The 57,150-nt window shown below is 72.4% G+C and carries 51 protein-coding genes, 1 tRNA gene and 1 pseudogene (1 of these 53 only partly in view); 18 read left to right on the top strand and 35 right to left on the bottom strand.

The genetic code is table 11. The features are described from left to right. A protein-coding gene (locus DMH12_RS07705; RefSeq protein ID WP_125490802.1) for a hypothetical protein crosses the window boundary here: on the top strand, nucleotides 1–42 show its 3' portion. Its footprint begins 246 nt before the window's first position; 42 of the gene's 288 nt are visible here — the last part of the coding sequence; the start codon falls outside the window, past its left edge; the stop codon is at nucleotides 40–42. Nucleotides 43–112: 70 nt separating this feature from the next. On the opposite strand, the gene der is transcribed toward DMH12_RS07705, so the two are convergent. The 5 genes from der to aroH all read right to left on the bottom strand — a co-directional run bounded on the left by der (nucleotide 113) and on the right by aroH (nucleotide 4,562). Beyond that, a complete protein-coding gene (gene der / locus DMH12_RS07700) occupies nucleotides 113–1,591 on the bottom strand; it encodes a ribosome biogenesis GTPase Der (protein WP_122617419.1) in 1,479 nt (492 codons plus the stop codon). 74 nt (nucleotides 1,592–1,665) lie between these two features. Further along, a complete protein-coding gene (locus tag DMH12_RS07695; protein WP_125490801.1) occupies nucleotides 1,666–2,313 on the bottom strand; it encodes a 1-acyl-sn-glycerol-3-phosphate acyltransferase in 648 nt (215 codons plus the stop codon). Continuing rightward, nucleotides 2,310–3,005: a (d)CMP kinase gene (gene cmk / locus DMH12_RS07690; protein ID WP_125490800.1), complete on the bottom strand. Its 696-nt coding sequence runs from the start codon at nucleotides 3,003–3,005 to the stop codon at nucleotides 2,310–2,312. The genes DMH12_RS07695 and cmk overlap by 4 nt, the downstream gene beginning before the upstream one ends. A gap of 112 nt (nucleotides 3,006–3,117) precedes the next feature. Then, nucleotides 3,118–4,203 (bottom strand): prephenate dehydrogenase, encoded by a 1,086-nt coding sequence (locus DMH12_RS07685; RefSeq protein WP_125490799.1) that lies wholly within the window; start codon nucleotides 4,201–4,203, stop codon nucleotides 3,118–3,120. Beyond that, complete coding sequence (aroH, locus tag DMH12_RS07680) at nucleotides 4,200–4,562, bottom strand: chorismate mutase (protein ID WP_125490798.1); 363 nt, start codon at nucleotides 4,560–4,562, stop codon at nucleotides 4,200–4,202. Before aroH ends, DMH12_RS07685 begins: the two co-directional genes overlap by 4 nt. 150 nt (nucleotides 4,563–4,712) lie before the next feature. Between aroH and DMH12_RS07675 the strand changes: the two genes are divergently transcribed. Together DMH12_RS07675 and DMH12_RS07670 are read left to right on the top strand one after the other, a co-directional pair. After that, complete coding sequence (locus tag DMH12_RS07675) at nucleotides 4,713–5,105, top strand: Rieske (2Fe-2S) protein (RefSeq protein ID WP_125490797.1); 393 nt, start codon at nucleotides 4,713–4,715, stop codon at nucleotides 5,103–5,105. A gap of 23 nt (nucleotides 5,106–5,128) precedes the next feature. Continuing rightward, entirely contained in the window at nucleotides 5,129–5,872 is a 744-nt protein-coding gene (locus DMH12_RS07670) for a DNA polymerase beta superfamily protein (RefSeq protein ID WP_125490796.1), read from the top strand. Here the strand turns inward: DMH12_RS07670 and DMH12_RS07665 are convergent. The 12 genes from DMH12_RS07665 to DMH12_RS07610 form a co-directional block, all read right to left on the bottom strand. After that, nucleotides 5,798–6,550 (bottom strand): nucleotidyltransferase domain-containing protein, encoded by a 753-nt coding sequence (locus tag DMH12_RS07665; RefSeq protein ID WP_125490795.1) that lies wholly within the window; start codon nucleotides 6,548–6,550, stop codon nucleotides 5,798–5,800. The two genes, DMH12_RS07670 and DMH12_RS07665, sit on opposite strands and share 75 nt — an antisense overlap. A gap of 4 nt (nucleotides 6,551–6,554) precedes the next feature. Beyond that, entirely contained in the window at nucleotides 6,555–7,577 is a 1,023-nt protein-coding gene (locus tag DMH12_RS07660; protein ID WP_125490794.1) for an ADP-ribosylglycohydrolase family protein, read from the bottom strand. Continuing rightward, complete coding sequence (locus DMH12_RS07655) at nucleotides 7,574–8,293, bottom strand: NUDIX domain-containing protein (protein ID WP_125490793.1); 720 nt, start codon at nucleotides 8,291–8,293, stop codon at nucleotides 7,574–7,576. Before DMH12_RS07655 ends, DMH12_RS07660 begins: the two co-directional genes overlap by 4 nt. Nucleotides 8,294–8,366: 73 nt before the next feature. Continuing rightward, entirely contained in the window at nucleotides 8,367–9,482 is a 1,116-nt protein-coding gene (locus tag DMH12_RS07650) for a pseudouridine synthase (RefSeq protein WP_125490792.1), read from the bottom strand. Then, nucleotides 9,482–10,135: an SMC-Scp complex subunit ScpB gene (gene scpB, locus DMH12_RS07645; protein ID WP_125490791.1), complete on the bottom strand. Its 654-nt coding sequence runs from the start codon at nucleotides 10,133–10,135 to the stop codon at nucleotides 9,482–9,484. Before scpB ends, DMH12_RS07650 begins: the two co-directional genes overlap by 1 nt. Next, a complete protein-coding gene (locus tag DMH12_RS38975; protein ID WP_185832194.1) occupies nucleotides 10,132–11,358 on the bottom strand; it encodes a ScpA family protein in 1,227 nt (408 codons plus the stop codon). Before DMH12_RS38975 ends, scpB begins: the two co-directional genes overlap by 4 nt. Before the next feature lie 18 nt (nucleotides 11,359–11,376). After that, a complete protein-coding gene (locus DMH12_RS07635; protein ID WP_260474138.1) occupies nucleotides 11,377–11,892 on the bottom strand; it encodes a hypothetical protein in 516 nt (171 codons plus the stop codon). Nucleotides 11,893–11,933: 41 nt separating this feature from the next. Then, nucleotides 11,934–13,064: a ParA family protein gene (locus tag DMH12_RS07630; protein WP_161328082.1), complete on the bottom strand. Its 1,131-nt coding sequence runs from the start codon at nucleotides 13,062–13,064 to the stop codon at nucleotides 11,934–11,936. A gap of 387 nt (nucleotides 13,065–13,451) precedes the next feature. After that, nucleotides 13,452–14,567 carry an alanine dehydrogenase gene (ald, locus tag DMH12_RS07625; RefSeq protein ID WP_125490790.1) on the bottom strand — a complete coding sequence of 372 codons (1,116 nt, stop codon included), beginning with the start codon at nucleotides 14,565–14,567 and terminating at the stop codon, nucleotides 13,452–13,454. 142 nt (nucleotides 14,568–14,709) lie between these two features. Further along, the gene (locus DMH12_RS07620; protein WP_185832193.1) at nucleotides 14,710–16,737 is read right to left on the bottom strand and encodes a tetratricopeptide repeat protein; all 2,028 of its coding nucleotides are present in this window, start codon (nucleotides 16,735–16,737) and stop codon (nucleotides 14,710–14,712) included. Between the two features lie 175 nt (nucleotides 16,738–16,912). After that, complete coding sequence (locus DMH12_RS07615) at nucleotides 16,913–17,548, bottom strand: NUDIX hydrolase (protein WP_125490788.1); 636 nt, start codon at nucleotides 17,546–17,548, stop codon at nucleotides 16,913–16,915. A gap of 85 nt (nucleotides 17,549–17,633) precedes the next feature. After that, nucleotides 17,634–19,283 carry a CTP synthase gene (locus DMH12_RS07610; RefSeq protein ID WP_122617435.1) on the bottom strand — a complete coding sequence of 550 codons (1,650 nt, stop codon included), beginning with the start codon at nucleotides 19,281–19,283 and terminating at the stop codon, nucleotides 17,634–17,636. 544 nt (nucleotides 19,284–19,827) lie between these two features. Between DMH12_RS07610 and DMH12_RS07605 the strand changes: the two genes are divergently transcribed. Continuing rightward, nucleotides 19,828–21,630 (top strand): glycoside hydrolase family 15 protein, encoded by a 1,803-nt coding sequence (locus DMH12_RS07605; RefSeq protein WP_125490818.1) that lies wholly within the window; start codon nucleotides 19,828–19,830, stop codon nucleotides 21,628–21,630. A gap of 205 nt (nucleotides 21,631–21,835) precedes the next feature. Beyond that, entirely contained in the window at nucleotides 21,836–23,482 is a 1,647-nt protein-coding gene (locus DMH12_RS07600) for a PucR family transcriptional regulator (RefSeq protein ID WP_125490787.1), read from the top strand. 11 nt (nucleotides 23,483–23,493) lie between these two features. Here DMH12_RS07600 and DMH12_RS07595 read toward each other — a convergent pair whose 3' ends face one another. The 6 genes from DMH12_RS07595 to DMH12_RS07570 form a co-directional block, all read right to left on the bottom strand. Beyond that, nucleotides 23,494–24,633: a glycosyltransferase family 4 protein gene (locus DMH12_RS07595; RefSeq protein WP_125490786.1), complete on the bottom strand. Its 1,140-nt coding sequence runs from the start codon at nucleotides 24,631–24,633 to the stop codon at nucleotides 23,494–23,496. 195 nt (nucleotides 24,634–24,828) lie between these two features. Continuing rightward, a complete protein-coding gene (locus DMH12_RS07590) occupies nucleotides 24,829–25,587 on the bottom strand; it encodes a hypothetical protein (RefSeq protein WP_125490785.1) in 759 nt (252 codons plus the stop codon). 33 nt (nucleotides 25,588–25,620) lie between these two features. Continuing rightward, nucleotides 25,621–27,339 (bottom strand): DNA repair protein RecN, encoded by a 1,719-nt coding sequence (recN, locus tag DMH12_RS07585; RefSeq protein WP_125490817.1) that lies wholly within the window; start codon nucleotides 27,337–27,339, stop codon nucleotides 25,621–25,623. Nucleotides 27,340–27,503: 164 nt separating this feature from the next. Then, complete coding sequence (locus DMH12_RS07580; RefSeq protein WP_125490784.1) at nucleotides 27,504–28,409, bottom strand: NAD kinase; 906 nt, start codon at nucleotides 28,407–28,409, stop codon at nucleotides 27,504–27,506. Next, a complete protein-coding gene (locus DMH12_RS07575; RefSeq protein ID WP_125490783.1) occupies nucleotides 28,406–29,221 on the bottom strand; it encodes a hemolysin in 816 nt (271 codons plus the stop codon). Before DMH12_RS07575 ends, DMH12_RS07580 begins: the two co-directional genes overlap by 4 nt. Nucleotides 29,222–29,228: 7 nt before the next feature. Continuing rightward, complete coding sequence (locus DMH12_RS07570) at nucleotides 29,229–30,575, bottom strand: NAD(P)/FAD-dependent oxidoreductase (protein WP_125490782.1); 1,347 nt, start codon at nucleotides 30,573–30,575, stop codon at nucleotides 29,229–29,231. A gap of 142 nt (nucleotides 30,576–30,717) precedes the next feature. Between DMH12_RS07570 and DMH12_RS07565 the strand changes: the two genes are divergently transcribed. Beyond that, the gene (locus DMH12_RS07565; protein ID WP_125490781.1) at nucleotides 30,718–31,371 is read left to right on the top strand and encodes a MerR family transcriptional regulator; all 654 of its coding nucleotides are present in this window, start codon (nucleotides 30,718–30,720) and stop codon (nucleotides 31,369–31,371) included. Between the two features lie 136 nt (nucleotides 31,372–31,507). After that, a complete protein-coding gene (locus DMH12_RS39690; RefSeq protein ID WP_125490780.1) occupies nucleotides 31,508–32,821 on the top strand; it encodes a recombinase family protein in 1,314 nt (437 codons plus the stop codon). A gap of 62 nt (nucleotides 32,822–32,883) precedes the next feature. Here DMH12_RS39690 and DMH12_RS07555 read toward each other — a convergent pair whose 3' ends face one another. Continuing rightward, a complete protein-coding gene (locus tag DMH12_RS07555) occupies nucleotides 32,884–33,687 on the bottom strand; it encodes an exodeoxyribonuclease III (protein ID WP_185832191.1) in 804 nt (267 codons plus the stop codon). A 69-nt stretch (nucleotides 33,688–33,756) separates the two neighbouring features. On the opposite strand from DMH12_RS07555, the gene DMH12_RS07550 reads away from it, so the two are divergent. Then, entirely contained in the window at nucleotides 33,757–34,242 is a 486-nt protein-coding gene (locus tag DMH12_RS07550) for a GNAT family N-acetyltransferase (RefSeq protein WP_125490779.1), read from the top strand. A 4-nt stretch (nucleotides 34,243–34,246) separates the two neighbouring features. Here the strand turns inward: DMH12_RS07550 and DMH12_RS07545 are convergent, their stop codons facing one another. The 8 genes from DMH12_RS07545 to galU form a co-directional block, all read right to left on the bottom strand. Next, the gene (locus DMH12_RS07545) at nucleotides 34,247–35,962 is read right to left on the bottom strand and encodes a hypothetical protein (protein ID WP_125490778.1); all 1,716 of its coding nucleotides are present in this window, start codon (nucleotides 35,960–35,962) and stop codon (nucleotides 34,247–34,249) included. 194 nt (nucleotides 35,963–36,156) lie between these two features. Beyond that, nucleotides 36,157–36,230: transfer RNA gene (locus tag DMH12_RS07540), tRNA-Ala, on the bottom strand. A 96-nt stretch (nucleotides 36,231–36,326) separates the two neighbouring features. Continuing rightward, nucleotides 36,327–37,577, bottom strand: a complete 1,251-nt coding sequence (gene glpR, locus DMH12_RS07535; protein WP_125490777.1) for a gephyrin-like molybdotransferase receptor GlpR — start codon at nucleotides 37,575–37,577, stop codon at nucleotides 36,327–36,329. A 172-nt stretch (nucleotides 37,578–37,749) separates the two neighbouring features. Beyond that, nucleotides 37,750–38,385: a GNAT family N-acetyltransferase gene (locus tag DMH12_RS07530; protein WP_185832196.1), complete on the bottom strand. Its 636-nt coding sequence runs from the start codon at nucleotides 38,383–38,385 to the stop codon at nucleotides 37,750–37,752. Further along, nucleotides 38,382–38,921 carry a molybdenum cofactor biosynthesis protein B gene (locus DMH12_RS07525; protein ID WP_125490776.1) on the bottom strand — a complete coding sequence of 180 codons (540 nt, stop codon included), beginning with the start codon at nucleotides 38,919–38,921 and terminating at the stop codon, nucleotides 38,382–38,384. Before DMH12_RS07525 ends, DMH12_RS07530 begins: the two co-directional genes overlap by 4 nt. Continuing rightward, entirely contained in the window at nucleotides 38,918–39,430 is a 513-nt protein-coding gene (gene moaC, locus DMH12_RS07520) for a cyclic pyranopterin monophosphate synthase MoaC (protein WP_125490775.1), read from the bottom strand. Before moaC ends, DMH12_RS07525 begins: the two co-directional genes overlap by 4 nt. 86 nt (nucleotides 39,431–39,516) lie before the next feature. Next, nucleotides 39,517–40,863: a gephyrin-like molybdotransferase Glp gene (gene glp, locus DMH12_RS07515; RefSeq protein ID WP_399186813.1), complete on the bottom strand. Its 1,347-nt coding sequence runs from the start codon at nucleotides 40,861–40,863 to the stop codon at nucleotides 39,517–39,519. A 5-nt stretch (nucleotides 40,864–40,868) separates the two neighbouring features. Next, the gene (gene galU, locus DMH12_RS07510; RefSeq protein ID WP_125490774.1) at nucleotides 40,869–41,771 is read right to left on the bottom strand and encodes a UTP--glucose-1-phosphate uridylyltransferase GalU; all 903 of its coding nucleotides are present in this window, start codon (nucleotides 41,769–41,771) and stop codon (nucleotides 40,869–40,871) included. A 94-nt stretch (nucleotides 41,772–41,865) separates the two neighbouring features. Between galU and DMH12_RS07505 the strand changes: the two genes are divergently transcribed. Next, complete coding sequence (locus tag DMH12_RS07505; protein ID WP_125490773.1) at nucleotides 41,866–42,480, top strand: 5-formyltetrahydrofolate cyclo-ligase; 615 nt, start codon at nucleotides 41,866–41,868, stop codon at nucleotides 42,478–42,480. A 36-nt stretch (nucleotides 42,481–42,516) separates the two neighbouring features. On the opposite strand, the gene DMH12_RS07500 is transcribed toward DMH12_RS07505, so the two are convergent. Further along, the gene (locus DMH12_RS07500; RefSeq protein ID WP_125490772.1) at nucleotides 42,517–45,372 is read right to left on the bottom strand and encodes a penicillin acylase family protein; all 2,856 of its coding nucleotides are present in this window, start codon (nucleotides 45,370–45,372) and stop codon (nucleotides 42,517–42,519) included. A 277-nt stretch (nucleotides 45,373–45,649) separates the two neighbouring features. Between DMH12_RS07500 and DMH12_RS07495 the strand changes: the two genes are divergently transcribed. The 6 genes and pseudogenes from DMH12_RS07495 (at nucleotide 45,650) to mscL (ending at nucleotide 51,375) form a co-directional block, all read left to right on the top strand. Beyond that, nucleotides 45,650–47,182 (top strand): potassium/proton antiporter, encoded by a 1,533-nt coding sequence (locus DMH12_RS07495; RefSeq protein ID WP_125490771.1) that lies wholly within the window; start codon nucleotides 45,650–45,652, stop codon nucleotides 47,180–47,182. A gap of 247 nt (nucleotides 47,183–47,429) precedes the next feature. After that, entirely contained in the window at nucleotides 47,430–48,746 is a 1,317-nt protein-coding gene (locus DMH12_RS07490; RefSeq protein WP_125490770.1) for an MFS transporter, read from the top strand. Between the two features lie 67 nt (nucleotides 48,747–48,813). Continuing rightward, entirely contained in the window at nucleotides 48,814–49,146 is a 333-nt protein-coding gene (locus tag DMH12_RS07485) for an FmdB family zinc ribbon protein (RefSeq protein WP_125490769.1), read from the top strand. Nucleotides 49,147–49,255: 109 nt separating this feature from the next. After that, nucleotides 49,256–50,095, top strand: a pseudogene (locus tag DMH12_RS07480) (S-methyl-5'-thioadenosine phosphorylase); the annotation flags it as partial. 227 nt (nucleotides 50,096–50,322) lie between these two features. Further along, nucleotides 50,323–50,793, top strand: coding sequence for a hypothetical protein (locus tag DMH12_RS07475; protein WP_125490768.1), 471 nt, complete (start codon nucleotides 50,323–50,325; stop codon nucleotides 50,791–50,793). A gap of 111 nt (nucleotides 50,794–50,904) precedes the next feature. After that, complete coding sequence (gene mscL / locus DMH12_RS07470; protein WP_125490767.1) at nucleotides 50,905–51,375, top strand: large conductance mechanosensitive channel protein MscL; 471 nt, start codon at nucleotides 50,905–50,907, stop codon at nucleotides 51,373–51,375. A 43-nt stretch (nucleotides 51,376–51,418) separates the two neighbouring features. On the opposite strand, the gene DMH12_RS07465 is transcribed toward mscL, so the two are convergent. Beyond that, nucleotides 51,419–51,595, bottom strand: a complete 177-nt coding sequence (locus DMH12_RS07465) for a hypothetical protein (RefSeq protein WP_122617522.1) — start codon at nucleotides 51,593–51,595, stop codon at nucleotides 51,419–51,421. 62 nt (nucleotides 51,596–51,657) lie between these two features. Here DMH12_RS07465 and DMH12_RS07460 point away from each other — a divergent pair, with 62 nt between their 5' ends. From DMH12_RS07460 to DMH12_RS07450, 3 genes are all read left to right on the top strand, one after another. Beyond that, nucleotides 51,658–52,890, top strand: a complete 1,233-nt coding sequence (locus DMH12_RS07460; RefSeq protein WP_125490766.1) for a low temperature requirement protein A — start codon at nucleotides 51,658–51,660, stop codon at nucleotides 52,888–52,890. A 46-nt stretch (nucleotides 52,891–52,936) separates the two neighbouring features. Then, the gene (locus DMH12_RS07455; RefSeq protein WP_125490765.1) at nucleotides 52,937–53,971 is read left to right on the top strand and encodes a P1 family peptidase; all 1,035 of its coding nucleotides are present in this window, start codon (nucleotides 52,937–52,939) and stop codon (nucleotides 53,969–53,971) included. 214 nt (nucleotides 53,972–54,185) lie between these two features. Next, entirely contained in the window at nucleotides 54,186–54,935 is a 750-nt protein-coding gene (locus DMH12_RS07450; protein WP_185832190.1) for a DUF6227 family protein, read from the top strand. Between the two features lie 62 nt (nucleotides 54,936–54,997). Here the strand turns inward: DMH12_RS07450 and DMH12_RS07445 are convergent, their stop codons facing one another. Further along, nucleotides 54,998–57,097: a fructose-specific PTS transporter subunit EIIC gene (locus DMH12_RS07445; RefSeq protein WP_125490763.1), complete on the bottom strand. Its 2,100-nt coding sequence runs from the start codon at nucleotides 57,095–57,097 to the stop codon at nucleotides 54,998–55,000. Nucleotides 57,098–57,150 lie beyond the last annotated feature (53 nt).

Below are 57,150 nucleotides of genomic sequence, written 5' to 3'. Positions count from 1 at the left end.
GTCCCCGCGGCGCTGCCACCGGCCCCGCGCAGGGGTGCCTGACGGCCACCAGCAGGACGCGAGAGAGGGAGACCCCCGGCCGGGGGTCTCCCTCTCTCGCGTCCTGTGACCGCTACTTCTTCTTCGCGCCGCGCTTCTCGCGCACCCGCACCGAGATATGGATCGGCGTCCCGTCGAAGCCGAACTGCTCGCGCAGCCGGCGCTCGATGAAGCGCCGGTAGCCCGCCTCGATGAAGCCGGAGGCGAAGAGCACGAACCGCGGCGGCTTGGTGCCGGCCTGCGTGCCGAAGAGGATGCGGGGCTGCTTGCCGCCGCGCACCGGGTGCGGGTGGGAGGCGACCAGCTCGCCGAGGAAGGCGTTCAGCCGGCCCGTGGGGACGCGGGTCTCCCAGCCGGCCAGCGCGGTCTCGATGGCGGGGACCAGCTTCTCCATGTGGCGGCCGGTCTGCGCCGAGACGTTGACCCGGGGCGCCCACGCCACCTGGCCCAGCTCGGTCTCGATCTCCCGCTCCAGGTAGTAGCGGCGCTCCTCGTCGAGGGTGTCCCACTTGTTGTAGGCGACGACGACCGCGCGGCCCGCCTCGACGGCCATGGTGACGATCCGCTGGTCCTGGACCGAGATCGACTCGGAGGCGTCGATGAGGATGACGGCGACCTCCGCCTTCTCGACGGCGGCGGCGGTGCGCAGCGAGGCGTAGTAGTCGGCGCCCTGCTGGAGGTGGACGCGCTTGCGGATGCCCGCGGTGTCGACGAACTTCCAGGTCACGCCCCCGAGTTCGATCAGCTCGTCGACCGGGTCGCGGGTGGTGCCGGCCAGTTCGTTGACGACGACGCGCTCCTCGCCGGCCACCTTGTTCAGCAGGGAGGACTTGCCGACGTTCGGGCGGCCGATCAGGGCGATGCGCCGGGGGCCGCCGATGACGCCGCCGAAGGACTCGCGGGGCGCCTCGGGGAGGGCTTCCAGGACCTGGTCCAGCATGTCGCCGGTGCCCCGGCCGTGCAGCGCCGAGACGGGGTGCGGCTCGCCCAGGCCCAGCGACCACAGGTAGGCGGCGTCGGCCTCGCCGCTCGGGCCGTCCACCTTGTTGGCGCACAGCACGACGGGCTTGCCGGCCTTGCGCAGCAGCCGTACGACCGCCTCGTCGGTGTCGGTGGCGCCGACCTTGGCGTCCACGACGAAGACGACCGCGTCGGCGGCCTCGATGGCGTACTCGGCCTGCGCGGCCACGGAGGCGTCGATGCCGAGGACGTCCTGCTCCCAGCCGCCGGTGTCGACGACCTTGAAGCGGCGGCCGGCCCACTCGGCCTCGTAGGTGACGCGGTCCCGGGTGACGCCCGGCTTGTCCTCGACGACGGCCTCGCGGCGGCCGATGATGCGGTTCACCAGGGTCGACTTGCCGACATTGGGGCGGCCGACGACGGCGAGGACGGGGAGCGGGCCGTGCCCGGCCTCCTCGATCGCGCCCTCGACCTCCTCGACGTCGAAGCCCTCGTCGGTGGCCAGCTCCATGAACTGCGCGTACTCGGCGTCGCCGAGCGCCCCGTGGTCGTGCTCCTCGCCCGAGCCCTCGGAGTGGATGTGGTCGTTCATGAAGTCCGTACCTCGTTCATCGTGGTGATCGGTGGAACACCCCTGTGCTGGGTGATCCACTACTCAAGTGTCGCCTAGCGGGTGGTGAGCCGCCTGGCATTCTCCAGGTGCGCGGTCAGCTGCTTCTGGATGCGTTCGGTGGCCTCGTCCAGCGCCTTGCGGGTGCGGCGTCCGCTGCCGTCTCCCGCGTCGAACGGGTCGCCGAAGACGACGTCGACCCGCGCGCGCAGGGGAGGCAGCGCCTTTATCAACCGTCCGGGACGGTCGGTACTTCCCAGCACCGCGACCGGGACGATCGGGGCGCCGCTGCGGAGCGCGAAGTAGGCGAGCCCGGCGCGCAGCGAGGCGAAGTCGCCGACACCCCGCGTGCCCTCCGGGAAGATGCCCAGCACGCCGCCGTTCTCCAGCACGCCGAGCGCCTGCGCGATGGCCGCGCGGTCGGTGGAGTGGCGGTCCACCTTGAGCTGGCCGATGCCGGTCAGGAAGCGTCCGAGCGGGCCGATGAACGCCTCCTTCTTGATCAGGAAGTGCGTCGGCCTGGGCGCCACGCCCATGACCATCGGGCCGTCGATGTTGTGCGAGTGGTTGACGGCGTAGATCACCGGGCCGCGGGCGGGGACCCGCCAGGCGCCCAGCACGCGCGGCTTCCACAGCCCGTACATCAGGCCGACGCCGATGCGCCGCCCGACCTCGGCGCCCCGCGCCGAAGGGACCTCGGTCACTTCCCCGCCCGCTTCTCCTCGACGAGGGTGACGACACACTCGATGACCTGCGGCAGGGTGAGGGCGGTGGTGTCCACCTCGACCGCGTCGCCGGCCTTGGCCAGCGGGGAGGTCTTCCGGGTGGAGTCGGCCGCGTCCCGCTTGATCAGGGCCTCGCGGGTGGCGTTGACGTCGGCGCCCTTCAGCTCACCGCTGCGGCGGGCGGCGCGGGCCTCGGCGGAGGCGGTGAGGAAGATCTTCAGGTCGGCGTCCGGCAGCACGGTCGTGCCGATGTCGCGGCCCTCGACGACGATGCCGAGCGGCGCGGCGGCGGCGATGGAGCGCTGCAGCTCGGTGATCCGGGTCCGCACCTCGGGGACGGCGCTGACCGCGCTGACCTTGGAGGTGACCTCCTGGGTGCGGATCGGGCCGGAGACGTCCACGCCGTCGACGGTGATGGCCGGGCCCAGCGGGTCGGTGCCGGAGACGATCTCGGGCTTGCCGGCCGCGGCGGCGATCGCGTGCGGGTCGTCGGTGTCGATGCCGTTGGTCACCATCCACCACGTGATCGCCCGGTACTGCGCACCGGTGTCCAGGTAGCTCAGGCCGAGCTGGGCGGCCACGGCCTTCGACGTGCTCGACTTGCCCGTGCCGGAGGGGCCGTCGATGGCGACAATCACGGCCGGGACGGTCGGGGCGGCGCCGTTTTCCACGAGGGGACACCTTCCTGGTGCGGTGCGGTGGGTGGTGTGCGGGACGCGAGCGCGTCCCGCACAAGGTTACTGGGTCCCCGGAGCCCCTCTTACAGCCGTACGAGCTACCGGATCACTGCCGGATGGCCCAGCCCCGGTCCTTGAGTGCCGCCGTGAGGACGGCGGCCGCCCTCGGCTCCACCATGAGCTGCACCAGACCCGCCTGCTGGCCGGTCGCGTGCTCGATGCGCACGTCCTCGATGTTGACGCCGGCCACCCCCGCGTCCGCGAAGATGCGGGCCAGCTGGCCGGGCTGGTCGTCGATGAGGACGGCCACGGTCTCGTAGGCCCGCGGGGCGGAGCCGTGCTTGCCGGGGACGCGGACCTGTCCGGCGTTGCCGCGCCGCAGCACCGAGGCGATACCGGTGCCGCCCTCCAGGCGCTTGTCCTCGTCGGAGGACTGCAGGGCGCGCAGGGCCCGTACGGTCTCCTCCAGGTCGGCGGCGACGTCGGTGAGCAGGTCGGCGACCGGTCCCGGGTTCGCGGAGAGGATGTCGATCCACATCCGGGGGTCGGAGGCGGCGATCCGGGTGACGTCGCGGATGCCCTGGCCGCACAGCCGTACGGCGGCCTCCTCGGCGTGCTCCAGGCGGGCGGCGACCATGCTGGAGACCAGGTGCGGCATGTGTGAGACGAGGGCCACGGCGCGGTCGTGGGCGTCCGCGTCCATCACCACCGGCACCGCGCGGCAGTGCGAGATCAGCTCCAGGGCGAGGTTCAGCACCTCGGTGTCGGTGTCCCGGGTCGGGGTCAGCACCCAGGGGCGGCCCTCGAAGAGGTCGCCGGTCGCGGCCAGCGGGCCGGACTTCTCGCGGCCCGACATGGGGTGCGTGCCGATGTACGACGACAGGTCGAGGCCGCGGGCCTCCAGCTCCCGCCGGGGGCCGCCCTTGACGCTGGCCACGTCGATGTACCCGCGGGCGGCGCCGCGTCCCATGGCGTCGGCGAGGACGTCGGCCACCAGGGCGGGCGGGGCCGCGACGATCGCCAGGTCGACCGGGCCCTCGGGCGCCTCGTCGGTGCCGGCGCCGAGCGCGGTGGCGGTGCGGGCCTGCTCGGGGTCGTGGTCCAAGAGGTGGACGGTGACGCCGCGCTGGGTCAGCGCGAGGGCGGCGGAGGTGCCGATGAGGCCGGTGCCGATGACGAGTGCGGTTCTCACTGGGCGATGTCCTTGCGCAGGGCCGCGGCGGCGCCGAGGTAGACGTGGGCGATCTCGGCGCGGGGCCGGTCGGACTCGATGTGGGCGAGGACCCGGACGACGCGGGGCATGGCGCCCTCGACGTCCAGCTCCTGGGCGCAGATCAGCGGCACGTCGGTGATGCCGAGCCCGCGGGCGGCGGCGGCCGGGAAGTCGCTGTGCAGATCGGGGGTGGCCGTGAACCACAGGCTGATCAGGCTGTCGGCGGAGAGGCCGTTGCGCTCCATGACGGCGGTCAGCAGGGCGGCGACCTGCTCGTCCATGTGCCCGGCCTCGTCCCGTTCCAGTTGCACGGCGCCCCGGACCGCTCGTACCGCCACGGCGATGCTCCTTGCTGACGTTGCTGACGCGGGTATCGGTTCTTGGTCCGTCCAGCCTAGTCAGCCCGCCGGGTACCGGCCCCGGGCGCCCGCCCCCTGAGACGCTGGCCCCGACCGGCATCTCCTCCCCCACGCCTCCCGGAGTGACCCATGAATCACGGCCCGACGCGTCGTACGGCCCTCGTCTCGGCGGGCGCGGCGGCGTTCGCCGTCGGCTGCGGCGGCGGCGACTCGGGGGGCGCCGAGACCTCCCCGGGCCAGGAGCTGACGACGACGGACGGCATCCCGGTGGGGGGCGGCAGGGTCCTCGCGGAGCAGAAGATCGTGGTGACCCAGCCGGAACCGGGTGACTTCAAGGCGTTCTCCGCGGTCTGCACCCATCAGGGCTGCATCGTGTCGGACGTGCGCGACGGCACCATCGACTGCGCCTGTCACAACAGCCGGTTCAGTGTCGCGGACGGCTCGGTGGAGCAGGGGCCGGCGACCGAACCGCTGCCCGGGAAGCGGATCACGGTGGAGGGAAATTCGGTCCGCCTGGCGTGAGGCGCCCGCGTACGCTCCCCGGCATGGACCCCGAGCTGCTGGTGCGCGACCACACGATCTACGCCTGTGTCATGGGTTCACGCGCCTTCGGCCTGGCGACGGAGGACAGCGACACCGACCGCCGGGGCGTCTTCCTCGCCCCCACGCCCCTCTTCTGGCGCTTCGAGAAGCCGCCGGCGCATGTGGACGGTCCGGCCGACGAGCAGTTCTCCTGGGAGCTGGAGCGCTTCTGCGAGCTGGCCCTGCGCGCGAACCCCAACGTCCTGGAGTGCCTGCACTCACCGCTCGTGGAGTACGCCGACGCCACGGGCCGTGAACTGCTGTCCCTGCGCGACGCGTTCCTCTCCCGCCGCGTCCACGAGACGTTCACCCGCTACGCGCAGGGCCAGCGCCGCAAACTGGACGCCGACGTCCGCACGCACGGCGCCCCGCGCTGGAAGCACGCCATGCACCTCCTGCGCCTCCTTGAGTCCGCCCTCGACCTGCTGCGGACGGGCGCACTCACCATCGACGTCGGCGACCGGCGTGATTCGCTGCTCGCCGTGAAGCGCGGCGAGGTCCCCTGGCCGGAGGTGGAGACCCGGATGACCCGCCTGGCCGACGAGAACGACGAGGCCGCCCGCCACACCCCGCTCCCCGCCGAACCGGACCGCCGCCGCGTCGAGGACTTCCTGGTCCGGGCCCGCCACGCCTCAGCCCTCCAGCCGAACCCGCACGACGAAGTCGTGCAGGACGTCGTACCCGACGGGGGCACCGGGCAGCGCTGACCCCGCCTGCGCCTCGTCCAGCACCCCGTGCAGCCGCTCCACGTCGGCCCGCACCCGCTCGTGGCCGACGTCGGCCTCCCCGTGCTCACGCTCCGTCTTGGCGGCGACGAGGTCGGGCAGGTACGCCGGGGCCGCGCCCACCTCTCCGACCAGGGTGGGCAGATGGGGCTGGACCTCGCCCGACCGCATCAGGTGGATGCCGGTGAGCAGCACCCGGAAGGTGTAGAGCAGCGGCTTCAGCTCGCCGGTCTTCTCGAACAGCCGCCACTGGGTCTGCGCGAACCCCCGGTAGTGGTGGGCGTGATGGCTGGTGAGCACGTCCGGGGCGAGCGCGGCCAGCTCCCGGTGCGCCTCGGTGGTGTGCACGACCAGCGGCGACAGCAACTGCTCGAGCACGTAGCCGTTGCGTCGGAGCATCAGCCGTACGAACTTGCGCAGGTCGTGTGTGACCAGGTCCATCTCGACGCCTTCCCGGTCCCACATCCGGGACCGGGTCTCCTCCGGCTCGCGCAGCCCCACCAGGTCGGCGGCGGGCAGCAGGTGCACGCCGCGCAGGTCGACGTCCGAGTCGCGGGACGGGAAACCGTAGAGGTGGGCGCCGGAGACCGTGGCGAACAACACCGGGAAGGGCTGTTCGGCCACCACCGGGGCCAGGTCGATGTCCAAGGCGTCGATCATGGGCTCAAGCGTCCCAGAGCGCGCCCAGGGACAGCAGGTCGCCCCGGTACTCGATGCGGTCGGCCCAGTCGGTGGGCCAGGCGTCGGCGCCCAGGTGGGCGCCGGCGAACGCGCCCGCGAGGCAGGCGATGGAGTCGGAGTCGCCCGAGGTGCAGGCGCCGCGGCGCAGGGCGGTCAGCGGTTCGTCGACGAAGAGCAGGAAGCAGAGCAGCCCGGCCGCCATGGCCTCCTCCGCGATCCAGCCCTCGCCGACGGACAGGCAGGGGTCGGTCTCGGGCGAGGCGGTGCGCACGGCCTGCTGGAGACGGTCGAGGATCGCCAGGCACTCGTCCCAGCCGCGGGCGATGAAGTGCTCCGGCGTGGGGTCCTGGGCGCGGGTCCACAGGTCGCCGAGCCAGCGCTCGTGGTAGCGGCCCCGGTTGTCGTAGGCGTACGAGCGCAGCAGCCCGACCAGTCCGGTCGGCTCCGCTCCCTCCGCGAGCAGCCGTACGGCGTGCGCGGTCAGGTCGGAGGCGGCGAGCGCGGTGGGGTGGCCGTGGGTGAGCGCGGACTGCAACTGGGCGGCGCCCGCGCGCTGTTCGTCGCTCAGACCGGGGATGATGCCTAGGGGCGCGACGCGCATGTTGGCGCCGCAGCCCTTGGAGTGGATCTGGCTGGCGTCCTGCCAGGGAAGGTCGGGCTTCTTCAGGAGATTGCACGCGACCAGGCACGTCCGGCCGGGGGCGCGGTTGTTCTCGGGCGACTGGTACCAGTCGACGAACTCCTCGCGCACCGGCCGTTCCATCCGCTTGGGTCCGAGCAGCCCGCGGTCCATGGCCGTCCGCAGCCCCTTCCCCAGCGCAAGCGTCATCTGCGTGTCGTCGGTGACGAACGCCGGGTCCGGCAATGTCATCGCCCGCCAGGGGCCGCACTTGGCGAGGATCGCCGGGACGTCGTTGAACTCGGTCGGGAAGCCCAGCGCGTCGCCGAGGGCGAGGCCGGTGAGCGCTCCGGTGGCGGCGCGCTTGGTGACGGTGTTCGTGGTCATGCGGGGCGTCCTTCCCGAGGGGTGCGGAGCAGGGGCGGGTGCAGGGTGGTGGCGCGGCCCGCGCGGTACAGCGCGGCGGGCTTGCCGCGTCCGCCGGTCAGCCGGGCGGCACCGGGGACGGGATCCACGAAACCCGGGGTGGCGAGGACCTTGCGGCGGAAGTTGGGCCGGTCCAGAGCAGCGCCCCACACGGTCTCGTAGACCTGCTGCAGCTCGCCCAGCGTGAACTCGGGCGGGCAGAAGGCGGTGGCCAGGCAGGTGTACTCCAGCCTGCCGCCGACGCGGTCCCGGGCGTCGGCCAGGATCCGGTCGTGGTCGAAGGCGAGGCCGCGGGCCTGGTCGTACGGCATCCAGCGGGCCTCGGCCGCGTCCGTGCCGGCGTGCGGCTCGGGAGGGTCGGGCAGCAGCGCGGCGAAGGCGACGGAGACGACGCGCATCCGGGGGTCGCGGCCGGGTTCGCTGTAGGTCCGCAGCTGCTCCAGGTGCAGCCCCGTCACGTCCGCCAGGCCGGTCTCCTCGGCCAGCTCGCGCCGGGCGGCCGTCTCCGCCGACTCGTCCGGAAGCAGGAAGCCGCCGGGCAGCGCCCACCGGCCCGCGTACGGCTCCTGGCCGCGCTCGACGAGCAGCACGTGCAGGGCGCCCGCGCGCAGCGTGAGGACCGCGAGATCGACGGTGACGGCGAAGGGCTCGAAGGCGTGCTTGTCGTAGCCGTGCAGAACGGCCCACCCCCTTTAATAGTCACTAGGACTATAAAGAGAGTGGGCCGGTCGGGACAACCCCGGGGGCCGCCTAGAGCTCGACCTCCGACATCAGCATCCCGACCTCGGTGTTGGACAGCCGCCGCAGCCAGCCCGACTTCTGGTCGCCCAGCGTGATCGGGCCGAAGGCGGTGCGCACCAGCTTGTCGACGGGGAATCCCGCCTCCGCCAGCATCCGGCGGACGATGTGCTTGCGGCCCTCGTGCAGGGTGACCTCGACCAGGTAGTTCTTGCCGGTCTGCTCGACGACCCGGAAGTGGTCCGCGCGCGCGTACCCGTCCTCCAGCTGGATGCCGTCCTTGAGGCGCTTGCCGAGGTCCCGCGGGATGGGGCCGACGATGTGCGCGAGGTAGGTCTTCTTCACGCCGTACCGGGGGTGGGTCAGGCGGTGTGCCAGCTCGCCGTGGTTGGTGAGCAGGATGACACCCTCGGTCTCGGTGTCGAGCCGGCCCACGTGGAAGAGGCGGGTCTCACGGTTGGTGACGTAGTCGCCGAGGCACTGGCGGCCCTCCGGGTCCTCCATGGTGGAGACGACGCCGGCGGGCTTGTTGAGCGAGAAGAACTGGTACGACTGCGTGGCGACGGTCAGGCCGTCGACCTTGACCTCGTCCTTCTCCGGGTCGACGCGGCGGCCCTGCTCCAGCACGATCTCGCCGTTGATCTCGACCCTGGCCTGCTCGATCAGCTCCTCGCAGGCACGCCGGGAGCCGTAGCCCGCGCGCGCGAGGACCTTCTGCAGCCGCTCGCCCTCCTGCTCGGCGCCGGGGAAGGTCTTCGGGAGCTTGACGTCCTTCTTGCCCGCGTACCGCTCGCGGTTGCGCTCCTCGGCCCGCGTCTCGTACTCGCGCGACGTGGCCGGAGCCGAGCGGCCACGCTGCTGTGGCCGCTTGGGGCCGCCCTTGGCGCCGCCGCGGGCCGCGCCGCCGCGCCCGGACTTGGGGCCCTCGGGAGAGGCTCCGGGGCCCACGTCGTACCGGCGCTCCTCCGGGCGGGGCTTCTTCGGCCGGCCGCCCGGCTTGTCGTCGCGGTTGTTACCGGCGCCGCGGTAGTTACCGCGGCCACCACTGCTCCCGCCGCGGCCGCCGCTGTTGCCACCACGGCTCCCGCCGTTGTTTCCGCTGCTGTTCCTGCCGCTGCTGCTTCGCATCAAAGTTCCGTCTTGTCGTCTGCGTCCTCGGAATCCGGGGCGTCCGGATCGAACGACGGGACCCCTTCCAGCGTCTCGGCCTCGATCGCCGCCGCCTCCGGGAGGAAGGGCGCGAGCTCCGGGAGCTCGTCCAGGCCGCGCAGGCCCATCCGCTCCAGGAAGTAGTTCGTCGTCACGTACAGGATCGCACCTGTTTCGGGTTCCGTGCCCGCCTCCTCGACCAGACCCCGCTGCAGGAGGGTGCGCATCACACCGTCGCAGTTCACGCCGCGCACCGCGGAGACGCGGCTGCGGCTGACCGGCTGGCGGTAGGCGACGACGGCGAGGGTCTCCAGCGCGGCCTGGGTGAGGCGGGCGTGCTGGCCGTCCAGGACGAAGCCCTCGACGGCCGCGGCGTACTCGGGGCGGGTGTAGAAGCGCCAGCCGCCGGCGATCAGGCGCAGCTCGAAGCCGCGGCCCTGGACGGTGTACTCGTCGGCCAGCTCCCGCAGGGCGTCCGCGATGCGCCGCCGCGGGCGTTGCAGTATCTTCGCCAGCTGCTCCTCGGTCGCGGGCTCGTCGACGACCATGAGGACGGCCTCGAGCGCGGGCTTGAGGTCGAGGTCGGCGACGCCGTCCGGTGCGCGCACGGCCTCCGTGGTCTGCTCACTCACGCCTTCCGCTCCTCCTCGGTCTTCTCCGGCGGCCGGTCGAACTCGTCGGTCACCACCGGTGCGGCGTCCTCGTCACCGCCGGTCCAGCGCACCAGCAGGTCGCCGAGCGCGGTCTCCTGGTCCAGCTCGACGGCCTTCTCCCGGTACAGCTCCAGCAGGGCCAGGAAGCGGGCCACGACGGTCAGTGTGTCCGCGGTGTCCTGGACCAGCACGCGGAAGCTGGCCTCGCCCAGCTCCCGGAGCCGGGCCACCACGATCTGGGCCTGCTCCTGGACGCTGACCAGGGGCGCGTGGATGTGCTCGACGTAGACCTGCGGCCTGGGCTTGGGCTGCATGGCCTTCACGCCGAGCTTGGCGAAGCCCTCGGGGCCGATGCTGATGACGACCTCGGGCAGCAGCTCGGCGTGGTGGGGTTCCAGGCCCACGGTACGGGGGTAGCGGCGGGCCTCGGACTCCAGCCGCTCGTTGAAGATCTCGGCGATCTGCTTGTACGCGCGGTACTGGAGCAGCCGCGCGAAGAGCAGGTCTCGGGCCTCGAGAAGTGCCAGGTCGGCCTCGTCCTCGACCTCGGCGGCGGGCAGCAGCCGGGCCGCCTTCAGGTCGAGCAGGGTGGCTGCGACCACCAGGAACTCGGTGGTCTCGTCGAGGTCCCAGTCGGACCCCATGGCCCGGATGTGCGCCATGAACTCGTCGGTCACCTTGGACAGCGCGACCTCGGTGACGTCCATCTTGTGCTTGGAGATCAGCTGGAGAAGCAGATCGAACGGCCCCTCGAAGTTGGCGAGCCGAACCTTGAAGACACCATCGGCGTCACCGTCGGCCGGGGCGGGAGCCGAGGCCTCGACGGGCGCGGATTCCGGCGGGACCTCGGAGGGCGCGGCTTCCGGCAGGCGCTCCGGTGCCGGCTCGGCGGCGTCCGCCTCACCGGGCGCCGTGCGGGGCGACGACCCGGTCTCCGGACCCTGCGGGAGGGAGGCGTCGGCCGGGGCGGCCGGGGCGGCAAGCAGAGCCTCGACGGGCGCGGATTCCGGCGGGACCTCGGAGGGCGCGGCTTCCGGCAGGGGCTCCGGCGGCGGCTCGACGGCGACCGGTGCGGGCGCCGCGCGGGGCTGTGCTTCCTCCTCGGAGCCCGCCGGCGGCCCAGAGGCTTCTCCGGGCTCCCGCCCGAGCGCGCGCCGACGGCCGGCGCGGGGGCCGGAGCTGGAGGCGTCGTTCGAGGTCATGGCCCCCGCAGGCTACCGCTACCGCCCGCGCAACCGTCGTACGAGGATGCTGGCGTCCCCACGGGTCTCCAGGTCGGCGAGGACCACGGCGACCGCCTCGCGGACGATGCGGCCCCGGTCGACGGCGAGGCCGTGCTCACCGCGGAGCACCAGGCGGGCGTGCTCCAGATCCATCAGCTCCTCGGCGGAGACGTACACGGTGATCTTCTCGTCGTGGCGCTCACGGCCGCTGGGACGGCGTGCGGCCGCCCTGCCGCCGCGCTTGCGGGGCTGGGCGGTGGCAGAACCTTCCTGCGCGCCTGCGCCCGGCACGGAGGGCCGTGCGGAGCGCTCCGCGCCCCGGCTGCGCGACTCGCCGCCCGAGCCCGGTTCCGCGTCCGCCGCCGCGTGCTCGGCGCCCTCGCCGTCGCCGCCCTGCGCGGGCACCGACTGCGGCGCGTCCTCGGCGGCGGCCTGGTCGCTCTCCCCCGCCGGCGCCGGCACGCGTGCCTCGCCGTTGGCCGGCCGCCGCGGGGTGGACGCCTGGAGCGCCATCCCCCCTGTCGTACGGAAGAGTTCGTCGGCCCCCGGCAGACTCACTCGGCGTGACACCGGGCGAGCACCTCCCTGGCGAGCTGGCGGTAGGCGGCGGCACCGACGGAGTTGGAGGCGTACGTGGTGATCGGCTCACCGGCGACCGTGGTCTCCGGAAAGCGGACGGTGCGCCCGATGACCGTGTGGTAGACGTGGTCGTCGAACGCCTCGACGACACGCGCGAGCACCTCACGGCTGTGCACCGTGCGCGAGTCGTACATCGTGGCGAGGATGCCGTCGAGCTCCAGGTCCGGGTTGAGCCGCTCCTGGACCTTCTCGATCGTCTCGGTCAGCAGGGCCACACCGCGCAGCGCGAAGAACTCGCACTCCAGCGGCACGATCACCTTGTGCGCGGCGGTCAGCGCGTTGACCGTGAGCAGGCCGAGCGAGGGCTGGCAGTCGATCACGATGTAGTCGTAGTCGTCCATCAGCGGCTTCAGCGCGCGCTGCAGCGTGGACTCGCGCGCGACCTCGCTCACCAGCTGCACCTCGGCAGCCGACAGGTCGATGTTGCTGGGCAGCAGGTCCATGTTGGGGACCGCCGTCTTCAGCAGTACCTCGTCGGCCGCCATGCCCCGCTCCATGAGCAGGTTGTAGACGGTGAGGTCCAGCTCCATCGGGTTGACGCCGAGCCCGACCGACAGCGCGCCCTGCGGGTCGAAGTCGACGAGCAGCACCCGGCGTCCGTACTCGGCGAGCGCGGCGCCCAGGTTGATGGTCGACGTGGTCTTGCCCACGCCGCCCTTCTGGTTGCACATCGCGATGATCTTCGCGGGGCCGTGATCGGTCAGCGGGCCCGGGATCGGGAAGTACGGCAGCGGGCGTCCGGTCGGACCGATGCGCTCACGGCGCTGGCGGGCCGCGTCGGGCGCGAGCGTGGCGGCGTACTCGGGATCCGGCTCGTACTCCGCGTCCGGGTCGTAGAAGTGCCCCTCGGGCAGTTCGTCGTAGTCGGCGAAGTGGTTGCGGGGCGCGCCACTTCCGTCGCCGGCCATGGCGTTCACGTGTTGGCCATCCATACTCATGTGTGCTGTCAGAGTTGCCTGCGGACTCTGGTGGGCGGCTTCGAAGGTACGTACGGCGACGGAGCCGACAGCCTCGAGACGCCCCGGGCTGTGGGCCCGTGCAGGCATTCCTGGTTGACCACCCCCGGGAGTAAATGTCGACTCATTCACAAGTCGTCTTACCTCCTTGGTGACCAGGGAACTTCTAGACAGGTCAGCGTGGCACCATGCCGACGTTCGGCGACTCTATGGCGTGTCGGCCGTCCGCAGCAACACAATCCGCCGGACCCGGCCCGATGTGTCGGCAATGAAACATCCCTCTGTCAAGGGCGTACGGCCGTCGCACGGCAGGTTTCACCGGTGCGCGAATCGGTTGAAGCGTTACGTTCGAGGCGAGTTGACCGAGAATCGCAAAGTGACCATACACACACCCGGCCGGACCTTGTCGGGCAAGGTCCGGCCGGGTGTGTGGGGTTGACGGCACTTGTTGACGTATCGCCTTTGCGGGTTGCCGACTTAGCCGAGCAGCGTGCTCGGATCGACGTACTCCAGGCCGTGGGCGTCGGCGACCTCGCGGTAAACGACCTTGCCGTCATGCGTGTTGAGACCCCGGGCCAGCGCGGGGTCGCGGCGCAGCGCCTCGACCCAGCCGCGGTTGGCCAGCTCCACGATGTACGGCAGCGTGGCGTTGGTGAGGGCGTTGGTTGAGGTGTTGGACACCGCGCCCGGCATGTTGGCCACGCAGTAGAAGACCGAGTTGTGGACCGGGAAGGTCGGCTCGGCGTGCGTGGTGGGGCGCGAGTCCTCGAAGCAGCCGCCCTGGTCGATCGCGATGTCGACAAGAACACTTCCGGGCTTCATCCGGGAGACCAGCTCGTTGGTGACCAGCTTCGGGGCCTTGGCGCCCGGGATGAGCACCGCGCCGATGACCAGGTCCGCGTCGAGGACGGCCTTCTCCAGTTCGAAGGAGTTGGACATGACGGCCTTGACCTTGGTGCCGAAGATCCTGTCGGCCTCGCGCAGCTTGTTGATGTCGCGGTCGAGCAGGGTCACGTCGAAGCCCATGCCGACGGCGATCTGGGTGGCGTTCCAGCCGGAGACGCCACCGCCGATGACGACGGCCTTGGCCGGGGTCACGCCGGGCACGCCGCCCGGCAGCACACCGCGGCCGCCGTTGGAGGCCATCAGGTGGTAGGCGCCGACCTGCGGGGCCAGCCGGCCCGCGACCTCGGACATCGGGGCCAGCAGCGGCAGGGCGCGGCTGGGCAGCTCGACCGTCTCGTAGGCGATCGCGGTGGTGCCGGACTCGACGAGGGCGTCCGTGCACTCCTTGGACGCGGCCAGGTGCAGGTAGGTGAAGAGCGTCTGGTCCTTGCGGAGGCGGTGGTACTCCTCCGCGATCGGCTCCTTGACCTTCAGCACCAGGTCGGCGGCGGCCCAGACCTCGTCGGCGGTGTCCAGGATCCGGGCACCGGCGGCGACGTACTCGGCGTCCGGGATCGAGGAGCCGACGCCGGCCTCGCGCTCGATGACCACCTGGTGGCCGTGGCGCACCAGCTCGTGCACGCCGGCGGGGGTGATGGCCACCCGGAACTCGTTGTTCTTGACCTCGCGGGGGATGCCGACCTTCACGGGGATCACGGTCCTTGGCTCAGAGAATGGGCTATTACAAGACATACCCGCTCAAGCGCGGGCACACCTGGAGAGACCGCAGGAGAACGTGCGGCAGAGCCAGTCTAATGAAGGTGTTCCAGCTGTCCAGCCTTTCAAAGCATCAATCTTCAGACGATGCGCTACGGATTTCGCAGGTGTCTTCGGAATCTTCCTTCAACATGTGGTCCGCGGTGCTCCGCTCCAGGCCCGCCGCGACGGGGTCGCCGAGCCGGTCGAGGGTGTCGGCGAGCCGCAGGTGCAGGGCGGCCTGGAGCCGGACGTCCTCGGCCCGGCGGGCCCACTCGACGGCCTCCTGGCAGGTGCGCAGCGACTCCTCGGGCCGTCCGGCATACTCCTGGACCCGGGCCAGCTCCGACAGCGCCCGCGCCTGCGCGGCCACGTCCCCGCCCTTGCGGTACCCGGCGACGGCCGCGCGCCAGGAGCGCACCGCCTCGCCGTAGCGGCCCGCGTAGGTGTGGGCGGTGGCGATGCGGCCGTAGATCCGGGCGGCGTCGGCGCGCTCGTCGCGGGCCAGCCGCTGGGCCAGGGCCCGGCCGAACCAGTCGGCGGCCCGGTCGTAGTCCCCGAGCTCCAGGTGGGCACCGCCCACGGATTCCATCGCGCGGCCGGTGGCGTACGGGTCGTTCGCCTCGCGTCCGGCGTCCAGGGCGGCCCGGTAGCGCACCAGGGCCTCGGCGGTACGGCCGGTGCGGGCGTCGAGGTCGGCCAGGTTCAGCAGGGCAGCGGCCTTCTCCCGGGGCAGTTCGCGGCGCTCCGCGACGTCGAGCACGAGGCGGTGGATGCCGTACAGGTCGGGGGCCGCGGCCTGGGTGCCGAAGTGCGCCACCATGGCCCGGACCAGCTGGGACATGAGCCGGCGGGCCAGGGTGTCCAGTTCCCCGTCGGCGACCGCGAGGCGGGCCGAGGCGAGCAGAGCCGGGCGCCGGGCGCGCAGCCAGTCGGCGGCCGCCCTCGGGGTGGGGAAACGCAGGTCGGGCGGCATGCCCACGAGCTTCTCGCGGGCCTGCGGACTGTCCGTCTCGGTGACCGCCCGGCAGGACTGGAGCAGCCGCACCGTCCGCTCCAGCATCCGGGCGCGGGCCAGCTGCAGCTCGGCCGGCCGGTCCTGGGTCTCGGCGAGGCGGGTCAGCCGGGCGTGCAGGCAGGCGGGAACCTCGTACCCGGGCGGTGCGGAGCCGACCGCGCGCAGCAGGCCGAGGCCGACGAAGTCGTCGAGGGTGGTGCGGGCGCCGTTCACCGAGCACCCGGCGAGCGCGGAGGCGGTGTGCGGGTCGACCAGGCCGGCCGGGGCGAGGGAGAGCAGGCGCAGCATCCGGGCGGCGGCGCCGGGCAGTGAGGCGTAGACGAGGCGGAAGACGCGGCTGAGCGCGGTGCCCTCGTCGCCCTCCGCGTGCACGTGTCTTGCCAGGTCGGCGACGGCCGCCTGGGGCCGGGCCGCGAGCCAGCCGCCGGCCAGGGTGAGCGCGGCGGGCTGGGCCTGGCAGACCTCGACCAGTTGTTCGGCGGCCCGGGGATCGACGGTGATGCGGACCGAGCCGGTGTACCAGGACAGCAGTTCCATGGCCGACTTGGTGTCGAGGCCGCCCAGCGTGCACGGGCGGACGTCGCTGATGCCGGTGAGCGGCCCCTCGGCGACCACCACGGCCAGGCAGTCCGGGGCGTCGGGCAGCAGGGCGTCGACCTGCTCGGCGTCGGCGGCGTCGTCGAGCAGCAGCAGGACCCGGCGGTCGGCCAGGGCGGTGCGCAGCGCCTCGGTCAGGTCGTCCTCGCCGGCGCCGGGCGGGGTGGGACGGTCCAGGTCGGTGAGGAGTTCGCGGGCGATGCGCGCGACCGGCACGCGCGTGCCGTCCGGTTCGCTCAGCCGGGCCCGCAGCACGCCGTCGGGGTAGTCGTCCGCGACCTGGGCGGCCAGTTCCCCGGCGAGCGCGGTGCGGCCCGAACCGGGGCGGCCGGCGATGAGCAGCACGCGCGCGCGAGGGGCCTTGCGTCCGGAGAGGGTGTCCAGGCCCGCGCGCTCGATGTCGGCGCGCAGCTCCTTCAACTCCCGGTTGCGGCCCAGGAACCGACTCTCCTCGACAGGGTCTTCCGACAGCCGCTCGCCGTCCGTGTCCACCGCCTGATCCGTCACGGGCCACACTCCCGATCCCACCGCACCGGCGCCCGCCGGAACCCCGGTTCGGGCGTTTCCAGAGCCTAGTTCACGCTCTGCGACGTTCCCGGCGGAGCGCGGCGGGCAGGTCCCTCGATCGGATCAACAGATGGTCACACCGGTAGGGGACGCCAGGTGGCCCGGCGTCGGCGGATCAGGCCTCGAAGGGGCGGGCCGGCCACGGCGCCCCGGCCGGGCGGAGCGCGTCGAGTCCGTCGCCCCGCTCCGCGGCGATCAGCGAGAGCACTCCCACGACCAGGCAGTTGTTGTGCAGGTCGCCCGCGAGCACACCGCGCACCAGGTCCGCGACCGGCACCCGGGCCAGCTCCATGTCGGCCTCTTCGTCCTCGACCGCGAAGCGCTCGCCCTCGGCCTCGGAGAGGTTCCGGGCGAGGAAGATCCGCACGGCCTCGTCGCAGCCGCCGGGGGTGGTGTAGACGTCGGCCAGCACCCGCCAGTCCTCGGCCTTGACGTGCGCCTCCTCGTACAGCTCGCGCTGGGCGGCGTGCAGCGGGTTCTCGCCGGGGACGTCGAGGAGTCCGGCGGGGATCTCCCACAGCTTCTCGCGCACGGGGTGCCGGTACTGCCGGATGACCAGCACCCTGCCCTCGCCGTCCAGCGCGAGGACGGCGACGGAGCCCGGGTGGACCTGGTAGTCGCGGGTCACCACGGAGCCGTCGGGCATGACCACGTCGTCCGTGCGGACGGAGGTCTTCTTCCCCCTGAAGGGCGTCCCGGTGCCCCGGACCTCCCACTCCTCGGGGGTGTCCTTGATCGTGCTGCCCGTCATGCCTGACCTGCCCTTTCAGACGTACGCGAAAGCCGGGGCCCGCGCCGTTGAGTGCGCGTGCCCCGGCCACCGTACAACTGGTGTGCTACTTCGACGTCTTCCGCTCGACCGCGGCCTTGACCAGCCCGGCGAAGAGCGGGTGCGGGCGGGTCGGGCGCGAGCGCAGCTCCGGGTGCGCCTGCGTGGCGACCAGGTACGGGTGGACGTCGCGCGGGTACTCGACGTACTCGACGAGCTTGCCGTCCGGGGAGGTGCCCGAGAAGACGATGCCGGCCTTCTTCTCCAGCTCCGCGCGGTAGGCGTTGTTCACCTCGTAGCGGTGACGGTGCCGCTCCTCGACGTACTCCTTGCCGTCGTAGACCTCGCGCACGATGGAGCCCTCGGCCAGCTTCGCCGGGTACATGCCGAGCCGCATGGTGCCGCCCATGTCGCCCTCGCCGGCCACGATGTCCAGCTGCTCGGCCATGGTGGAGATGACCGGGTGGCCGGTGGCCGGGTCGAACTCGGTGGAGTTGGCGTCCGCGATGCCGGCCAGGTTGCGCGCCGCCTCGACCACGATGCACTGCAGGCCCAGGCAGAGGCCGAGCAGCGGGATCCGGTTCTCGCGGGCGTACTGGATGGCGCCGACCTTGCCGAGCACACCGCGGTCGCCGAAGCCGCCCGGGATGCAGATCGCGTCGACGTCGCCGAGCTGCGCCGCAGCGCCCGCCGCGGTCTTGCAGTCGTCGGACGTGACCCACTTGATCTTCACCCGGGCCTTGTTGGCGAAGCCGCCGGCGCGCAGCGCCTCGGTGACCGAGAGGTAGGCGTCGGGCAGGTCGATGTACTTGCCGACCAGGGCCATGGTGATCTCGTGGTCGGGCTTGTGGACGCGGTCGAGCAGGTCGTCCCAGGTCGTCCAGTCCACGTCGCGGAACGGCAGGTCCAGCTTGCGGACGACGTACGCGTCCAGACCCTCGGTGTGGACGACCTTCGGGATGTCGTAGATCGAGCGGGCGTCGGGGCAGGCCACCACGGCGGCCTCGTCGACGTCGCACATCAGGGAGATCTTGCGCTTGATCGCGGTCGGGACCTCGCGGTCGCAGCGGAGCACGATCGCGTCCGGCTGGATACCGATGTTGCGCAGCGCCGCGACCGAGTGCTGGGTCGGCTTGGTCTTCAGCTCACCCGAAGGGCCGATGTAGGGCAGGAGCGAGATGTGGACCACGAACACGTTGTCCCGGCCGACCTCGTGCCGGACCTGGCGGACGGTCTCCAGGAACGGCAGCGACTCGATGTCGCCGACGGTGCCGCCGACCTCGGTGATCACGACGTCGACCTCGTCCGTCGCCATGCGGCGGATGCGGTGCTTGATCTCGTTGGTGATGTGCGGAATGACCTGGACCGTGTCGCCCAGGTACTCGCCGCGCCGCTCCTTGGCGATCACCGTGTTGTAGACCTGGCCGGTGGTGACGTTGGCGGAGCCGTCGAGGTCGCGGTCGAGGAAGCGCTCGTAGTGGCCGATGTCCAGGTCGGTCTCGGCGCCGTCGTTGGTGACGAACACCTCACCGTGCTGGAAGGGGTTCATCGTGCCCGGGTCGACGTTCAGGTACGGGTCGAGCTTCTGCATCACGACGCGCAGACCCCGGGCCTTGAGCAGCATGCCGAGGCTGGAGGCGGTCAGCCCCTTGCCGAGCGAGGAGGCGACACCCCCGGTGACGAAGATGTGCTTGGTCGTCGAAGATTTGGGCGGCATGGCCAAGAGGGGGCTCCCGTGGTCGCGGTCTGGGGTGCGGTGCGCTCGCCCTCCGCCCCCGTCTTCCGGGGGTGTCGGCGGCGGCGCCGTCGCTGCGGTTCCGGGGTTTTTCTCCCACCGGTCCACGGGCTACCAGCGTATCAGCGCCTCGGGGCGGCGGCTTCCGGCCACCCTCCGCGCACACCCGGACACGCAGGTGGAGGCGTCACACTTTCCTCACCCGGTGGTCACCCGTTCGGCGGACCCGGGTTGCCCGGAGCGGCACACAGATCATCTACGTGCGTCGTATCCTGCTCGGACGTTCGCTGCCGAGCCGGCCCCGGCGACGCGGCACCACCCCTCGCCCGTCACCGCCGGAACAACGAGAGCTCGTCAGTTGGTTGAGCGACAATTGTCGTTTGCGGCTCAGCGTTTGGCTTGGCGGCCGGACGACTGCTTTGCTTCATGGCTCAACGACGCATGACATACACCCTGACCCCACCCTTGACCGCACTAGCGACCGCCCCCATCGCGGGGTGACGTGGCCGTTCGACTGGAGTTGCACGTGGCCGGGCGCATCGAAGACTACGCACTCATCGGAGACATGCAGACCGCAGCACTGGTCTGCCGGGACGGCACAGTCGACTGGCTGTGCCTGCCCCGCTTCGACTCGCATGCCATCTTCGCCGGTCTGCTGGGCACCGGGGAACACGGCTTCTGGCGGATGGGGCCGGCCTACGCCCCCGGCGCCGAGCCACCGACCGCCGCCCGGCGGACCTACCGCGGCGACTCGCTGATCCTGGAGTCCGAGTGGGACACCGGCCGGGGCACCGTCCGGGTGACCGATTTCATGCCGCCGCGCGACGGCGCGCCGCAGCTGATCCGGATCGTGGAGGGCGTCTCCGGCCGGGTACCGATGCGCTCGGAGCTGCGGATGCGGTTCAGCTACGGCCGGGTGGTCCCCTGGGTGCACAAGCACGAGGGCCGCACGGTGGCCGTCGCCGGGCCCGACTCGGTGTGGTTCGACACGGATGTCGAGACCTACGGCAAGGCGCTCACCACGTACGCGGACTTCACCGTCGCTCCGGGTGACCGGATCGCGTTCACCATCTCGTGGGAGCCCTCGCACAAGGAGCCGCCGCCGCTGCCCGAGCCCGAGCAGTCCCTGGAGGCCACCGAGGACTTCTGGCGCGACTGGGTCGATCACTGTACGTACCACGGTCCCTACCGGGAGGCCGTGGTCCGCTCCCTGATCACGCTGAAGGCCCTGACGTACGCCCCCACCGGCGGCATCGTCGCCGCGCCCACCACCTCCCTTCCGGAGGAGATCGGTGGCGTCCGCAACTGGGACTACCGCTACACCTGGCTGCGGGACGCGGCGATCACCCTGTCCTCACTGCTGCGCACCGGCTACCGCGAGGAGGCCCGCGCGTGGCGCGAGTGGCTGCTGCGCGCGGTCGCGGGCGACCCGGAGAACCTCCAGATCATGTACGGCATCGCCGGTGAGCGGGAGCTGGGCGAGGCGGAGCTGGACTGGCTGCCGGGGTACGAGAACTCCACCCCCGTGCGGGTCGGCAACGGCGCGGCGCACCAGCTCCAGCTGGACGTCTACGGCGAGGTCACCGAGGCCCTGCACCTGGCCCACATGACCGGCCTGGCCCGCAACGACTACGCGTCGGTGCTCCAGCTGAAGCTGATCCGCTACCTGGAGGACCACTGGCAGGAGCCGGACGAGGGCATCTGGGAGGTGCGCGGCCCGCGCCGCCACTTCGTGCACTCCAAGGTGATGGCCTGGGTCGCCGTCGACCGCACGATCAAGCTGATCGAGTCCGGCGACGCGGACGGCCCGCTGGAGCGCTGGAAGCAGTTGCGCGACGACATCCACCGGGACGTCTGCGAGAAGGGCTACGACAAGGAACGCAACACGTTCACGCAGTCCTACGGCTCCCGGGAGCTGGACGCCTCGCTGCTGCTGATCCCGCAGATGGGCTTCCTGCCGCCGGACGACAAGCGGGTGATCGGCACCATCGAGGCCATCCAGCGTGAGCTGTCCACGTCGGACGGGTTCATCCTGCGCTACCCGACGGACGGCAAGGACGAGGGCGTCGACGGCCTCCCGGGCGACGAGGGCGCCTTCCTCGCCTGCTCGTTCTGGATGGCGGACGACCTGGCGATGATCGGCCGCGTGGACGAGGCCCGCAAGCTCTTCGAGAAGCTGCTCTCCCTGCGCAACGACCTCGGTCTGCTGGCCGAGGAGTGGGACCCGCGCCTGCAACGCCAGGTCGGCAACTTCCCCCAGGCCTTCAGCCACGTGCCCCTGATCGACACGGCACTGCGGCTGACGGCGAGCGGGGCGTACGGGGGCTAGCGGGGCGTACGGGCTGACGGGTCCCACCGAGACCGACGACGACGCCGGCGCGCGTCCTTCGCCGGCGGGGGAACCGTCGTCCTCGCGCGCGGCGGCCACCGCGGTGGCCTTCATGCCCGGTGCCCTGCCCGGCCGCCCCGCCGCCAACCGGGTGTCCCCGGTCCGCGGATGTCCCGGGGGTGCCCCGGCGGGTAGCGTCCGGGACATGGACAGCGGCAGGAACAGCGGATTCGACACCCAGGGCGCCGGTATCACCGTGCAGCGGGCACTGGAGCTGCCCGGGCTGCGCAGCGGCCTGCCGGAGATCCTGGCGGGCGCCGACCGGCTGCACCGCACCGTGCGCTGGGTGCACGCCGGCGAGGTGCCGAACATCGCCTCGCTCCTCAAGGGCGGCGAGCTGCTGCTGACCACGGGGTACGGCCTGGGCACCCGCCCCGCCGAGCAGCGGGCGTTCGTCCGCACGCTGGCCGAGCGCGGCATCGCGGCCCTCGTCGTCGAACTGGGCCCGCGTTTCGCCCGGCTGCCCGCGGCCCTCGTCGACACCGCCCGGACGGCCGGGCTGCCGCTGGTCCAGCTGCACCGCGAGGTGCCGTTCGTGACGGTCACCGAGGAGATCCACACCGAGATCGTCAACGGCCACTACGCGCTGCTGCAGCGGGCCGAGGAGGTGCACAGCCGGTGCACCCGGGCCCTGCTGGGCGGCGGCGGAGTCCCCCAGGTGCTGGGCATCCTGGCCGGCTTCGGCGACAACCCGGTCTTCCTGGAGACCACCGACGGCCGCCTGCTGTACGCAGCCGGTTCCGGGCCGGAGGGCGCCGACCCGCTCCAGGTGTGGGAGGGACTGCGCGGCCCGCACAAGGACGCACCGCCCCCGGCCGGCTCGGTCCTGGTGGACGTGCCCGGCGGCGGGCCCGGCGCCGGGTCGGTGCGGGCGCGGCTGGTGCTGCTGCCGGTGCGCGCGCCGCTGGCGCCGGTGCACCGGATGGCGGCGGAGCGGGCGGCGGGCAGCCTCGCCGTGGTGCTGATGCAGGCGCGGCAGGAGGAGGAGCTGGCGGCGCGCGGGCGCGGCGACTTCCTCAGCGACCTCGCCGAGGGCCGGGTCACGGCGGAGGACGCCCCGGCCCAGGCGCGCGTCCTGGGCTTCAAGCCGGGCGACGGTCCGATGCTCCCGGTGGTGATGCGGCTCGGCGACGCCCTGTCCCCGGCCGGCGGCGGCTGGGCGGTGCTGGCCCGCGCCGTCGCCGAGGAGCTGGCATCGGTCGGGGTGCCGGTGCTGCTGGGCGTACGGCCGGTGGAGGGCCGGGTGCCGCTGCTTCTGGGGTTGCGTTCGGAGTCCGAGCGGGCGGCGGTCGCGGACCGGGTCGCGGCGGCGCTGCGGGCGGGTGTGGAGCGGGCCGGGATGCAGCGGCCGGGGGCGCAGCCGCCCGTCGTGGTCGTCGGGGTGGCCGGCGGCTGGGCGGCGGCGTCGGCGAGCCTGCGGCACGCGGCGGAGACGGCGACGGCGGCGCAGGGGCTGACCGACCGGCCCTGGTACGACGCGCGGCGCCTCGACATCGACCTGCTGCTGTGGCGGCTGCGCGACCATCCGGACCTCGCGGCCTTCGTGGACCGGGCGATCGGCCCGCTGCGCGACCACGACGACCGCTCGAAGCCGCCCCTGCTACCCACGCTCCAGACGTACCTGGCGCACGCCGGCCGCAAGGCGGAGACCGCGCGCGAACTCCACCTCAACCGGCAGACGCTCTACAACCGGCTGGCGCGGATCGGGGAGTTGCTGGGCACGGACCTCGACGACCCGCAGACGGTACTGGCCCTGAGCCTGGCCCTGCGTGCCCGCCGGCACGTGCCCTAGGTCGACAGGGCCTAGAGCAGCGGGGTGGGCTGGGTCAGCTCGTCGTAGACGCTGAGGACCTGGGCGACGGTCTCGTCCTCGGTGGGCCAGGTGGCCGCCTGCCTCACGCCCCGCGCCCGGAGTTCGTCCCGCCGGCCGGGGTCGCCGAGGAGGCGGACCACGGCGTCGGCGAGCCCTTGCGCATCGCCGGCCGGGACGAGTTCGGCGGCGTCGCCGACGAGTTCGGGGATGCCGCCCGCCTCGGCGGCGACGAGCGGCACGCACGCGTGGAGCGCCTCCTGGGCGAGCACGGAGCGTCCGGTCTCCCGGCGGGCCGGCAGCAGCGCGAGGTCGGCGGCCGCCAGCAGGTCCGGGACGTCGTCGCGGCGGCCGGCGAGCAGCACCGGCAGCCCTTCGCTCTCGATCCGTCCCTGCAGCTCCGCGCGCAGCGGCCCCTCCCCCGCGACGACGACCAGCGGTGCGGGATCCAGACGGCGCCACACCCGCGCGGCGTCGAGCAGGAGGTCGTACCCCCGGTGCCGCTCCAGGGAACCGACCGCGACCAGCAAGGGGCGTTCCACCGCGCCGAGTTCGGCCCTCAGCTTCGGGCGCAGCCGGTCGGGGTCCTCGGGCCCGGCCGGGTTTTCCGGGCGGACGGGGAGCGCCACGGGGCCGAGCCGGGCGTCGCGCGCGCCGGTCCGCCGGGCCCCGTCGACCAGCTCGGAGGTGGTGCCGAGGACGACGGTGGCCGCCTTCATCACCCGCCGTTCCAGCGCCCGCAGCAGGTGGGCGCGCGCGCCCTCGGCGTAGGCGCGGTCGTGCCAGGTGACGACGAGCGGCGTACGCACCCGTCGCCCGCCCAGGGCCAGCACCGCGCGGAAGGAGGCGTGCAGTCCGTGCGCGTGCACCAGGTCGGCGTCCGCGCACACCGCCCGCAACGCGGCCACCGAGACGGGATCGCTGCTGCGCGGCACGTGCACGTGCTCGGCTCCGGTGCCCGTGAAGTCGTAGGTGCACTCCGCATCGGAGGGGGCGCACACGGTGACTTTCACGCCCCTGGCGACGAGCCCCGCGGCCAGTGAACGCACGTGCGCGCTGCTGCCGGCGTTGCCGCCGCCCAGCACCTGCACGGTGCGCAGCGGCGACTGGCCGTGCGGTGAGGGGCTGCTCACGGGGTCACCTGGCCGGGTCTCCTGGTTCGGCGGGGGTGGGACACGAAGAACGTACAGAACGATGGTGCGGAGGGTGTGCGCCGCGCGTCGGACCGCGCGTCACTCCGTCAAGGATGCCAGGCCGTACGGGTGTTCCGGGAACGACGGCCGCCGCGGGCGGTCGACCACCGGGGCAACGGAACGGCACCGGTTCACTCACACGAGTGAACCGCGCGAGCGGGCGGCCACCTCACCGCCGACCGCCGCGGCCACGAGCGCGACCGCGTGCGCGGCGACCATGGCCCGCCCGCCCGCGGCCACCACCGCGATCCCGAGGGCCGCGCCCAGCGCGTGTGCTCCCGTGTCCCCGAGCATGGTGCGCTCGGCGACGTCGTCGGGCAGCACGGCCGCCGCCGCTCCCATCGCGACGGCCGCCGTCTGCGCCCCGGGGCCCGCGCGCAGCAGCCCCGGCGCCCCGAGCGCGAGGACCGCCGCACCGGCCCGCCCCGGCCGTACGTCCAGAAGGTTGACGAAGTGCGCTGCCCCGGCGATGACGACGCCGGCCAGCAGCCGGTCCAGGGGCCGTTCCCTCAGCACCGCCCCCGCGGCGAGCGCCGCCCCGGAGACGCCGAACAGCTTGACCGCCCCTGTGGTGACCTCGCCGTCCCGCAACGCCGACAGATGCGCCCGGAACCCGCGCCGGGCGTCGCCCGCGCCCGCAATGTCGTCGTAGGCCCCGCAGGCACCCGCCGCGAGCACGGCGAGCCCGGCGGCGGGCCGCACCCTCGCCGTGCCGACCGCCGCCGCCAGGGCGCAGGCGGGCCCGGCGTACAGACCCACCGTCCGGCCCGCATGGTTCACGCGCTCCCAGCGCTCCCGGCCGCCCGGCGCCACGGCGCGCAGCGCGGTCAGGCCGGTCCGGGCGAGACCGGCGGCGAGGGCGAAGGAGGCGGTGCGGCCACTGCGGTTGATCATCCGGACACCCTACGGGCGTCCGGAACCCTGCCTCTACGCGTCCGAACGAGCCGTCTCGAGCAGTTCCTCCGCGTGTGCCCGTGCCGTCTCCGAGTCCTCCTGGCCGGCCAGCATCCGGGAGAGTTCACGGATCCGCTCCTCGCCTTCCAGGACCTTCACGCCGGAGCGGGTCACGGACCCGTCGTTCGTCTTCTCCACCAGCAGCTGCCGGTCGGCGAACGCGGCCACCTGCGGCAGATGGGTGACGACCACGACCTGCGCGCTCTTCGCCAGCCGCGCGAGCCGCCGGCCGATCTCCACCGCCGCCTTGCCGCCGACACCGGCGTCGACCTCGTCGAAGAGGTAGGTCGGCACCGGGTCCGTGCCCGCGAACACGACCTCCACGGCAAGCATCACGCGCGACAGCTCACCCCCGGACGCGCCCTTGGCGATCGGCCGCGGCGGCGCCCCCGGGTGCGGGGCGAGCAGCAGCTCGACCTCGTCGGCACCCGACGGCCCGTACGCGACCGCACGTCCGCCGACCTCGACGCCCTCCGGGTCCTCGGTCTGCCGGATCTCGAAGGACACGCGCGCGTGGGGCATGGCGAGCGAGGCCAGCTCGGCGGTCACCGCGGCGGCGAACCGCTCGGCGGCCTCCGTCCGCGCGTCCGACAGCGCCTGCGCCAGACCGCTCAGTTCCGACCGCAGCGCGTCCCGTTCGGCGGTCAGTTCACCGATCCGCTCGTCGTCGCCGTCCAGCTCGGTCAGCCGCGCGGCACTCTGCTCGGACCATGCGAGCACGGAGGCGACGTCCTCGCCGTACTTCCGGGTCAGCGCGGTGAGCGCGGCCCGCCGCTCCTCGACCGCGGCCAGCCGCAGCGGATCGGCGTCCAGGTCGTCCGCGTACCCCGCCAGTTCACCGGCCACGTCCCGCAGCAGGATGCCGACCTCGGCGATCCGCTCGGCGAGCGCGCCCAGCGCCGGGTCGTGCGACCGTACGGCGTCCAGGGCCCGCTGCGCGCCCGCGACGAGGGTCGCCGCGTCGACGCCCTCGGGGTCCTCGGGGTTGCCGGCCAGGGCCGCGTGGGCGGCCGTGGCGGCCGACGCGAGCGCCTCGGCGTGTCCCAGCCGCTCGGCCTCCTCCGCCAGCTCGACGTCCTCACCGGCCCGCGGTTCGACGGCGGCGACCTCGTCGAGGCCGTAGCGCAGCAGGTCCGCCTCCTGGGCGCGCTCACGCGCGCGGGTGGTGATCTCGTCCAGTTCGGTGGCGACGGCCCGCAGCCTCCGGTAGGCCCCGGCGTACTTGTCGAGGGGCCCGGCGACCGCGTCGCCCGCGTACCGGTCGAGCGCCTGCCGTTGCCGGGACAGTTTGAGCAGCCCCTGCTGGTCGGTCTGCCCGTGCACGGCCACCAGTTCGTCGGCCAGCTCGGCGAGCATCCCCACGGGCACGGACCGCCCGCCCAGATGCGCCCGCGAGCGCCCCTCGGCGGAGACGGTACGGCTGATCAGCAGCGCCCCGTCGTCCAGCTCGGCCCCTGCCTCCTCGGCCCGGACGGCGGCAGCGGCACCCCCGGGCACGGCGATCCGTCCCTCGACGACCGCGCTCTTCGCCCCGATCCGCACCAGCGCGGCGTCCGCGCGTCCGCCCAGCAGCAGCCCGAGGCTGGTGACCACCATGGTCTTACCGGCACCCGTCTCACCGGTGACAGCGGTGAACCCGGGCGACAACTCGACCACGGCGTCGTCGATGACTCCGAGCGACCGTATCCGCATCTCCTCAAGCACGGACACGACCTTACGAGGTCGAGGGCGGGGAACGCACACAGGCCGCTCATGTGACGCCGGGCAGGGTGTGCCGCTCAGGGGCGCGGGGAACTGCGCGGCCAGCCACGGACGACCCGCGGCCGGGGCACAACAGATCCACCCCTTCGAGACCGCTAGTGCGGCGCCCCGCGCCACCCGGACACGGGCAACGCGAACTTCGCCACCAGCCGGTCGGTGAACGACGCATGGTGCAGCCGGGCCAGCCGCACCGGCACCGCCCCCCGCCGAACCTCCACCCGTGCCCCCGGCGGCAGCTCCACCGTCCGCCGCCCGTCACACCACAACACCCCCGGCGGGATGTGCGGCAGCACCTCCACCGCGAGCACGGAGTCCGGCGAGGTCACCAGCGGCTTCGCGAACAGCGCGTGCGCACTGATCGGCACCATCAGCAGCGCCTCCACCTCGGGCCACACCACCGGCCCGCCGGCGGAGAAGGCGTACGCCGTCGACCCCGTCGGCGTCGACAGCACGATGCCGTCGCAGCCGAACCCGGTCACCGGCCGCCCGTCGATCTCCAGCACGACTTCCAGCAGCTTCTCGGCGCCGGCCTTCTGCACGGCCGCCTCGTTCAGCGCCCAGTCGGTGTGCACGATGTCGCCGTTGCGGTGCACGACGACGTCGACCGTCATCCGCTCCTCGACCTCGTAGGCCCGGCTCACCACCCGGTCGACGACCTTGTCGAGGTCGTCCCGCTCGGCCTCGGCGAGGAAGCCGACCCGCCCGAGGTTGACCCCGAGCATCGGCACGCCGGAGGCGCGGGCGAACTCGGCGCCGCGCAGCAGCGTGCCGTCGCCGCCGAGGACGATCAGCAGCTCACACCCGTCGAGGCACTGCGGAGTGGCCTCGCCGACCAGCTGCACCTCGCCCGGCAGCGGCAGGTCCCGCGCCTCCGCCTCCAGGACCCGTACGCCGATCCCGGCCCGCAGCAGCCCCCTGACCACCAGCTCCGCGCTGCGGATGGCGGCGGGACGCCCGGTGTGGGCGAGCAGGAAAACAGTACGAGCTCGGTTCTGTGTCAACGCGGCCCCTCCGCCACTGCACGGTCAACGTCGGCCGGGTCCAGTGCGCCGGCCCCGGCCCGCAGCCACAGAAAGTACTCGACGTTCCCGGAGGGACCCGGCAGCGGACTGGCGGTGACCCCCTTCACACCGAGCCCCAGTTCCCAGGCCTTGTGGGCGACTCCCCGCACGGCCTCGGCCCGCAGCTGCGCACTGCGTACCACTCCCCCGCTGCCCAGCCGCTCCTTGCCCACCTCGAACTGCGGCTTCACCATCATCACCAGGTCGGCGTCCGGCCGGGTGCACCGCGCCAGGGCGGGCAGCACCAGTCCGAGCGGGATGAAGGACAGATCCCCCACGACAAGATCCACGGGCTCCCCATCGATCGCTTCGAGCGTCAACTCGCGTACGTTCGTACGGTCCTTGACGGTGACGCGTTCATCCTGCCGGAGGCTCCAGGCGAGTTGTCCGTATCCCACGTCCACGGCGACGACGTGCGCGGCGCCCGCCCGCAGCAGTACGTCGGTGAAGCCGCCGGTGGAGGCGCCGGCGTCCAGCGCCCGGCGTCCCTCGACGGCGAGGCCCCGCGGCCCGAACGCCGCGAGGGCGCCGGCGAGCTTGTGGCCGCCGCGCGAGACGTAGTCGGGATCGCCGTCGTCGTCGCTGACCACGATCGCGGCGGCCGTCTCCACCTGCGTGGCGGGCTTGGTCGCGACGGTCTTGCCGACGGAGACCCGCCCGGCGGCGATCAGCTGGCTGGCGTGCTCGCGCGAGCGCGCCAGTCTGCGGCGGACCAGCTCCGCGTCGAGACGGCGGCGTGCGACTCCTGCCACGTTCGGTTCAGCTCCTGCGGTCGTACGGTGATGGCGACGGGGGCGCCGGGGGTCCCTGGGGTCCCGGGCGGGCGTCGAGCGCGGTGCGGCCGCCGAGGACGTCGATCTGGCGCAGGTAGTCGGCCATGTAGTTCAGCTGGGACTCGATCATCAGGATCATGGACGAGTTCCCCAGGCCGGTGTTGGGCCCGATGACCGTCATGAAGTTGGGGAAGCCCGCCGCCGAGGCACCGCGCAGCGCCTCCATGCCGCCCTTCCAGGTCTCGGCGAGGGTCCGCCCGTCCGCGCCCACGACCCGCTCGGCGATGGGCAAGTCGGTCACGTGGAAGCCGGTGCCGAAGATGATCACGTCGGCCTCGGCCTCGGTGCCGTCGGCGCCGACGAGGGTGGACCCGCGCACCTCGCTGAGTCCGGCGGCGACCACGTCGACGTTGGGCTGGGCGAGCGCCGGGTAGTAGCTGCTCGACAGCAGGATCCGCTTGCAGCCGATGCGGTAGTCGGGGGTCAGCTTGGCGCGCAGCTCCGGGTCCTTGATCGCGGCGCCCATGTTGCGCTTGGCGATCTTCTCGATGAAGCCCAGCTCGTCGGGGTGCTTGGTGAAGGCCTGCACCTGGAGTTCCCGGATGCCCCACAGCAGCCCGCGCCGCACCTTGGTGGTGGCGGGCACCGCCCGGTGCAGGGCGCGCTCGGCGCCGCTGATCGCCCGGTCCATGCGGGGCATCACCCAGGCCGGGGTGCGCTGGAAGAGGGTGAGGCGGCCGGCCTTCGGCTGGACGGCCGGCACGATCTGGATGGCGGAGGCGCCGGTGCCGATCATGGCGACGCGCTTGCCGGTGAGGTCGTGGTCGTGGTCCCAGCGGGCGGAGTGGAAGACCTTGCCCGGGAAGGAGTCGAGACCCGGGATGTCCGGGACCTTGGGGTCGGACAGCGGCCCGGTCGCGGACACGACGACGTCGGCGGTGAGGTTCCCGCTCGCCGTCTCGATCTCCCACCGCAGCTGCTCGGTGTCCCACGCCATCCGCTTCACCTCCGAGTCGAAGCGGAGGTGGGGACGGAGCCCGAAGGTGTCGGTGACGTGCTCCAGGTAGGCGCGGATGTGCTCCTGCCCGGAGAAGGTGCGCGGCCACTCGGGGTTGGGCGCGAAGGAGAAGGAGTACAGGTGGGACGGTACGTCGCAGGCGCAGCCGGGATAACTGTTGTCGCGCCAGGTCCCCCCGACGCTCCCCGCCCGCTCCAGCACGACGAAGTCCGTGATCCCTTCGCGCCGCAGCCGCACGGCGGCCCCGAGCCCGCCGAAGCCGGACCCGATCACCGCCACCCGTACGTGTTCCTGAACCTGCTCGTGCTCGGCCATCCCGGAGCCTCCACGCTTAGCCTGGACCATCTGGAACCATGCCAGTGAACACTGGCGCAATGGGAGCGTAGAACAGCTCCGTACTGATGGGTAGGGGTCGCGCGAAGGAAAGTTACCGGCGGTACGACTTAAGGTCGGTGACGTGACCGAGAAGCGTGAATACCGCATGGAGGAACTGGCCGGGCTGGCCGGCATCACGGTGCGCACCCTGCGCTTCTACCGCGAACGCAAACTGATCCCGCCACCCCGCCGCGAGGGCCGCATAGCCTGGTACGACGACCACCACCTCGCCCGCCTGCGCACCATCGCGGCACTCCTGGAACGCGGCCACACCCTGAACGGCATCGCGGAACTCGCCGACGCCTTCGACCACGGCCGCGACGTCGGCGACCTCCTCGGCCTCGGCGAGCCCACCGAGGAGACCCCGGTCCGCCTGACCCCCGAGGAACTCGCCGCCCGCTTCGAGGGCGAGGTCACCCCCGAGAACCTGGCCGCCGCGATGGACCTCGGCTACCTGGGCGCCGACGGCGACGAACTCGTCCACATCAGCCACAGCCTGCTGGAGGTCTCCTCGGCCCTGGTCCGCGAGGGCATCCCGCTCGCCGAGGTCCTCCAGGCCGGCGCCCGCGTCCGCGAACACGCCGACGCCCTCGCCGAACTCTTCACCGCCCTGATCCTCCGCCACGCCCCCGAACAGGACCTCCACCGCCTGCGCCCCCTGGCCCGCAGCGTGGTGGAGGCGGAACTCTCCCTGGCCCTGGACCGACGGACCCGGAAGCGGGCGGGACCTTCCTGACCCGTTCACCCCATCGGGCTACTTATCAGGAAACCGGTAACGCAAGTCAGTTCCCGCTCCGACAGTGAGATCGAAAGGCCCCGGCGGCTGTGCGACCAGCCCCGGGGTACGGCCGACCCTGTCAAGGAGCGTCGACATGTCCGAGCGTAGTCCCCTGCCCATCCCACCTCCTAGCCGATCAGCGCGAGCGCTCGGCGTGGTGCGTCTCAGCAACGTCACCGGTGTGACCACATCGCCCGGCAGGCAACGAGCCGCGATCCAATCGTGCGCCGAGCACCTGGGGTTGACGCTCATCGCAGAAGCCGCCGACCTCGGAGTATCAGCCCACAAGTCATCTCCGTTCGAGCGGCCGTCCCTCGCACCCTGGCTCCACCGCTCCGCCGAGTACGAGGCCATCGTGTGGGCGCACGTGGATCGAGCCGTGCGGTCCGTCGTCCACATGTCTCAACTGATCGAGTGGGGGCAGCAACAACAGATCACTCTCGTCTTCGGGCTGCCCGAGACCGCACACCCCCTCGTCGTTCCGCCACAGGCCGGGAGCAACGTCATCCTCCGCTGCATGGGGCTCGCCTACGCCGCTGAGCAGGAGGCTCGCACCATCTCCGTCCGGCTCACCAGTGCACACGAGGCACTCCGCGCGACTGGAAGGTACGGCGGAGGCCTGATTCCCTTCGGATACAAGAAGGCTCCCCACCCCTCTGGCGTCGGATGGTGCCTCGCCCCTGACCCAGGGACAGCCGACGTCGTCCGTACCATCGTGAACGGCGTGCGTTCGGGACTTTCCCTGGTCGCACTGGCACGCAAGCTCGAGGATGCGGGCATTCCAGTACCGCGAGATCGACATGCACAGCTCCAGGGACGTCCCACGGGTGGCAGACGCCACGGACGCCACTTCGAACGCTTTCGGTGGACAGCCGGCAGCCTCTCCAAAATCCTCCGGACTCCGGCGCTGATGGGCCATCGAGTCCACAAAGGCGAATCAGTCCGTAGCTCTGACGGTTCACCCGTGCTGATTGGGCTTCCGCTACTCACCGAGGAGGAGTTCCATACCCTGCAAGGTGCCCTCGACGCGCGCTCGAAGGGGCGCCATCCCAGACGCAACAAGACCTCTCTGCTGATCGGAATCGCACACTGCGCAGGGTGCGGTGGCCGCATGTACTTCGCCACGAGAAAGGCGTACGAGTACGGGGACTACGTGTGCCGCGCGTCGGCACGCGGCACGACCTGCAGCGCCCCTGCCGCTATCCGTGCCAGCTGGCTGGACGAGTACACCACTGACAGTTACCGCAAGGCATACCCCGCAGCGGGAGAGGTCAGCCGCGAACTGCTCCTCAGCCACGGGGTTCGCGTAACCGTGGCCAAGGGGCGGTCAGGCGGCGGGCCAGAACGACTTTCCGGACCGGACACTTCGCGACTGACCTTCACCATCACGGGACCGCCTTCCATCTGATCGACCGCGGCAACGCAACGTGGCGGGATTCGCCGGATCGGCTCGTCCCGCCATGCTTCTCCTCAGAGATTGAAGACTGTCGTAACCGGAGCGTGATCCGACCAGCGTTCCTGGTAGCTGGCAGCCCGCTCCACGTACCCCTTGACCGCGCGTCGGGCGAGCCCAGGAGTCGCCACGGCGAGGTCTATCCTCCACCCGGCATCATTCTCGAAGGCCCGCCCCCGGTACGACCACCACGAGTACGGCCCCTCGGCGTCCGGGTGCAGGGCGCGCACGACGTCCACGTAGCCGCCCTCCGCCGGGTCGAGGACGCGGCTCAGCCAGTCCCGTTCCTCCGGCAGGAAGCCCGAGTTCTTCTTGTTCGCGCGCCAGTTCTTCAGGTCGGCCTCGCGGTGGGCGATGTTCCAGTCGCCGCAGACGACGACCTCGCGGCCCTCGGCGGCGGCGCGCTCGCGCAGTTCCTTGAGGTAGGCGAGGAACTCGCCCATGAAGCGGACCTTCTCGTCCTGGCGCTCGGTGCCGACCTCGCCGGAGGGGAGGTAGAGGGAGGCGACCGTCACACCGGGCAGGTCGGCCTCGACGTAGCGGCCGCTGCCGTCGAACTCGGCCGAGCCGAAGCCGACGCGGACGGCGTCGGGCTCGCGGCGGGTGTAGAGGGAGACGCCGGCCCGGCCCTTGGCGGCGGCCGGCGCGTGCGTGACGTGCCAGCCGTCGGGCGTACGGACGTGCTCGGGCAGCTGCTGGGGCTCGGCCCGCACCTCCTGGAGGCACAGCACGTCGGCGGTGGTGTCGGCGAGCCACTCCACGAAGCCCTTCTTCGCGGCGGCGCGCAGACCGTTCACATTCACGGAGGTCACGGTGAGCACCAGGGCACGATACCGGCACACTGGACGGTGCCCCGATCCCGGATCTCGCATTAATATACGGTAGGTAGCATGAACATTCGCCGGGTCGCCTTCGACCACCCCGACGCCGTCAAGCTCAACGACGAGGTCCAGGCCGAGTACGACCTCCGCTACGGCGACGGCGGCGACGCCACGCATCTGGACGCCTCGGACTTCGCGCCACCGAACGGCCTCTACCTGGTCGCGTACGACGAGAGCGGTGTCCCGGTCGCCTCGGGCGGCTGGCGCGGCCAGGACGCCAACGACGAGGGGAACCTCGACGGGGACGCCGAGCTGAAGCGGATGTTCGTCATAGAACAGGTGCGTGGCCGCGGGGTGGCCCGCCGCATCCTGGCCGCCCTGGAGGAGGACGCCCGTGCGGCGGGCCGGACCCGGATGGTGCTGGAGACGGGCACGAAGCAGCCGGAGGCCGTGGCCCTCTACCTGTCCAGCGGGTACGAGCCGTGCACGAAGTTCGGCTACTACCGCTTCCACGAGGAGAGCCTCTGCTACGCGAAGGCTCTCCAGGCCCCCTAGGCCGTCAGCGGACGCCGGCCGCCCTGCGGCGGCGGGCGACGGCGAACAGGACGCCGCCGGCGGCGAGTGCCAGCGCCGCTCCGGCCGAGGCGAGCAGGGCCGGGGAGCCCGTGGAGGCCAGCAGGCCGCCGTCTCCGCCCTGGGGCGACTGGCCACCGGTCGTAGCGCCGGTGCTCGCGGAGCCGCCCGTGGTGCCGGTGCCCCCGGCGGAACCGGAGCCGCCGGCCGTCCCGGTACCGCCCGTGGAACCCGCGCCTCCGGTGCTGCCGGTACCGCCCGTGGTGCCGCCGGTGTCGCCCGGCGTCTCCTCGTCGCCGGTGCCGTTCAGCACGATCCAGCCGGTGTCGTTGGACGGGTCACCCTCACGGGGGTCGTCCCATTCCGGCAGCGAGATCTTGCCTTTGGCGCCTTCGACGACCTTGTCGATACGCAGCTTGAAGCTGTAGTCGCGCCGGTCGTCCTCCAGGAACGGGGTGTCGGCCCAGCAGCGGTACTGCGACGGAGTCCGGTCGTTGACGGGACGACAGGGGCTGTCCACGACGCTCGCGCCCTCCGGGATCTGCACGGTGAAGCCCAGCGGCTCGCCTCCCGAGCGCAGTGCCCCGATCCAGGCAGGACCGTGGTTGCTCAGGCCGATGCCGACGGTGACGGTCTCCCCCTGGGCACCCGCGACGCGGGCACCGGTGAGGTCGAGGTCGTAGGTGTTCCGGGTGGGCAGGTCGATCTCGGCGTACTTCGCGTAGTGGGACGCGTCACCGCTCCCGGCCGGCTCGAGGGTGAGCGTCCGGCCGGTGCCCTGCCGGTAGTCGGCGCCGGACCTCAGCGCGCCGGCCTCCTTGGCGCCGACCGCGTCGAAGCCGTAGTGGAAGATGTCGCCGAGCGCGAAGTCCGCGGTCCGCACGCGGATCGGCTCGCTCAGGTCGTAGGCCGCGCCCGGCAGGAACTCGCCTTCGAAGGTGCACAGGGCGACCTTCTGATAGCGGATCAGGTTGTCCTTGTTCTCCTCGGCGTACGAGCAGTTGTCGTACTCGTCGGGGAAGGACAGGCCGCGCGAGCCGCCGAAGCGCAGGACGACGCCGTCGGCGGACATGCTGCCGACGTTGCGGAAGCCGAGCGGGGCCTCGTAGGTGTCGCCGGCCCGGAAGCCCTCGGGTTCGGCGGGGAGCTTCTTCTTGAGCAGTTCGGGCCCGCCGACGAGCACGTCGACGGTGTGCTCGTTGAAGGCCAGGCCCGCGCCCTCTCCGGTCACCTTGATCCTGCCGAAGTCGCCGGCCTCGGCGGTGTCCTTGAGGTCGAGGCGGACGGACCAGCTCGGGTTGTACGAGTCGCCGGGGTAGAGGGTGTTCTCCTCGCAGACGGCGACGAGCCCGTCCGCCTCGCACCACTGCGGCAGCCGGACCTTGGCGAAGCCGCCCAGCGCCGTGGCGTCGATGGTGACCTTGTAGCCGTCGTTGGGGACCGGCTCCGGCTCGGTGCCGCTGTCGGGGTCGTACTCCCCGGGGCCGGTGAGCCCCAGCCGGATCTGCGGCTCCCCCGGCTCGCCCTCAGCCCCGTCCAGCGCGAGGTCCACCTTGTCGGGACCGGTGAGCGTGACGGGGAGCGGTGCCTGGTCGTCCGCGGCGTGTGCGACGCCGGCCAGGGCACTCGCGGCGAGCCCGGCGGCGGCCACCCCGGCCACTGCCGCGCGCGCCAAGGGCGAGTGCGGGGTGCTGAGTCTCATGGTGTTTCTCTTCCGTTCCCGTGAGGACAGGAAGGTGCCACTGGTGTGACACCGCGCACAGATGACCCACAGGTGAGGGAGAGGGTTGCGCGGCGGACGATCACGGATCCGTCTCGGGCACGCCCGGGTGGTCCGGGGAACGACGAAGGTCCCGCCCGGTCGTGACGACCGGGCGGGACCTTCGACAATGTGCGTGGACCTGTGGGGATTTGAACCCCAGACCCCCTCGATGCGAACGAGGTGCGCTACCAGACTGCGCCACAGGCCCTTGCAACGAGTGAAACTTTAGCACCCCGACCGGCCTGCTCAAAAATCCGTTCCGGGACCGCGACGGGACGGCCCCTGACGGGTCCACCAGGCGGGTCTACTCGTTGGCGGCGCGGGGGCGGCCGCCGTCCTCGTACTGGTCGAAGAGCGGTGTGCGGCCGCGCTCCCGGGCCCGGCGGGCGGAGGCGGCGCGGCGGGCGTCGCTGCGGGCCGGTGTCTCCGCGCGGTCCTCGGCGGGATCGGCGGGGCGGTCCGGCGCGGGGGCGGGCACCGCGTCCTCCTGTTCAGGGGTGACGGCGCTGGAGCGGGCCGAGCTCCAGGTGTCGGGCGCCGCGAGGTCCACGTCGGGCGTGGCGCGCGGGGCGACCGGTGCGGTGACGTAGGTGGGCAGGGGCACCGGTACCGGGTCCCAGCTGTCGCCGCGGGGGCGCCCGCGGGGTTCGCGCTGCTGGTCGACCCACTCGGCGTGGTCGGTCTGCTCGACCAGTGCCCGCCGGTCCGCGGCGAGCGCGGAGAGTCCGGCGTCGGCCTCTGTCTCGGGTCCTTCGTCGAGTTCCTCGGCGTCGGGATCGCCGACGGCACCGACGGGGTCGGCGGGCGTGCGCCTGCCCGGTGGCCGGGGACCGCGGTCGCGCAGCCGCTGCGCGGCGGCCTCGGCCTGGCGGCGGTCCATCTGGAAGGCGAACCGGCGGCGTTCCTGCGTGCGCAGGTAGGCGATGTAGGCGCTGAGCAGCAGTGCGGGCACGCCGGGCGCCCACAGGAAGGCGAGTCCGCCGACCGCCGCGACGACCGAGCCGAGCGTGAAGGCCAGGAACAGCATCACGGTGGTGCGGCGGCGGCGTGCGAGGACCTTGGTGCGCCGGGCGCGGGCCGCGGCCTCGGCGGAGACGGGTGCGCGGCGGGCCTGCGGGACCCGCGCCCGCGCCGCTGCGGCGCCGGAGCCGGTGGTGCGGCCCGGGTGTTCCGGGGACGTTCCGGATCTGGGGCCCTGCGCGGGTGCGCCCTGCTCCGGGCGTGCCTTCTCGGGCCGTTCCGCGGTGTGCTGCGGTGGGGTGGGCCGGGTGTGCCGTCGGGTCCGGGACACGGCGAAGGCCCGGACGTCCACCGAGTCGGTGACGGCGTCCGGGGCGTCGGCGTCGGGCTCCGCCTCGTCGGCGGGGCGCGACCGCAGGTCCTTGGCGTACCGGCGCTCCATGCCCGCCCGTCCGGACAGCAGCCGGATGGCGGTGCTGAAGCGTTCCGTCGGACGGGCCTCGTTCAGCTCGTCCTGCCTACGGAGCCACATCGGCACCAAGTAGGCGGCCCAGGCCCCGACAATGACTGCGTAGATGAGGCCGCTGCTGCTCACGCCTCACACGGTAGAGGGGTTTCCGTGAGGCCATCCGCCAATTGGGCCGGTGTGTCGCACGATCTGGCTGATATTTCGAACTTTTCTTGTGATCGATGCGATCAGCAGACCGTCAGAGTCGCGAAATTCTCCGCTTCGGACGATCACCGGTCGGTCATTTTCGAACGTTTATTCAATTCCCGGTGTTCGGCGCACTCCGGTCCCGTGACCGGTGCCAGCGCCTCAGCAGACCCTCCGGCACCTCTTCCGCGGTGAGCGCGAAGACGAGATGGTCGCGCCACGCGCCGTCGATGTGGAGATAACGCGGCCTGCGCCCCTCCTCGCGGAATCCGAGTTTCTCCACCACCCGGCGGCTGGGCGCGTTCTCGGGGCGAATACAGACCTCGACGCGGTGCAGTCCGACGGTGCGGAAACAGTGGTCCACGGCCATCGCCACGGCCGTCGGCATCACGCCGCGCCCGGCCACCGACTCGTCCACCCAGTAGCCGACATGGCCGGAGCACATCGAGCCCCAGGTGATGCCGGCCACCGTCAGCTGCCCGGCCAGCCGCCCCTGGTACTCGATGACGAACGGCAGCATCCGCCCCGCGTTCGCCTCCGATCTCAGGTGCCGCACCATCTGCCGGTAGGTCGGCCGGTGCGCGAGCGGGCCGCCGGGACCGGGCGGCGGGATGGTGGCCTCCCAGGGGCGCAGCCAGTCGCGGTTGCGCCGGTTGACCTCGCGCCAGGCCCGCTGGTCGCGCAGCCTGATCGGCCTCAGGACGATGTCGCCGTCCCTCAGCTCCGCGGGCCAGGATGGGCTGTTCAGCTCGCACCCCCACCACTGGCGGGTCTCGGGTGGTCGCCGCCCCGGAGCTGGTCGACGGCGTGGATCAGCAGCGGCTCCAGCACGGCGAGGCCGTCCTTCACCCCGCCGGAGGAGCCCGGCAGGTTGACGATCAGCGTGCCGCCCGCCACTCCGGCCAGGCCCCGGGAGAGTGCCGCGGTGGGCACCTTGTCCCGGCCGTACGCCCGGATCGCCTCCGCGATGCCCGGGATCTCGTGGCCGATCACCGCCCGGGTGGCCTCGGGGGTGCGGTCGGTGGGCGAGATGCCGGTGCCGCCGGTCGTGACGATCACGTCGTAGCCGGCTTCGGCGCCCGCGCGCAGGGCGGCCTCGACGGGGTCGCCGTCAGGAACGACCTGCGGTCCGTCCACGGCGAAGCCGAACCGGCGCAGGCCGTCGGCGATCAGTGGGCCGCCCTTGTCCTCGTAGACCCCGGCGGCGGCCCGGTTGGAGGCGGTGACCACCAGGGCGCGGTACGAGGCGCCGAGGGCACCTCCGCTCGACGCGTCGTGTGTCATGACCGGCTCCAGTCGCCCGACTTGCCGCCCGTCTTCTCCTCCACCCGCACGTCCGTGATGACCGCTCCCTTGTCGACCGCCTTGACCATGTCGATCACGGTGAGCGCGGCGACGGTGACCGCGGTGAGCGCCTCCATCTCGACGCCCGTGCGATCCGTCGTCTTCACCGTGGCGATGATCTCCACGGCGTCGTCCGCGACCGACAGGTCCAGTTTCACACCGGAGACCGACAGCGGGTGGCACAACGGGATCAGGTCCGGGGTGCGTTTGGCGCCCATGATGCCCGCGATCCGCGCGGTGGCCAGGGCGTCGCCCTTGGGGACCCCCTCGCCGCGCAGCAGCTCCACCACGCGGGGGGCGACGAGGACGCGCCCGCTGGCGCGCGCGGTGCGTGCGGTGACGTCCTTGCCGGACACGTCGACCATCCGGGCCGCGCCCGCCTCGTCGATGTGTGTCAGCCGGCCTTGCGGGTCCCGTCCGCCGTTCGGGGTTCGGTCCTGCGTACTCATGCTTGTGTGGCGCTCCCGGTCCTGGCCCGGCGCGGTGCGGCGCGTGGGCCTGCTGTGCGCGACACGGTACCGGCAACCGGGCGGGGTCAGCCGAGCAGGACCACCTCGACGTCGGCGCCCGGCTCGACGGACTCGGTGTCCTCGGGGACGACGATCAGGGCGTCGGCGTGCGCGAGGGCGGCGATCAGGTGGGAGCCGGAGCCGCCGACCGGGGTGACCGAGCCGTCGGCGTAGGTGCCGCGCAGGAACTGGCGGCGGCCCCTCGGCGAGGTCAGCGCCTTCTTCGCGGACAGGGTCGCGGTGACCGTCGGCCGGTGGACGTCGGGCAGGCCCATGAGGGTGCGGATCGCGGGGCGGACGAACAGCTCGAAGGAGACGTACGACGACACCGGGTTGCCGGGCAGGGCGAGCAGCGGGGTGTGGTCGGGGCCGATGGCGCCGAAGCCCTGGGGCTTGCCGGGCTGCATGGCGAGCTTGCGGAAGTCCACGCCGCTGCCCGGCTCGTCCTCGTCGCCGACGTGTGCCAGCGCCTCCTTGACCACGTCGTAGGCGCCGACGCTCACGCCGCCGGTGGTGACCATCAGGTCGGCCCGCACGAGCTGGTCCTCGATGGTGGCCCGCAGGGTCTCGGCGTCGTCGGCGACGGCGCCCACCCGGTAGGCGATGGCGCCGGCGTCCCGGGCGGCAGCGGTGAGGGCGAAGCTGTTGGAGTCGTAGATCTGACCGGAGGCCAGCTGCTCGTCGGGCTGGACGAGTTCGCTGCCGGTGGAGAGCACCACCACGCGCGGGCGCGGGCGGACCCGGACCTTGCCCCGGCCGATCGCGGCGAGCAGGCCGATCTGCGGCGGGCCCAGGACGGTGCCCGCTTCCAGGGCGCGGTCGCCGGAGCGGACGTCGCTGCCCTTGGCGCGGACGTGGGCGCGGGACTCGGCCGGCCGGTAGACGTGCACCTGTCCCTCGGCGCCCTCGGGGGCCAGGCTGCGGGCCCGCATGCCGGAGACCGGACCCTCGCCGAGCCCGCCGTCGGTCCACTCCACGGGGACGACGGCCTCGGCGCCGGGCGGCAGCGGGGCGCCGGTCATGATGCGGGCCGCCTGGCCGGGGCCGACGGAGAGCGGGTCGGCCTGACCGGCGGCGACGTCCCCGACGACCTCCAGGACGGCGGGGAACTCCTCGCTGGCGCCCGCGACGTCGGTGACCCGCACCGCGTACCCGTCCATGGAGCTGTTGTCGAAGGGCGGCAGGGACAGCGGCACCGTGACGTCGTCGACCAGGACGCACCCCTGGGCGTCGAGCAGGTTCAGCTCGATGGGTTCCAGGGGGCGGACGGTGGCGAGGACGTCGTCCAGGTGGTCCTGCACCGACCACAGCCGGTCCGGACCGGCGTCCGCGATGGCGTGGTCGTGTCCGGTGTCACGGGGCGCGCTGCTCAACGTCGTTACATCTCCTCGGCTACGTAACTGCGAAGCCAGGTCCGGAAGTCCGGGCCCAGGTCTTCACGTTCGCATGCGAGTCTGACAATGGCCCGCAGATAGTCGCCCCGGTCACCGGTGTCGTAGCGGCGGCCCTTGAAGACGACGCCGTGCACGGGACCGCCGACGGTCTCGTCCTCGGCGAGCTGCTGGAGGGCGTCGGTCAGCTGGATCTCGCCGCCGCGGCCGGGCTCGGTCTTGCGGAGTATGTCGAAGATGTGGGGGTCGAGGACGTAGCGGCCGATGATGGCGTAGTTGGACGGAGCGTCGGCCGGGTCCGGCTTCTCGACCAGTCCGCCGACCTTGACGACGTCACTGTCCCGGGTGCTCTCCACCGCCGCGCAGCCGTAGAGGTGGATCTGCTCGGGCGCGACCTCCATGAGGGCGATCACGCTGCCGCCGTACTGCTCCTGGACGTCGATCATGCGCTGGAGGAGCGGGTCGCGCGGGTCGATCAGGTCGTCGCCGAGGAGGACCGCGAAGGGCTCGTGGCCGACGTGCGGGGCGGCGCACAGTACGGCGTGGCCGAGGCCCTTGGGGTCGCCCTGGCGGACGTAGTGCATCATCGCGAGGTCGCTGGACTCCTGGACCTTGGCCAGCCGGCCCGCGTCGCCCTTCTTCTGGAGGGCGGACTCCAGTTCGTAGTTGCGGTCGAAGTGGTCCTCCAGGGGGCGCTTGTTTCGGCCCGTGACCATGAGGACGTCGCCGAGGCCCGCGGACACGGCCTCTTCGACCACGTACTGGATCGCCGGCTTGTCGACGACCGGCAGCATCTCCTTGGGAGTGGATTTCGTGGCCGGCAGGAACCGGGTACCGAGCCCGGCTGCGGGGATGACAGCCTTGCTGATCCTGGGGTGGGACTGAGTCATGCGCGCCACCATATCCGGTGACTATGGGGAGAAACTGTGCCCCGGAACCACCGGCGCTCGTATGAGCGCATTAGAGCGAATACGGGAGTGAGCATTGCCACAGATCCGCCCCGCGGGCCGACCCGACAAGCGGACCTTGCGGCGGGAGACCCTCGCGGTGAGGAACAGCTTGACGGCCGATGACGTGCGGGAATCGGGGGACGCGCTGGCCGCGCGGGCACTCGGGATGCCGGAGGTCGCGGGGGCGCGCGCCGTGGCGGCGTACGTCTCCGTGGGCGCCGAGCCGGGCACCCTCGCGCTGCTGGATGCGCTGCGCGCGCGGGGCGTGCGCGTCCTGCTGCCCGCCCTGCTGCCGGACAACGACCTGGACTGGGGCGAGTACACCGGGACGGACTCCCTCGCGCGTGTGCGGCACGGCGGGCGGATGGACCTGTTCGAGCCCGCCGGTGCCCGCCTGGGGCCGGACGCGGTGACGGAGGCCGACGTGGTGCTGCTGCCGGGGGTGGCGGTGGACGAGCGGGGCCTCAGGCTGGGGCGCGGCGGCGGATCGTACGACCGGGTGCTCGCCCGCCTGGAGCGGTCGGGCTCGCGTCCCGCGCTGCTGGTGCTGCTGTACGACCGTGAGGTCGTCGCGCACGTTCCCGCCGAGCCGCACGACCGGCCGGTGGACGCGGTGGTGACGCCGTCGGGGGTGCGCAGGTTCCGCTGACGCCCGCGCGGGCCGCTTCCCGCGCGGGCGGTGCCGTTACGGCTTGAGCACCAGGGTGTCGCTCGTGCTCTCGTCGACCGCCTTCTTGGAGAAGGCCCACGGCAGCAGTTCACCGTCGGCCCACTTGTCCGTCTGGTCGGTGTAGTGGGCGCTGTAGGCGTGTCCGGAGGCTCCGGTGAGGTTGATCCACCGGGACTTGTCGAGGTCGCCGAGGTTGACCACCATCCGCATGGACGGCACCCACACCACCCCGTAGCCGCCGGCCGCGTTCCAGCCGGCGGCGTTGACCGCGGCCTCGCCTCCGCTGAGCTTCCACGGGCCGCGGTTGAGGGCGTACTTCACGAAGCCGGGGCCCTCGGTGCCCAGGGTCTGGTTGTTCAGGAACAGGCGGTGCAGCCGGCCCCAGTTCCAGGTGTCGATGTCCTTGCCGAGCTTGGCGGTCAGCTCCCAGCGGGCGTCGATCATGGCCCGCTTGAACAGGTCGTCCCGGTTGTTCTCGGCGCCGTCGCGGGCGCCGGAGTCCGGCGTGGTCCACCAGTCGCTCTTGGGGTTCTGCATCTGGGTGCGGACCACCTCGAACCAGCGGTCGCCGCCGTCCGGCTGGGCCTGGTCGGCGTCGCGCCGCCCGCACTCGCGGACCTTGTCGACCTCGTCCGCGGGCCCGGTGGTGTTGACCGGGTCGACCCACAGGCACTGGCCCTTGACCCGCAGCTCCTTGGGGAGCTTGTTGCCGAAGGCCAGCTTGAGGACGTTGCGCCAGACGGCGTTGAAGTACGCGGCGGCGGCCGAGTCGGCGTCCTGGGTGTAGTCCCAGCCCTCCAGCAGCTTCTGCGCCTCGCGGACGTCCTTGTCGCCGACGTCGATCTTGAGCAGCTGGGGCACGAGCAGCTTGGCCATCTCGCTGCTGTTGTCCAGCTGCATCTGGCGCATGTCGTCGGTGGAGATCTTGCCGCCGTCCTTGATCTTCTGCTCGATCAGGGAGGTGATGCGCTGGCTGCGGGTGCCGTAGCCCCAGTCCGTGGTCAGCGTGTACGGGTAGTCCTCGCCGACGGCGGCCTGGTTGGCGGTCACGATGTAGCCGCGCTCGGGGTCGTACTCGTAGGGCAGCTCGTCCTGGTCGATGTACTCGCCGGTCCAGCGGTACTTGGAGCTCCAGCCCGGCGCCGGGACCGAACCGTCGTGGCCCTTGGCGCGCACGGGGATCTTGCCCGGCAGGGTGTAGCCGATGTGCTCGCTGTCGGCGTAGACGAGGTTCTGCGAGGGCACGTCGAAGAGGGTGGCGGCCTCGCGGAAGTCGTCCCAGTCCTTGGCCCGGTCGATCGCGAAGACGGAGTCCATCGTGTTGCCCGCGTCGAGCGCGGTCCAGCGCAGCGCGACGCCGTAGCCGTCGCCGCGGTCGGGGGCGGCGGTGTCGACGGTGGCCCGCTTGCCGGTCTGCACCAGTTCGCTGTCGCGGTCGGACAGGAGCGGACCGTTGTTGGTCTCGCGCACGACGATGGTCTTGGACTCACCGCCGGCGACCTTGATGGTCTCCCGCCGCGTCTCGAAGGGCACCACCTTGCCGTCGTACTGGTAGCCCTCGCCGGTGATCTTCTCCAGGTAGAGGTCGGTGACGTCGACGCCGGAGTTGGTCAGGCCCCAGGCGATCTGCTGGTTGTGGCCGATGACGACGCCGGGCATGCCCGCGAAGGTGTAGCCGGACACGTCGTACTGGCACTTGGCGGAGACGGTCCGGCAGTGCAGGCCCATCTGGTACCAGACGGACGGCAGGGACGGGGACAGGTGCGGGTCGTTGGCCAGCAGCGGCTGTCCGGTGATGGTGTGCTTGCCGGACACCACCCAGGAGTTGGAGCCGATGCCGTTGCCGTTCACGCCGACGGCGGTGGGGAGGTCGTCCAGGACGTCCTGGAGGCCGGACAGCTGGCCTTCGAGGGCGTTGCCCGTACCCGTGCCGGTGCCTGTGCCGGTGCCTGTCCCGGTGCCTGTGCCGGTGCCTGTGCCGGTGCCCGTGCCGGTCCCGGTGCCCGTGCCGGTCCCGGTGCCCGTGCCGGAGCCGGAGCCGGAGCCGGAGCCGGACGAAGAGTCGTCGCCGCCGGACGGGCCGCCGCCGTCGAACGTCCGGGTCAGCTCGTCGTACTGCCCCTCCTGGACGATCGCCTTGTTCCGGTCGTACGGATACGCCGGGTACAGGTCGGCGATCTGCTTGGGGCCGAGGCGGCTGGTCATCAGGGCGCGGTCGACCTCGTCCTGCATGTTGCCGCGCAGGTCCCAGGCCATCGCCTTGAGCCAGGCCACCGAGTCGACCGGGGTCCACTCCTGCGGCTTGTAGTCGTTGGTGAAGCCGAGGGCGGCGTACTCCAGGGAGATGTCCTTGCCGTCCTTGCCCTTCAGGTAGGCGTTGACCCCCTTGGCGTACGCCTGGAGGTACTTCTTCGTGGAGTCCGACAGCTCCTCGTCGTACTCCTTCTTCGCCACCCGGTGCCAGCCCAGGGTGCGCAGGAACTCGTCGTTGTCGACCTGGCTCTCGCCGAACATCTCCGACAGGCGCCCGCCGGTCATGTGCCGGCGCACGTCCATCTCGTAGAACCGGTCCTGCGCCTGGACGTAGCCCTGCGCCATGAACAGGTCCTCGTCGGTGGAGGCGTAGATCTGCGGGATGCCGTAACCGTCGCGCTTGACGTCGACCGGACCCGACAGGCCGTCCAGCGTTATCGAGCCCTTGGTCTGCGGGAAGGACGCGCGGACGGTGCTGATGGACCAGTACGCCCCGTAGGCGAGGCCGCCGATGATGGCCAGCACCAGCACGAGGACGAGCAGGCGCCCTTTGCGCCCCTTCTTCCTGCCGGACGTGCCGGGCTGCTGACCCGTGGAGGCGGTGGTGTTGGGGGGCATCGCTGTCCTTGCTGTCCTAACACGAGCGGCAGGGGCGGGCTGTGCTTTGTACTGAGCGCTGGAGCAACTGTAGGCGCAGGCCCGGCTCGCCCTTGACGCGGAGTCCGGTACCGCGGCGCACGGGCGTTCGATCTTGCCAAGCCGAGCGTCAAGAAAGCGTCAAGAGTTAGGTAAGGTAACGAAGTAGTTGTCCGCAGAGCATGGTGGCTTCGTGTGCCATGGGTGGTGCGCCTCGCGTGCCGAACGAGCGCACTCGCCCGCGCTGTGATTCCGTGCTGTGCGCCAGGGAAGGGAACGGCCGCTGACTGTCCACCACCTCAACCAGCTCCTGCTCGTCTGCTCGCTCGTCCTGCTCATCGCCGTCGCGGCGGTACGGATCTCCTCGCGCAGCGGGCTCCCCAGCCTGCTCGTCTACCTGGCCATCGGCGTCGCCATGGGCCAGGACGGCATCGGCGACATCCACTTCGACAACGCCGAACTGACCCAGGTCATCGGGTATGCGGCCCTGGTCGTGATCCTGGCCGAGGGTGGTCTGGGGACGAAGTGGAAGGAGATCAAACCGGTCCTGCCCGCGGCCTCCGCGCTGGCCCTGGCCGGTGTCGCGGTGAGCGTCGGTGTGACCGCGGCGGGCGCGCACTACCTGACCGGGCTGGAGTGGCGGCAGGCACTGATCGTCGGCGCGGTGGTGTCCTCCACGGACGCGGCCGCCGTCTTCTCCGTGCTGCGCAGGATCCCGTTGCCCTCGCGCATAGCGGGCACCCTGGAGGCCGAGTCGGGCTTCAACGACGCCCCGGTGGTCATCCTGGTCGTCGCCTTCTCCACGGCCGGCCCGATCGAGCACTGGTACGTGCTGCTCGGCGAGATCGCCCTGGAGCTGGCCATCGGCGCCGCCATCGGACTCGCGGTCGGCTGGCTGGGGTCGTGGGGACTGCGGCACGTGGCGCTGCCCGCCTCGGGCCTCTACCCCATCGCCGTCCTCTCCATCGCCGTGGCGGCCTACGCGGCCGGCGCCATGGCGCACGGCAGCGGCTTCCTGGCGGTCTACCTCGCCTCGATGGTGATGGGCAACGCCCGGCTGCCGCACTGGCCCGCCACCCGCGGGTTCGCCGACGGGCTCGGCTGGCTCGCCCAGATCGGCATGTTCGTGCTGCTCGGCCTGCTGGTCACCCCGCACGAACTGGGCGACGACATCCTGCCCGCCCTGGTCATCGGACTGGTGCTCACCATGGTGGCGCGTCCCCTGAGCGTCGTGCTGTGCCTGGTGCCCTTCCGGGTGCCGTGGCAGGAGCAGGCCCTCATGTCCTGGGCCGGACTGCGCGGCGCCGTGCCCATCATCCTGGCGACGATCCCCATGGTGGAGGGCGTCGACGGCAGCCGCCGGATCTTCAACATGGTCTTCGTCCTGGTCGTCGTCTACACCCTGGTCCAGGGGCCGACGCTGCCCTGGCTGGCCCGCAAACTGCGCCTGGGCAAGAGCGACGAGGCCGCCGACCTCGGCATCGAGTCGGCGCCCCTGGAGCGGCTGCGCGGACACCTGCTGTCCGTGACCATCCCCGAGGGCTCGAGGATGCACGGAGTCGAGGTCAGCGAGCTGCGGCTGCCGCCCGGCTCCGCGGTCACGCTGGTCGTGCGCGAGGGGAAGTCGTTCGTTCCGCTGCCCACGACGGGACTGCGGCGCGGGGACGAGCTCCTCGTCGTCGCCACGGACCCCGTCCGCGACGCGGCCGAGGCACGACTGCGCGCGGTCGGCCACGGCGGCAAGCTGGCCGGCTGGCTGGGCACGGGGGGCAACGGCGGCCGGCACCGGTGAGCGGGTGCGGGGTGCTCGCTTTCACACGGTTGCGCCCCTCTTGATCCCTGTACGATGAGTGCGGCACCTGATCGAACCAACTCTGTCTGATGCAGAGCTGGCGCGACCGTATGGCGGCCGGCACGCCCCCTCATCCGCACGGGCTCCGGCATCTACCGCAGTCCGCGCAAGAGGACAGCTCTCGGCGCTCCCGCACGGCGACAGCCGCGAGGCGGACCGCGCTACCAGGCGGCAGAAAGGCACGGCCGTGGCATCCACGGTCACCCCGTCGAAGAAATCGCCGGAGGCAGCGCCGCACACCGCGTCCGCCTCCGCCCGCCCCGGATACGGACAGCTGCTGCGCACCCGCGGCGCCTGGACGTTCCTGCTCCCCGGTTTCGCGGCCCGCCAGCCGTTCGCGATGCTGACGATCTCCATCGTGCTGCTCGTGCAGCACACCACGGGCTCCTACGGCGTCGCGGGCGCCGTCGCGGCCGTCACCGGCGTCTCCATGGCCCTGTTCGCCCCCTACAGCGGACGGCTCGCCGACCGCTACGGGCAGCGCGCCGTCCTGCTGCCCGGCGTTCTCGTGCACGCGGCCTCCGGCCTGGCCCTGACCGTCCTCGCGCTCGCGGACGCACCGCTGTGGGCGCTGTTCGCGGCGGCCGTACCCGCGGGTGCGTCGGTGCCGCAGATCGGGCCGATGGTGCGGGCCCGCTGGGGCGTCAAGCTCAAGGGCTCCCCCCTGATGAGCACCGCCGCCGCCTTCGAGTCCGTCACCGACGAGCTGACCTTCGTCCTCGGCCCGCTGGTGGCGACCGCCCTGTGCACGGGCGTCGGCCCGGCCGCGGGCCTGGTCACCGAGGCCGCACTCACCCTGGTGGGCGGTCTGCTGTTCGCCGCGCAGAAGAACACGCAGCCCGAGGTCGGCGGGGCCGACGGCGCGCACGCGCGCGGGGAGCACGTTTCCGCGCTGCGGGTCCCCGGGGTGCACGTTCTGATCGTCGCCTTCCTGGGCGTCGGCTCCGTCTTCGGCGGCATGCAGGTGTCGCTGGCCGCGTTCACCGAGTCGATCGGCGAGCCCGGCCTGAACGGCATCCTCTACGGTGTCTTCGCCGCCGGAAACATGCTCTCCGGCCTCGCCTGCGGCGCCATCGCCTGGAAGGCCGCCCCGCAGCGGCGGCTCCTGATCGGTTACGCCGCCCTCGCGCTGACCGCCTCCGGCCTGTGGGCGGCGCAGTCGGTGCTCGTGCTGGCCGGCCTCGGTCTGCTCGTCGGCGTCTGCGTCGCGCCCGCCATCGTCACCGGCTACACCCTGGTGGAGGGCCTGGTCCCGGCCGGGGCCCGCACCGAGGCCTTCACCTGGCTGACCGGCGCCGTCGCCCTCGGGCAGGCGCTGGCGGTGACCGTCGCCGGACAGCTGGAGGACGGGTTCCGGGACGGGGCCGGATTCCTGGTGCCGATGGGCGGCACGGTGCTGGCGCTGGCGGTCCTGGTGGCACTGCGCTCACGGCTGGCCTCCCGGCCCCAGGGGCGCACGGTCGCACGTGGCGTCGGTCACCGCGAGCCCGTCGCAGTGGACTGATCCCGAGGAATACGTCACTATGGACCGTCGTTAGCACTCATCGAGTGAGAGTGCCAGGAGGAAGACAGTGCCGACGTACCAGTACCAGTGCACCGAGTGCGGCGAGGGCCTCGAGGCGGTGCAGAAGTTCACCGACGACGCGCTCACCGAGTGCCCGAACTGCCAGGGCCGCCTGAAGAAGGTGTTCTCGGCGGTCGGCATCGTCTTCAAGGGCTCCGGCTTCTACCGCAACGACAGCCGCGGCAGCTCGTCGAGCAGCTCGCCGGCGTCGTCGAAGTCGGGGGCGTCGTCCTCCTCGTCCTCGGACTCGGGTTCGTCCTCGTCGTCGGCCTCCGGCTCGGGTTCGTCCTCGTCGTCCTCCGGCTCCGGCAGCTCCTCCTCCAGCACCACCGCCGCGTAGGCTCCCGGCCGGGCGCGGGAACAGCCCCGCCGCAGCAGGTTCTTACGAGACCCTGTCGTCGTACGACGACGGGGTCCTCGTCGTTTCCCGGGCCGGTTAGGGTGCGGACATGGCGAACAAGGTGAATGCCGAGATCGGCGTGATCGGCGGCTCCGGTTTCTACTCGTTCCTCGACGACGTGACCGAGGTCGAGGTGGACACCCCGTACGGGCCGCCCAGCGACTCTCTCTTCCTCGGCGAGATCGCCGGCCGGCGGGTCGCCTTCCTCCCCCGGCACGGTCGCGGCCACCATCTGCCGCCGCACCGGATCAACTACCGGGCCAACCTGTGGGCGCTGCGCTCGGTCGGCGCGCGCCAGGTCCTCGGCCCGTGCGCGGTCGGCGGCCTGCGTCCGGAGTACGGGCCGGGCACGCTGCTGGTGCCGGACCAGTTCGTCGACCGGACCAGGTCCCGCCCGTCGACGTACTTCGACGGGCTGCCGCTGCCCGACGGCAGCGTGCCCAACGTGGTGCACGTGTCGCTGGCCGACCCGTACTGCCCCACCGGGCGGGCCGCCGCGCTGAAGGCGGCGCGGGGAAGGGACTGGGAGGCCGTGGACGGCGGCACCCTGGTCGTGGTCGAGGGGCCCCGCTTCGGCACCCGGGCGGAGTCCCTGTGGCACCGGGCGCAGGGCTGGTCGGTGGTGGGCATGACCGGTCACCCGGAGTCGGCACTCGCCCGTGAACTGGAGCTCTGCTACACCTCGCTGACCCTCGTCACCGACCTGGACGCCGGCGCCGAGAGCGGTGAGGGCGTCTCGCACGAGGAGGTACTGCGGGTGTTCGCGGCCAACGTGGACCGGCTGCGGGGCGTCCTGTTCGACGCGGTGGCCGCGCTGCCGGAGAACGGGGAGCGGGACTGCCCGTGCGGGGCGGCGCTGGGCGGGATGGATCCGGGGATCGCGCTGCCGCGGCGCGGGACGGGGGCGGCTCCGGTTCAGGCGGAACGTCCCCTTCGGGTGGCGGAGTTGTCCACAAACGGGCGGTGGTCCACCGGCCTCGGCGGGGTCCGGCGAAAAGCCTCATCGTGGGAGCGCAAGCCGATCCCTCGTCGCAGGTGGTGGTCACCGTGTCCCGTTCCGTCCTCCCCTCCCCCGGCCCGTTCCCGCTCGGCACCGACGCGCCACCCGTCGGCGAGGTGCCCCTCTTCGCCCCGGTGCGGGTGCGCGGCGGACGACACCGGCTGCGCCGGCTCGTCCGGCACCGGCGAGGCGTCGTGGCCGCCGGGCTCGCCGTCACCGCCGCGGCGCTGGTGGCCGCGGGCCCGCAGCCGGGGGCCGATGGGCCGGATCCGGGGCGGGTGCGCGGGCATCCGGTGGCCGACCAGGTGCGCGAGCGGCCCGGCCCACGGCTCGTGGCGGCGCCGGTACGGATCGCGGACGCGGAGACGGTGCGGCTGCTCGGTCCGGGCGACCGCGTCGACGTGGTCGCGACCGGGGACACCGGCGAAGCCTCCGTGGTCGCGCGCGGGGCGCGGGTGACGAAGGTGCCGGAGCCCGTGGACGGAGCGGCGGGCGGAGCGCTGGTCGTGGTGTCGGTGGAGCGCGCCACCGCTCACCGGCTGGTCGGCGCGGGTACCACGGGGCGGTTGGCGGTGACCCTGTGCTGAGGCCGTCAAGTCGCTCGTTCGTGGGACCGGATTGGACAGGACGGCCCAACGCTGACGTAGGTTGCGGAGCGCTCCATTCCAACACCTGTTCAAGCGAGGAGAACGTCCACCGTGAGCGAGAAGAGCGACCCGAGCCTCTGGCAGGGCTTCAAAGCCTTCCTGATGCGCGGAAACGTCATCGACCTGGCGGTGGCGGTCGTCATCGGCGCCGCCTTCACCAACATCGTCAACTCGGTGGTGAAGGGGGTCATCAACCCGGTGATCGGGGCGTTCGGCACGCAGAGCCTGGACAGTTACAGCTCCTGCCTGAAGGGCCCGTGCACCGGGACCGGCGACACCGCGACGGGCGTGCGGATCCTGTGGGGCTCGGTGCTGGGCGCCACACTCTCGTTCCTGATCACCGCGGCCGTCGTCTACTTCCTGATGGTCCTGCCCATGGCGAAGTACCTGGCCCGGCAGGAGGCCCGCCGCAGGGCCAAGGAGAGCGCCGAGGAGATCATCGAGGTCACCGAGCTGGAGGTACTCAAGGAGATCCGGGACGAGCTGGTCGCGCGGCGCGGCTCGGGGCCCGACCGCTCCTAGGGCCAGCGGCAGCCGCCGGGCGGCGGGCGGGTGCCCGCGCGCCTCACAGGTGGTGCGGCGGCTTCTCGTCGAGGAAGCGCTTCAGGTCGGCCGCGCTGTCGCCCTCGGGCCGCTCGCCCCAGCCGCGGTCGGTGTCGTCCGACGTCTGCTGGTCCAGCGGGTCGTCGAAGACCAGCGCCGGCCTGGGCGCGCGCGGCTCGGGTTCGGGGGCGGTACTCATGGGTCCAGGGTACGGCCCCGCTCCACAAGCGGACCGGCGTCGTCTCTGCTGTGCTGGGAGCCATGACGTCCAGTCCCCAGCCCGCGGGCGCGCCCTCGGGGCCGCCCGGCGCCCGTCCTCCGGTCCGCAGCCTGAAGGCCCGCGGGCGGCAGGAGCCGCACCGCGTCGCCACGCCGCTGGAGCTCTTCTTCGACCTGTGCTTCGTCGTCGCCATCGCCCAGGCGGGCGTGCAACTGGTGCACTCGGTCGCCGAGGGCCATGCCGGCGAGGGCGTTCTCGACTACGCGATGATCTTCTTCGCCATCTGGTGGGCGTGGATGAACTTCACCTGGTTCGCCTCGGCCTACGACAACGACGACGTGCTCTACCGGATCGTCACCCTGGTGCAGATGGCCGGTGTGCTGGTGCTGGCGGCGGGCGTCTCCCGGGCCTTCGAGGACCACGACTACGTGGCCGTCGTCCTCGGCTACGTGATCATGCGGATCGCCATGTCGGTGCAGTGGCTCCGGGCGGCGCGCACGGCCGGGGCGGCGGAGCGTGCCATGGCCCTGAGATACGCGGGAGGCGTGCTGGTCTGCCAGGTCGGCTGGCTGGGACTGCTCATCCTGCCCGAGGGCGGCCGCGGCTGGCTGTACCTGGCGATGGTGGTGCTGGAGCTGTGCGTGCCGGTGTTCGCCGAGCGCAGGCACATGTCGTCCTGGCATCCGCACCACATCTCCGAGCGGTACGGGCTGCTCACGATCATCGTGCTCGGCGAGACCGTCGCGGCGGCCACGGTGGCGGTGAAGTCGGGCATCGAGGAGAACGACGCGCTGGGCGAGGTGCTGCCGATCGCGGCGGGCGGGCTGCTCCTCGTCTTCTCCGCCTGGTGGATCTACTTCGTGGTCCCCGTCCACAGCCGCCTGCGGACCAACAGGGAGTCGTTCGTGTGGGGGTACGGCCACTACGTGGTGTTCGCCTCGGCTGCCGCGATCGGGGCGGGGCTGGAGGTGGCGGTGGAGCAGACCGTGGGGAAGGCGCACATCTCGACGCTCGCGGCGTCCGCGGCGGTGACCCTGCCGACGGCGCTGTACCTGATCACGGTGTGGGCGCTGCACGCACGGCACTTCAAGGTGGGCATCGCCGAGCAGTTGGTGCTGCCGACCGCCGCGCTGCTGGTGATCTGCTGCACCTTCCTCGGGGACATGGCGGTGCCGGCGGCCGGTGTCGTCCTGGCGCTGGCCGTGGCGGCCGGCGTGACGCTGACCGCGCGGCGCACCGGGCGGACGCGGGGCGCGACGCCGTCCGCCGCCTGACCGGGCGCGGCCCGCCCCGGCCGCCGGTGTGGACAACACTGGCGGTATGACAGTTGACGCATTGACGGACGTCGCCGGGCTGCTGGTGGGGCACGCGACGCGGCGCGGCGACGGATGGCTCACGGGGACGACGGTGGTGCTCGCTCCGGAGGCCGGGGCGGTGGCGGCCGTGGACGTGCGCGGCGGCGGCCCCGGCACCAAGGAGACCGACGCGCTCGATCCGCGCAACCTGGTCCAGCGGGTGCAGGCGGTGGTGCTGACCGGCGGCAGCGCGTACGGGCTCGACGCGGCGTCGGGGGTGATGGCCTGGCTGGAGGAGCGGGGACGCGGCGTGCGCGTCGGGCCGGACCCCGCGCACGTGGTGCCGGTGGTGCCCGCGGCCTGCGTCTTCGACCTGGGGCGCGGCGGCGACTTCCGGGCCAGGCCGGACGCCGCCACCGGACGGGCGGCCGTCGAGGCGGCGCAGGCGAGTGCGGACTCCCCCGGCGCCGTGGTGCCGCAGGGATGCGTCGGGGCGGGCACGGGGGCCGTGGTCGGCACGCTGAAGGGCGGGGTCGGCACCGCGAGCACCGTGCTGGACTCGGGCATCACGGTGGCGGCGCTGGTGGTGGCCAACGCGGCGGGGTCGGTGACGGATCCGGAGACGGGGGTGCTGTACGGGGAGCTGTTCGGCGGCGGGCGGGTCCCGTACCCGGCGCCTGAGGTGCACGCGGCGGCGGGGCGGCGGCTGGCGGAGGTCGCGGCGAGGAACGCACCGCCGCCGTTGAACACCACGCTCGCCGTGGTCGCCACCGACGCCGACCTGTCGAAGGCGCAGGCGCAGAAGCTGGCCGGCACGGCACACGACGGCATCGCGCGCGCCGTTCGGCCGGTGCACCTGCTCAGTGACGGGGACACGGTGTTCGCGCTGGCGACCGGGGCGCGTCCACTCGCCGAGGGGCAGCCGCTCGCGCTGAACGAGGTGCTGGCGGCGGGCGCGGACATGGTGACGCGTGCGATCGTCCGCGCGGTCCGGGCCGCCGGGCCGGTGGACGGACCGGGCGGGGCGTGGCCGTCGTACGGGGAGCTGTACGGCGGGTGACGGGGACGGCCGGGCGGGGTGGCAAAGTTGCGGCGGATGTCGTCCGACCGGCTGTTGACCAGCGGATTTTGACGGAACGTCGGGTCGTGCGGGACTTTTCGCGCGGCCCGCCGGTTTTTCGTGCGTACGTTTTCTCGGTTCCCGGACATGATGTCCGATCGAGGGGCTACGGTATGCACCCACAAGGTGACATGCAGCAACGCCGGGAGAAACCTTGAGCGTTCCGTACGAGACGGCAGCGTACGAACCACCCGAGTCGCCCGAGTCTCCGGAGGAGCACCTCATGCGGCTGCTGGGTCGCGCCCTGAACTCGTTCGAACTGCCCGACGAGACGATACGGCACCTGGACTGCGCGCTGGCGCACGACGGTTCCCTGCACTCCGCGCACCACAGCGCGGGGCTGCACCGTGAGACGTACCGGCACACCTGGCTGCTCGCCGACGGTTCGGCGCTCACGCTCTGGGAGCTGGTCCACAACACCGTGCCGGGCGGTGAACCGCAGCACGAGGTGTACCTGGACGACGAGGAGCTGCGCACCGCGACCTCCCGGCTGGCGCTGCCGCCGGAGACGCCGGACTTCGAACTGCCGGTGCAGGTGCACCACTCCCCGGTCCCGGCCCCGCGGCACGCCTACGTCTCCGACGCCTCGGCGGACCACGCCCGTCGGCTGCTGCGCCGGGCGGAGAACACGGACCGGCCGGGATCCGAGTTGGCCGAGCTGCTGGCGACGGCGTCCGCGCACCAGATCATCCAGGCCTTCGGCGGTCCCGGCCGCGCGGGCCGCGCCCGGGCCGGGTTCTCGCTCTACGAGCACGCGTTCCTGCTCCGGGACGGCGCCGAGGTCTCTCTCTGGGAGGTCGAGCACACGGCCACGCCCGACGGACGGCACATGTGCGAGGTCTACGACAGCGAGGACGCGGCCCGCCGTGCGATGGAGCGACGGGCCGCGCAGCCCTCCTCCTGAGCGGTGAGCGGTGAGCGGTGAGCGGTGAGCGGTGACGGCGGGAGCGTCCGGCCGCCCCGGCTCTACGCGGCCACCGGCTGCTTCGCCCCGGGTGCCGGGGCCGACGCGTCCGCACCGCCGGACCCCTGGGCCGTCGCCCCCCGCGCCGGTTTGCGCAGGCCCTTGAGGACGATCACCAGGGCCGTGGTGACGCAGACGCCGGCCGCGATGGCGACCAGGTAGAGCAGAGGGTTGCCGATCAGCGGGACCACGAAGATGCCGCCGTGCGGGGCCCGCAGCGTGGCGCCGAAGGCCATCGACAGGGCGCCGGTGACCGCGCCGCCCACCATCGAGGACGGGATGACCCGCAGCGGGTCGGCCGCGGCGAACGGGATCGCGCCCTCGGAGATGAAGGAGGCGCCCAGCACCCAGGCGGCCTTGCCGTTCTCGCGCTCGGCGGCGTTGAAGAGCCGGCCGCGCACGGTGGTGGCCAGGGCCATCGCCAGCGGCGGGACCATGCCGGCCGCCATCACCGCCGCCATGATCTTCATCGCCGAGTCGCTGGGGCTGGCGACCGCGATGCCCGCGGTGGCGAAGGTGTAGGCGACCTTGTTGACCGGGCCGCCGAGGTCGAAGCACATCATCAGGCCGAGGAGCGCGCCGAGCAGGACCGCGTTGGCGCCGGACAGGCCGTTCAGCCAGTCGGTCATCGCCGACTGTGCGGACGCGATGGGCTTGCCGATCACCACGAACATCAGGAACCCGACGACCGCCGCCGAGATCAGCGGGATCACCACCACCGGCATGATCCCGCGCAACGCCTTCGGGATGCGCACCCGTTGGATGGCCAGCACCACCGCACCCGAGATCAGACCGGCCGCCAGACCGCCGAGGAAACCGGCGTCGATGGTCAGCGCGATCGAGCCGCCGACGAAGCCGGGAACGAGGCCCGGCCGGTCGGCCATGCCGTAGGCGATGTAGCCGGCCAGCACCGGGACGAGGAAGGCGAAGGCCACCCCGCCGATCTGGAAGAGCAGGGCCGCCCAGCTGTCCGCCTGGGTCCACACGAAGTGGTCCATCACGGAGGGCGCCTTGTTGATCTCGTAGCCGCCGATCGCGAAGCCCAGGGCGATCAGCAGACCGCCCGCGGCGACGAACGGCACCATGTAACTGACGCCGGACATCAGCCACTTGCGGAGCTTCGTCCCGTACCCCTCGCCGGACTCGCCGCCCCGCTCGACCGGCGTCGCACCGGCGGAACCGGACCGATCCGCCGCCCCGGCCGCCGTGGCCTCGCCGCGGGCCGCCTTCCCGCGGACCTCGCCGATCAGCTCGCCCGGCCGGTTGACGGCGGCCTTGACGCCGGTGTCGACGGTGGGCTTCCCGGCGAAGCGGTCCTTCTCGCGCACCGGCACGTCGTGGGCGAGGATCACGCCGTCCGCCGCCGCGATCACCGCGGGGTCCAGCCGGTCGAACCCGGCCGAGCCCTGGGTCTCGACGACGACCTCGACGCCTTCCTCGCGGCCCGCGTTCTCCAGCGACTCGGCGGCCATGTAGGTGTGCGCGATGCCGGTGGGGCAGGAGGTGACGGCGACGATCCGGAAGGGGCGCCCGGACGGCCCGGGGTCCTCCCGGTCGCCGGTGCCGACCGTGGCGGCCCCGGCGGAGGCCGCCGCCGGGGTCGCCACGGAGTCCTCGTCGCCGGCGGCCGCGGAGTCCTCGTCGCCGGCGTCGGCCGCGGGCTCCTCGCCGCGGATCAGCGCCGCCGCGTCCGCGGGGTCGCCCACCGCGCGCAGCGCGTCCGTGAACTCGGCGTTCATCAACTGCCTGGCCAGGGAGGAGAGGATCGTCAGGTGGGCGTCGTCGGCGCCCGCCGGTGCGGCGATCAGGAAGACCAGGTCGGCCGGGCCGTCCGCCGCCCCGAAGTCGATGCCCCGCGCACTGCGCCCGAAGGCCAGCGTGGGCTCGGTGACGTGCTCGCTGCGGCAGTGCGGGATGCCGATGCCGCCGTCGAGGCCGGTCGGCATCTGCGCCTCACGGGCGGCCACGTCGGCGAGGAAGCCCTCCAGGTCGGTCACCCGGCCCCGGGCCGCCATCCGCTCGGCGAGGGCGCGCGCCGCCGCTTCCTTGGTGTCGGCGGACAGGTCGAGGTCGACCAGATCCGCACTGATCATGTCGCTCATCGCGGGCTCCTTAGCTCGCGTATCGCCCGGAACACGGGGTGAGGGGCGGGGGC

The organism is Streptomyces sp. WAC 04229, assembly GCF_003947455.1.
Lineage (GTDB): Bacteria > Actinomycetota > Actinomycetes > Streptomycetales > Streptomycetaceae > Streptomyces.
The sequence above is the reverse complement of the archived record's forward strand: the minus strand, read 5'-3'. Positions and strand labels throughout refer to the sequence as shown.

Bases quoted from the DNA above. Each gene is read 5' to 3' on its own strand.
- DMH12_RS07600 (WP_125490787.1), top strand. From the start codon at position 21,836: ATGGACAGCGGCAGGAACAGCGGATTCGACACCCAGGGCGCCGGTATC.
- DMH12_RS07500 (WP_125490772.1), bottom strand. From the start codon at position 45,372: ATGCCCCCCAACACCACCGCCTCCACGGGTCAGCAGCCCGGCACGTCC.
- moaC (WP_125490775.1), bottom strand. From the start codon at position 39,430: ATGAGTACGCAGGACCGAACCCCGAACGGCGGACGGGACCCGCAAGGC.
- DMH12_RS07570 (WP_125490782.1), bottom strand. From the start codon at position 30,575: ATGGCCGAGCACGAGCAGGTTCAGGAACACGTACGGGTGGCGGTGATC.
- DMH12_RS07665 (WP_125490795.1), bottom strand. From the start codon at position 6,550: ATGATCGACGCCTTGGACATCGACCTGGCCCCGGTGGTGGCCGAACAG.
- der (WP_122617419.1), bottom strand. From the start codon at position 1,591: ATGAACGACCACATCCACTCCGAGGGCTCGGGCGAGGAGCACGACCAC.
- DMH12_RS07525 (WP_125490776.1), bottom strand. From the start codon at position 38,921: ATGACACACGACGCGTCGAGCGGAGGTGCCCTCGGCGCCTCGTACCGC.
- DMH12_RS07615 (WP_125490788.1), bottom strand. From the start codon at position 17,548: ATGACGGGCAGCACGATCAAGGACACCCCCGAGGAGTGGGAGGTCCGG.
- DMH12_RS07460 (WP_125490766.1), top strand. From the start codon at position 51,658: ATGACGTCCAGTCCCCAGCCCGCGGGCGCGCCCTCGGGGCCGCCCGGC.
- DMH12_RS07675 (WP_125490797.1), top strand. From the start codon at position 4,713: ATGAATCACGGCCCGACGCGTCGTACGGCCCTCGTCTCGGCGGGCGCG.
- DMH12_RS07590 (WP_125490785.1), bottom strand. From the start codon at position 25,587: ATGATCAACCGCAGTGGCCGCACCGCCTCCTTCGCCCTCGCCGCCGGT.
- DMH12_RS07635 (WP_260474138.1), bottom strand. From the start codon at position 11,892: ATGGCGCTCCAGGCGTCCACCCCGCGGCGGCCGGCCAACGGCGAGGCA.
- galU (WP_125490774.1), bottom strand. From the start codon at position 41,771: ATGACTCAGTCCCACCCCAGGATCAGCAAGGCTGTCATCCCCGCAGCC.
- recN (WP_125490817.1), bottom strand. From the start codon at position 27,339: ATGCGGATACGGTCGCTCGGAGTCATCGACGACGCCGTGGTCGAGTTG.
- DMH12_RS07610 (WP_122617435.1), bottom strand. From the start codon at position 19,283: ATGCCGCCCAAATCTTCGACGACCAAGCACATCTTCGTCACCGGGGGT.
- DMH12_RS07465 (WP_122617522.1), bottom strand. From the start codon at position 51,595: ATGAGTACCGCCCCCGAACCCGAGCCGCGCGCGCCCAGGCCGGCGCTG.
- DMH12_RS07650 (WP_125490792.1), bottom strand. From the start codon at position 9,482: ATGCGAAGCAGCAGCGGCAGGAACAGCAGCGGAAACAACGGCGGGAGC.
- DMH12_RS07550 (WP_125490779.1), top strand. From the start codon at position 33,757: ATGAACATTCGCCGGGTCGCCTTCGACCACCCCGACGCCGTCAAGCTC.
- DMH12_RS07455 (WP_125490765.1), top strand. From the start codon at position 52,937: ATGACAGTTGACGCATTGACGGACGTCGCCGGGCTGCTGGTGGGGCAC.
- DMH12_RS07445 (WP_125490763.1), bottom strand. From the start codon at position 57,097: ATGAGCGACATGATCAGTGCGGATCTGGTCGACCTCGACCTGTCCGCC.
- DMH12_RS07660 (WP_125490794.1), bottom strand. From the start codon at position 7,577: ATGACCACGAACACCGTCACCAAGCGCGCCGCCACCGGAGCGCTCACC.
- DMH12_RS07670 (WP_125490796.1), top strand. From the start codon at position 5,129: ATGGACCCCGAGCTGCTGGTGCGCGACCACACGATCTACGCCTGTGTC.
- DMH12_RS07545 (WP_125490778.1), bottom strand. From the start codon at position 35,962: ATGAGACTCAGCACCCCGCACTCGCCCTTGGCGCGCGCGGCAGTGGCC.
- DMH12_RS39690 (WP_125490780.1), top strand. From the start codon at position 31,508: ATGTCCGAGCGTAGTCCCCTGCCCATCCCACCTCCTAGCCGATCAGCG.
- DMH12_RS07630 (WP_161328082.1), bottom strand. From the start codon at position 13,064: ATGCCTGCACGGGCCCACAGCCCGGGGCGTCTCGAGGCTGTCGGCTCC.
- DMH12_RS38975 (WP_185832194.1), bottom strand. From the start codon at position 11,358: ATGACCTCGAACGACGCCTCCAGCTCCGGCCCCCGCGCCGGCCGTCGG.